General features: G+C 40.6%; 48 protein-coding genes and 1 pseudogene (2 of these 49 only partly in view). 26 read left to right on the top strand and 23 right to left on the bottom strand.

All coding sequences use genetic code 11. The features are described from left to right. On the bottom strand, positions 1 to 44 hold the 5' end (the start) of the coding sequence (ppsA, locus tag RMZ43_RS10420; RefSeq protein ID WP_322654067.1) for a phosphoenolpyruvate synthase. 2,575 nt of this gene lie to the left of the window's left edge; 44 of the gene's 2,619 nt are visible here — the first part of the coding sequence; its start codon is at positions 42 to 44; its stop codon lies beyond the left edge, outside the window. Positions 45 to 246: 202 nt separating this feature from the next. After that, positions 247 to 810, bottom strand: coding sequence for a GNAT family N-acetyltransferase (locus tag RMZ43_RS10415; protein WP_322654068.1), 564 nt, complete (start codon positions 808 to 810; stop codon positions 247 to 249). Positions 811 to 1,172: 362 nt separating this feature from the next. Between RMZ43_RS10415 and RMZ43_RS10410 the strand changes: the two genes are divergently transcribed. Both RMZ43_RS10410 and RMZ43_RS10405 read left to right on the top strand, forming a co-directional pair. Continuing rightward, complete coding sequence (locus RMZ43_RS10410; RefSeq protein WP_322654069.1) at positions 1,173 to 3,146, top strand: cytochrome-c peroxidase; 1,974 nt, start codon at positions 1,173 to 1,175, stop codon at positions 3,144 to 3,146. Between the two features lie 80 nt (positions 3,147 to 3,226). After that, the gene (locus tag RMZ43_RS10405) at positions 3,227 to 3,502 is read left to right on the top strand and encodes a helix-turn-helix domain-containing protein (protein WP_322654070.1); all 276 of its coding nucleotides are present in this window, start codon (positions 3,227 to 3,229) and stop codon (positions 3,500 to 3,502) included. Here RMZ43_RS10405 and RMZ43_RS10400 read toward each other — a convergent pair. Further along, positions 3,492 to 3,950 (bottom strand): VOC family protein, encoded by a 459-nt coding sequence (locus RMZ43_RS10400; RefSeq protein WP_322654071.1) that lies wholly within the window; start codon positions 3,948 to 3,950, stop codon positions 3,492 to 3,494. The genes RMZ43_RS10405 and RMZ43_RS10400 overlap by 11 nt on opposite strands. A gap of 39 nt (positions 3,951 to 3,989) precedes the next feature. Further along, on the bottom strand, positions 3,990 to 5,009 hold the full coding sequence (locus RMZ43_RS10395; protein ID WP_322654072.1) for a glutathione S-transferase family protein: 1,020 nt from the start codon (positions 5,007 to 5,009) through the stop codon (positions 3,990 to 3,992). Between the two features lie 717 nt (positions 5,010 to 5,726). On the opposite strand from RMZ43_RS10395, the gene RMZ43_RS10390 reads away from it, so the two are divergent. The 5 genes from RMZ43_RS10390 to RMZ43_RS10370 all read left to right on the top strand — a co-directional run bounded on the left by RMZ43_RS10390 (position 5,727) and on the right by RMZ43_RS10370 (position 10,646). Beyond that, positions 5,727 to 7,172, top strand: coding sequence for a hypothetical protein (locus RMZ43_RS10390; RefSeq protein WP_322654073.1), 1,446 nt, complete (start codon positions 5,727 to 5,729; stop codon positions 7,170 to 7,172). A gap of 428 nt (positions 7,173 to 7,600) precedes the next feature. Next, positions 7,601 to 8,374: a nucleoside phosphorylase gene (locus tag RMZ43_RS10385; RefSeq protein WP_322649645.1), complete on the top strand. Its 774-nt coding sequence runs from the start codon at positions 7,601 to 7,603 to the stop codon at positions 8,372 to 8,374. 370 nt (positions 8,375 to 8,744) lie between these two features. Continuing rightward, the gene (locus RMZ43_RS10380; protein WP_322649646.1) at positions 8,745 to 9,326 is read left to right on the top strand and encodes a retropepsin-like aspartic protease family protein; all 582 of its coding nucleotides are present in this window, start codon (positions 8,745 to 8,747) and stop codon (positions 9,324 to 9,326) included. A 72-nt stretch (positions 9,327 to 9,398) separates the two neighbouring features. Then, positions 9,399 to 9,791, top strand: a complete 393-nt coding sequence (locus RMZ43_RS10375) for a carboxymuconolactone decarboxylase family protein (protein WP_322654074.1) — start codon at positions 9,399 to 9,401, stop codon at positions 9,789 to 9,791. 42 nt (positions 9,792 to 9,833) lie between these two features. Then, positions 9,834 to 10,646 carry an alpha/beta fold hydrolase gene (locus RMZ43_RS10370; RefSeq protein ID WP_322649648.1) on the top strand — a complete coding sequence of 271 codons (813 nt, stop codon included), beginning with the start codon at positions 9,834 to 9,836 and terminating at the stop codon, positions 10,644 to 10,646. A gap of 186 nt (positions 10,647 to 10,832) precedes the next feature. Here the strand turns inward: RMZ43_RS10370 and RMZ43_RS10365 are convergent, their stop codons facing one another. After that, entirely contained in the window at positions 10,833 to 11,180 is a 348-nt protein-coding gene (locus RMZ43_RS10365; RefSeq protein ID WP_322649649.1) for a hypothetical protein, read from the bottom strand. A 62-nt stretch (positions 11,181 to 11,242) separates the two neighbouring features. Continuing rightward, a complete protein-coding gene (locus RMZ43_RS10360) occupies positions 11,243 to 12,727 on the bottom strand; it encodes a CIA30 family protein (RefSeq protein ID WP_322654075.1) in 1,485 nt (494 codons plus the stop codon). Positions 12,728 to 12,978: 251 nt separating this feature from the next. Here RMZ43_RS10360 and RMZ43_RS10355 point away from each other — a divergent pair, with 251 nt between their 5' ends. Further along, a complete protein-coding gene (locus RMZ43_RS10355; RefSeq protein WP_322654076.1) occupies positions 12,979 to 13,488 on the top strand; it encodes a HugZ family protein in 510 nt (169 codons plus the stop codon). A gap of 136 nt (positions 13,489 to 13,624) precedes the next feature. Beyond that, positions 13,625 to 14,557, top strand: coding sequence for an alpha/beta fold hydrolase (locus tag RMZ43_RS10350; protein WP_322654077.1), 933 nt, complete (start codon positions 13,625 to 13,627; stop codon positions 14,555 to 14,557). A 14-nt stretch (positions 14,558 to 14,571) separates the two neighbouring features. Here the strand turns inward: RMZ43_RS10350 and RMZ43_RS10345 are convergent, their stop codons facing one another. The 3 genes from RMZ43_RS10345 to RMZ43_RS10335 all read right to left on the bottom strand — a co-directional run bounded on the left by RMZ43_RS10345 (position 14,572) and on the right by RMZ43_RS10335 (position 18,246). Next, positions 14,572 to 17,322 (bottom strand): zinc-dependent metalloprotease, encoded by a 2,751-nt coding sequence (locus RMZ43_RS10345; RefSeq protein ID WP_322654078.1) that lies wholly within the window; start codon positions 17,320 to 17,322, stop codon positions 14,572 to 14,574. A gap of 565 nt (positions 17,323 to 17,887) precedes the next feature. Then, positions 17,888 to 18,046, bottom strand: coding sequence for a hypothetical protein (locus RMZ43_RS10340; RefSeq protein ID WP_322654079.1), 159 nt, complete (start codon positions 18,044 to 18,046; stop codon positions 17,888 to 17,890). Between the two features lie 71 nt (positions 18,047 to 18,117). Next, positions 18,118 to 18,246 carry a hypothetical protein gene (locus RMZ43_RS10335; RefSeq protein ID WP_322654080.1) on the bottom strand — a complete coding sequence of 43 codons (129 nt, stop codon included), beginning with the start codon at positions 18,244 to 18,246 and terminating at the stop codon, positions 18,118 to 18,120. Positions 18,247 to 18,380: 134 nt separating this feature from the next. On the opposite strand from RMZ43_RS10335, the gene RMZ43_RS10330 reads away from it, so the two are divergent. Continuing rightward, positions 18,381 to 18,767 carry a hypothetical protein gene (locus RMZ43_RS10330; protein WP_322649656.1) on the top strand — a complete coding sequence of 129 codons (387 nt, stop codon included), beginning with the start codon at positions 18,381 to 18,383 and terminating at the stop codon, positions 18,765 to 18,767. Positions 18,768 to 19,359: 592 nt separating this feature from the next. On the opposite strand, the gene RMZ43_RS10325 is transcribed toward RMZ43_RS10330, so the two are convergent. Further along, a complete protein-coding gene (locus tag RMZ43_RS10325) occupies positions 19,360 to 20,031 on the bottom strand; it encodes a LuxR C-terminal-related transcriptional regulator (RefSeq protein WP_322649657.1) in 672 nt (223 codons plus the stop codon). Between the two features lie 100 nt (positions 20,032 to 20,131). Between RMZ43_RS10325 and RMZ43_RS10320 the strand changes: the two genes are divergently transcribed. From RMZ43_RS10320 to RMZ43_RS10310, 3 genes are all read left to right on the top strand, one after another. Beyond that, positions 20,132 to 20,788 carry a DUF3386 domain-containing protein gene (locus RMZ43_RS10320; protein WP_109006890.1) on the top strand — a complete coding sequence of 219 codons (657 nt, stop codon included), beginning with the start codon at positions 20,132 to 20,134 and terminating at the stop codon, positions 20,786 to 20,788. Between the two features lie 123 nt (positions 20,789 to 20,911). Next, positions 20,912 to 21,073 (top strand): hypothetical protein, encoded by a 162-nt coding sequence (locus RMZ43_RS10315; RefSeq protein WP_322653158.1) that lies wholly within the window; start codon positions 20,912 to 20,914, stop codon positions 21,071 to 21,073. A 985-nt stretch (positions 21,074 to 22,058) separates the two neighbouring features. Continuing rightward, positions 22,059 to 22,715 (top strand): pentapeptide repeat-containing protein, encoded by a 657-nt coding sequence (locus RMZ43_RS10310; RefSeq protein ID WP_322653157.1) that lies wholly within the window; start codon positions 22,059 to 22,061, stop codon positions 22,713 to 22,715. 66 nt (positions 22,716 to 22,781) lie between these two features. On the opposite strand, the gene RMZ43_RS10305 is transcribed toward RMZ43_RS10310, so the two are convergent. The 3 genes from RMZ43_RS10305 to fraC are packed head-to-tail and all read right to left on the bottom strand — an operon-like array spanning position 22,782 to position 25,218. After that, a complete protein-coding gene (locus tag RMZ43_RS10305) occupies positions 22,782 to 23,561 on the bottom strand; it encodes an ABC transporter permease (RefSeq protein ID WP_322649660.1) in 780 nt (259 codons plus the stop codon). Positions 23,562 to 23,596: 35 nt separating this feature from the next. Further along, positions 23,597 to 24,622, bottom strand: coding sequence for a septal junction protein FraD (fraD, locus tag RMZ43_RS10300; protein ID WP_322653156.1), 1,026 nt, complete (start codon positions 24,620 to 24,622; stop codon positions 23,597 to 23,599). 56 nt (positions 24,623 to 24,678) lie between these two features. Further along, positions 24,679 to 25,218 carry a filament integrity protein FraC gene (fraC, locus tag RMZ43_RS10295; protein WP_322653155.1) on the bottom strand — a complete coding sequence of 180 codons (540 nt, stop codon included), beginning with the start codon at positions 25,216 to 25,218 and terminating at the stop codon, positions 24,679 to 24,681. Positions 25,219 to 25,431: 213 nt separating this feature from the next. Between fraC and RMZ43_RS10290 the strand changes: the two genes are divergently transcribed. Then, positions 25,432 to 26,568: a cob(I)yrinic acid a,c-diamide adenosyltransferase gene (locus RMZ43_RS10290; protein ID WP_322653154.1), complete on the top strand. Its 1,137-nt coding sequence runs from the start codon at positions 25,432 to 25,434 to the stop codon at positions 26,566 to 26,568. A 44-nt stretch (positions 26,569 to 26,612) separates the two neighbouring features. On the opposite strand, the gene RMZ43_RS10285 is transcribed toward RMZ43_RS10290, so the two are convergent. From RMZ43_RS10285 to RMZ43_RS10245, 9 genes are all read right to left on the bottom strand, one after another. Continuing rightward, complete coding sequence (locus RMZ43_RS10285) at positions 26,613 to 27,581, bottom strand: PleD family two-component system response regulator (protein ID WP_322649663.1); 969 nt, start codon at positions 27,579 to 27,581, stop codon at positions 26,613 to 26,615. Further along, positions 27,578 to 30,943, bottom strand: coding sequence for a PAS domain S-box protein (locus RMZ43_RS10280; RefSeq protein WP_322653153.1), 3,366 nt, complete (start codon positions 30,941 to 30,943; stop codon positions 27,578 to 27,580). Before RMZ43_RS10280 ends, RMZ43_RS10285 begins: the two co-directional genes overlap by 4 nt. A 902-nt stretch (positions 30,944 to 31,845) precedes the next feature. Next, positions 31,846 to 32,082, bottom strand: a complete 237-nt coding sequence (locus RMZ43_RS10275) for a hypothetical protein (protein WP_322653152.1) — start codon at positions 32,080 to 32,082, stop codon at positions 31,846 to 31,848. Positions 32,083 to 32,542: 460 nt separating this feature from the next. After that, positions 32,543 to 32,893 (bottom strand): hypothetical protein, encoded by a 351-nt coding sequence (locus RMZ43_RS10270; RefSeq protein WP_322653151.1) that lies wholly within the window; start codon positions 32,891 to 32,893, stop codon positions 32,543 to 32,545. A 260-nt stretch (positions 32,894 to 33,153) separates the two neighbouring features. Further along, positions 33,154 to 33,324: a hypothetical protein gene (locus tag RMZ43_RS10265; RefSeq protein ID WP_322653150.1), complete on the bottom strand. Its 171-nt coding sequence runs from the start codon at positions 33,322 to 33,324 to the stop codon at positions 33,154 to 33,156. A gap of 271 nt (positions 33,325 to 33,595) precedes the next feature. After that, positions 33,596 to 34,129: a hypothetical protein gene (locus RMZ43_RS10260; protein WP_322649667.1), complete on the bottom strand. Its 534-nt coding sequence runs from the start codon at positions 34,127 to 34,129 to the stop codon at positions 33,596 to 33,598. A 260-nt stretch (positions 34,130 to 34,389) separates the two neighbouring features. Continuing rightward, complete coding sequence (locus RMZ43_RS10255) at positions 34,390 to 34,593, bottom strand: ChaB family protein (protein ID WP_322653149.1); 204 nt, start codon at positions 34,591 to 34,593, stop codon at positions 34,390 to 34,392. A gap of 300 nt (positions 34,594 to 34,893) precedes the next feature. Then, on the bottom strand, positions 34,894 to 36,057 hold the full coding sequence (locus RMZ43_RS10250) for an aldo/keto reductase (RefSeq protein WP_322653148.1): 1,164 nt from the start codon (positions 36,055 to 36,057) through the stop codon (positions 34,894 to 34,896). Between the two features lie 68 nt (positions 36,058 to 36,125). After that, positions 36,126 to 36,587: a pyridoxamine 5'-phosphate oxidase family protein gene (locus tag RMZ43_RS10245; protein WP_322653147.1), complete on the bottom strand. Its 462-nt coding sequence runs from the start codon at positions 36,585 to 36,587 to the stop codon at positions 36,126 to 36,128. 626 nt (positions 36,588 to 37,213) lie between these two features. Between RMZ43_RS10245 and RMZ43_RS10240 the strand changes: the two genes are divergently transcribed. The 12 genes and pseudogenes from RMZ43_RS10240 (at position 37,214) to RMZ43_RS10185 (ending at position 57,292) form a co-directional block, all read left to right on the top strand. Then, on the top strand, positions 37,214 to 37,540 hold the full coding sequence (locus tag RMZ43_RS10240; protein ID WP_322653146.1) for a hypothetical protein: 327 nt from the start codon (positions 37,214 to 37,216) through the stop codon (positions 37,538 to 37,540). Between the two features lie 1,520 nt (positions 37,541 to 39,060). Next, a pseudogene (locus tag RMZ43_RS10235) lies at positions 39,061 to 39,822 on the top strand (DUF4335 domain-containing protein); the annotation flags it as partial. A 227-nt stretch (positions 39,823 to 40,049) separates the two neighbouring features. Beyond that, on the top strand, positions 40,050 to 40,241 hold the full coding sequence (locus RMZ43_RS10230; RefSeq protein WP_322649672.1) for a bromodomain-containing protein: 192 nt from the start codon (positions 40,050 to 40,052) through the stop codon (positions 40,239 to 40,241). A gap of 183 nt (positions 40,242 to 40,424) precedes the next feature. After that, a complete protein-coding gene (locus RMZ43_RS10225; RefSeq protein WP_322649673.1) occupies positions 40,425 to 40,976 on the top strand; it encodes an alpha/beta hydrolase in 552 nt (183 codons plus the stop codon). A 167-nt stretch (positions 40,977 to 41,143) separates the two neighbouring features. Continuing rightward, complete coding sequence (locus RMZ43_RS10220; protein WP_322653145.1) at positions 41,144 to 41,716, top strand: HdeD family acid-resistance protein; 573 nt, start codon at positions 41,144 to 41,146, stop codon at positions 41,714 to 41,716. A 244-nt stretch (positions 41,717 to 41,960) separates the two neighbouring features. Further along, on the top strand, positions 41,961 to 44,009 hold the full coding sequence (locus tag RMZ43_RS10215) for a glycoside hydrolase family 10 protein (protein WP_322653144.1): 2,049 nt from the start codon (positions 41,961 to 41,963) through the stop codon (positions 44,007 to 44,009). Positions 44,010 to 44,239: 230 nt separating this feature from the next. Next, on the top strand, positions 44,240 to 50,104 hold the full coding sequence (locus tag RMZ43_RS10210) for a trifunctional serine/threonine-protein kinase/ATP-binding protein/sensor histidine kinase (RefSeq protein WP_322653143.1): 5,865 nt from the start codon (positions 44,240 to 44,242) through the stop codon (positions 50,102 to 50,104). A gap of 144 nt (positions 50,105 to 50,248) precedes the next feature. Then, a complete protein-coding gene (locus tag RMZ43_RS10205) occupies positions 50,249 to 50,413 on the top strand; it encodes a hypothetical protein (RefSeq protein ID WP_322649677.1) in 165 nt (54 codons plus the stop codon). Between the two features lie 148 nt (positions 50,414 to 50,561). After that, on the top strand, positions 50,562 to 51,863 hold the full coding sequence (locus RMZ43_RS10200) for an efflux RND transporter periplasmic adaptor subunit (protein WP_322649678.1): 1,302 nt from the start codon (positions 50,562 to 50,564) through the stop codon (positions 51,861 to 51,863). Positions 51,864 to 52,306: 443 nt separating this feature from the next. Continuing rightward, positions 52,307 to 52,765, top strand: a complete 459-nt coding sequence (locus RMZ43_RS10195) for a hypothetical protein (RefSeq protein WP_322649679.1) — start codon at positions 52,307 to 52,309, stop codon at positions 52,763 to 52,765. Positions 52,766 to 53,267: 502 nt separating this feature from the next. Next, positions 53,268 to 56,441, top strand: a complete 3,174-nt coding sequence (locus tag RMZ43_RS10190; RefSeq protein ID WP_322653142.1) for an efflux RND transporter permease subunit — start codon at positions 53,268 to 53,270, stop codon at positions 56,439 to 56,441. Positions 56,442 to 56,551: 110 nt separating this feature from the next. After that, the gene (locus RMZ43_RS10185) at positions 56,552 to 57,292 is read left to right on the top strand and encodes an SDR family oxidoreductase (RefSeq protein ID WP_322653141.1); all 741 of its coding nucleotides are present in this window, start codon (positions 56,552 to 56,554) and stop codon (positions 57,290 to 57,292) included. 366 nt (positions 57,293 to 57,658) lie between these two features. On the opposite strand, the gene RMZ43_RS10180 is transcribed toward RMZ43_RS10185, so the two are convergent. Beyond that, positions 57,659 to 57,671, bottom strand: partial view of a PAS domain S-box protein gene (locus RMZ43_RS10180; RefSeq protein ID WP_322653140.1) — the final stretch only. 1,817 nt of this gene lie beyond the right edge of the window; the window shows 13 of its 1,830 coding nt (coding positions 1,818-1,830); the start codon falls outside the window, past its right edge — the gene reads right to left on this strand; it ends in the stop codon at positions 57,659 to 57,661.

Raw genomic sequence — 57,671 nt, 5'->3', positions numbered from 1 at the left:
TTTGTTTTATCAATATCTTGAAAACAAAGCACAAATGAACTCATCAGTTTCGCTCCTTTGGCAATTATACTTTGGTAATTTTGACTGCATCACAACCGCTCGACTCTCGACGGTCGGTGTGCATGGGCGTTGTTATGCAGCGTTTACGTTGGCGTAGCCTCTCGTAGAGAAGTGTACCTACCCCTGCGGGGAAGCAAGCTACGCAAAGCGTCTCCGACAGGAGAAGGTATCGCTCACTAGCTGCCGTTATGGCGATGTGATCGTGTTTTCAGGATGCCAATCTGCTCGGTTCAGGCAATAAACAAAACAGTCATCGTTGCCAAACCTTCGTGGTTCAACAAATTGAAAGCCAAGACGTTCATAGAAGCGGTGAGCGCGAGTATTGCTGGCAAGTGGATCGATGAGGACAGTCGTCACACGCGGGTCGGCAAAACATCGAGCTAGGGCAAGCTGCATCATTTTTGTGCCGTAGCCTTTGCCCAAATCTGTTTCTTCGCCAATCCAGATATCAATGGCACGAAGATCCGGTGCAACATCGCCCCAATAACGGCTTTCCTCACGCGCTGGATCGATAATTTGGACACATCCAATGGGACGACCCTTGATCTGGGCAATTAGTTGCTCTTTCCAGTCAGGATTGCGACTCAGTTCTACCTCCCAATACCAATCATCGTTGGGATCTGAGGCAATGACATGAGGTTGTTGATCCCAGTATTGCAGCAGGTTCAAGTCAGCAAGGGTGGCGGGGCGTAGATTAATCATCATTACACAAGCCTCGTCCGCTTGCGATCGCCCATAAATGGTTGCCATATTTTTTATAAACTTTTGTAAACAATTAGCTGGTTCTGCATAAAACTTGTGTGCCCAATGTAAGTTATACGGGTACTTGCTTGACGAGCATTAATTGAGATTTACTTGATCTGGCATTACGTAACCATTGTGGGATGTTTCGGTGTTATTTAATGACAAAACTCATGGGAATTATACCAATAATAAGCTTAGTAACCTTTATTACTGGCTTATCAATTTACTTCCTACTGACCTCAAGAGGTCGAATTTTGCTCAAATCTTTGATGAGAAAAATAAACTGCCAATGGTGGAGGCTTAACTTTGGCAAGCTTAACCAACTAGGAACAAGATTTTCCAAGACTATAGCAATTGCTGTAATTATTATGGTAGCAGTAATCGCTGGAAATAGTGTATCCGCGCAGGTTACGGGGTCGTCTTCAGTTTCGCTCAAGAGCGTATCGGTTCCAGAACCTGACAATCTTGGAGAATTTGTCAAAAACAAAGCAGCTGCAATCAAGTTAGGAAAGACTCTTTTTTGGGATATACAAGTTGGGAGCGATGGAGTGACCTCCTGTGCTACTTGCCACTTCCATGCTGGAGCCGACAATAGATCCATAAATCAGATTGCTCCTGGGCTTTTGCGAATTAACCCTGACCGTACAGAGAATCCAGATATAATTTTTAATATAGGCGGTGCGCCAAACTACCAGCTAAGAAAAGAAGATTTTCCCTTTCACAAGCTGTCAAATCCAAATGATTCTGCGACTGTGGTATCTGACAGTAACGATGTTAGCTCCTCTCAAGGAGTCGCAAATACAAAATTTGTTGGTGTTATACCTGGTAGCTCAAGAGACCTAGAAACAAGTGAGCCAGATCCAGTATTTAAAGTGGCAGGTATCAATGTGCGCCGCGTCCAGCCGCGTAATACGCCAACCGTAATTAATGCAGCATTCAACTTCCGCAACTTCTGGGATGGAAGGGCACAAGATATCTTTAATGGGGTGAATCCCTTCGGTTTAAGAGACCCTAACGCCTCTGTAGCGAAAGCAGAAAACCCAAATCAGCTTAAATTTGTCAAAGTCAGCCTGAATAATTCGTCTTTGGCTTCCCAGGCGGTCGGCCCGCCACTCAGTTCCTTCGAGTCGTCTGCTGATGGTCGCACTTTTCAAGAAATTGGTAATAAGTTTGGTCAAATTGACCTCAGCAAATTTATATTTGTCAACAACTCGCTAGGTTCGCTGGAAAATATTCTGTCAATCGGGGGTACAAAGCTCCCCAGAGTCTTGGGACAAAAGTTATCTGGACTGACACCACTAGGCAAACAGATTGTGCATCCACAAGACAGCGTTTTAGGTGCAGACAGTGGATATCCTCAACCCGGACTCAAGGATATAACCTACGAGAATCTGATTAAAGATGCCTTTAAGCCAGAGTGGTGGAACTCTAATCAACTCATCCAAGTTGATGCTGAAGGTAAACGGACTTTTGTCAACAAGGCTGATAACTCTTCCCAAACCAATGAGTACAGGCTGTTGGATTATAACTTCTCGCTATTCTTTGGGCTTGCAATTCAGTTGTACGAGTCTACACTCATTGCCAACGATACGCCCTACGATCGCTTCTTAGAAGGAAACACCACCGCCCTCACCGTGCAGCAGCAACGAGGCAAACAACTATTCGAGGGTAAAGCTGCCTGCATCTTCTGCCATAGTGGGTTGGAACTCACCAGCGCCTCGGTTAGCAGTGTCAAGAACCAAAGACTTAGAGCCACTACCACCACTCCCAGAACCGTTTCGGACAAAGGTTACTTCAATATTGGTGTTAGACCCACCCTAGAAGACATCAGTGCTGGTGGTCAAGATCCATTTGGTAATCCGCTTTCGGAGTCGCGGGTCGCTGCTTTGGGGAAATTCCCACTACTTCTTGGTTCAAGCCCCAATGTTACAGTTAGTTCCAATGACACAGTAGTTGCAGACGGAGAGTTTAAGGTTCCTGGACTACGCAATATAGAACTCACAGCTCCTTACTTCCACAATGGTGGCTATTTGACTTTGCCACAAGTGGTGGACTTCTATAATCGTGGTGGAGATTTCCGCCAAGACGGGGTTCTCCGCCCATTGGGATTAAGCGAAACTGAAAAAGATGACTTGGTGGCTTTCCTGAAAGGACTCACTGATGAGCGAGTTGTCTCTGAGAAAGCGCCCTTTGACCACCCGCAACTGTTCGTTCCTAATGGACATTTAGGTAACTCTATGTTTGTTGCCAATGATGGTACTGGCAAAGCTGCCGATAACCTAGTAGAAATTCCTGCGGTTGGTAAGAATGGTGGTAAAGGTACTCCAAATTTCCTAAACTAACTAGCAATTTGATTTTGTCGCTTTAGGTATCAGAGCAGGGGGAGATAAGTGAAAAAAATAACTTCCTTGTCCCCCTGATATTGACATACTTACAAACTGACGCTAATTTACTATCAGAAATTGAAGCAGCTTTAATTACTTGGTTTCGACCTCTGCTTGATAATTTAATTTCAAAACAACCTTGGATAATTGCTGAAGGTACACGAATTCAAATCAGACTGAAACAATTCAGAGAATCCAGAAGCTTGCAGCAGAATGAACTAGCAAGACGACTTGAAATATCGTTGGCTAATGTTCAAAAACTGAAATATGGCTTTGCCATTGTATTTGGTGGAGATTTTTATCCTATTGGTTGACAGTCTTTACATAATATGGTCGCGGTTGGTGAAAACCCTGAAGTGAAGCATCGACAATGAGGCAAACTTCGATATGCATACCATCAGGATCAGAAAATGACAAGTTAAGTACTGGGCCAAGGTCGGCAATCGTGCCATCACTCACACCCCGGTCTATGAGTTTGCGGCGGATAATCTGGAATGCTGATTCTGTTGAGGCATTCAAAGCTAAATGGTCGATGTGTCCTCGTCCAAACATATCCGGCAATCCAGAGCTATGGACATTATCAGGCATCTCTGCTGCGTGAAGCACGCACTGTGAGCCAGCCCGTAAAAGTGCGTGACGAAAGGCTGGGGTCGTCTCTTGAAAGATTACTGGCATCTCGAATACATCAGTATAGAAGTCGATAAAGCGGTCGATATCTGCTGTTACTACTGCAACATGCTGGATACCTGATACAAGATTCATGGCGTTACTCCAGTTAAATTGTGCAATTTGCTTTTATGGCTATGATTGTGAAGCAGCGATCGCAACGGGAGCCTTAGCGAAGCGATGTCTACGACGGGCTACGCCTACGCGATCGTGCGGTTGCTCAAAATCAATGCTCGGCCCCTTCGGCACAATTCGATTTGGATTAATATCAGTCATACTCATGTAATAGCTGCGCTTAGTATAGTCTAGGTTGCAAGTCGCTTTGAACTCAGGACACTGATATAGGTCTAATAGATAATTCCAGAGATTTGGGTAGTCGATAATTCGCCGCAGATTGCACTTAAAGTGACCGTAATATACTGAGTCGAAGCGATACAGAGTTACAAACATACAAATATCGGCTTCAGTCATTTGAACACCACATAAATAGCGTTGCTTGCTCAGAACGGTTTCCCAATGATCTAAACTTTCAAAGAGTTCAGTTACTGCATTTTCGTATGCTACTTGCTCCCTGGCAAAACCAGAGCGATATACACCAGCATTAATTGGCAGATAAATTGCATCGATTGTTTGATCAATCTGCTGTTGAAGCTCGCGTGGGTATAAGTCTATTTTCTGTGTTGCCAATTCCCCAAACTCTACGTCAAACATCCGCATGATTTCACGAGATTCGTTATTGACGATTGTTTGAGTTTGCTTATCCCACAACACCGGAACAGTGACTCTTCCTGTATATTTGGGATTGGCTTTCAGATAAATATCTTGCAAATATTGAGTGTGATTCACCCAGTCAGGAATAGCTCCCGGTGCAGAAGTAAACATCCATCCCAAGTCGCTCATAATCGGATCGACGATAGAGATTGAGATTGCATCATTCAAACCTTTGAGTTCTCGCATAATTAAGGTGCGATGCGCCCACGGACACGATAAAGAAACGTAGAGGTGATAGCGTCCTGCTTCTGCCTTAAACCCGCTAGAACCATCGGCGGTTACACGATGGCGAAACGTTGTCGGCGTCTCATTGAAATTACTGCTCTTATCTGATTTATTTTTATCGGTTATCCATTTGCCTTCGATCATCATTCCTGACGCCATAATTCTCTCCTAACACGCTTGGTGTCTGGAAACTACAAAATCTATGCTTTTGAACTTGTGAGAATTACTTCAGCATTACGTCTTTCCTTTTCTGAAGAATGTTAATTTCTTAAAAATTCTTTATAAAACCCATTTGACATCTAAGGAGGTGCAGCAAGCCTTTTAAGCATCAACCGAATAAAACAAAGATTTACCTTGGCAGTAGTTGTCTTCTAAGGTTCTCTCTTTGCACAAATAAACGTAAGGATTTAGGTAAAGACGTATTGACAAGTGTGACATCTGAGGCGGAATATCACAATTATAGAAAAAGACCTGCCTTTGAAATTAGAGCGTGAAACTCTTCTCTAGTTGGCTCTAGAACAACTTGTAGATATTATTGCCGAGCAGGCGATCGCTACAGAGAGAAACTCCAGAATTTTAAAACTAGAACAAGAACTAGAGAAACTCAAGGTCAAGTTCTGGGAATAATAGCAATGCCACTTGTGAAGCTGGTTAGACCTAGAATAACCGCAGCTATGTCTGGCGACAAACAGCTTTGCGCCTATACAAAAAGTACCCATGAGTGTACTATTCACTGCTCAATCGTATATTCCATGCTAAGAATAATGTGGCTATAAGCAGTAAGTAAGCAAAACAAAGTGATTGACTATCTTGGCCAATTCCCTCAAACCAATTCATAGATATACCGATAAACTTTAGAAAATAATTGGAGGTAAAATGGTTTCTGATAAAAATATAACTGATAATGATTGGAATTTAGATGAAAGTAGGACACTTATTCAGGCACTTATAAAGGATTTTTATAAAAACAATTTAAATAGTTTTGCAGATCCAATTAAGCAAGAAGGTTTAGTAGCAGCAGGAAAAGAAATATCTCAAATTATTATACTATTTAATAGACTTCAAAAGCTTATTAATAGAAATACACCGCAAAATATTTGGTGGGACAAAATACCGAGAATAGTTATACCTGACAATAGAGATAAAATTCAAAGGGAACTGACCGAACTCTCGAAAGCTTTAATATTTGCAATAGAAGCTCTGCGTGAATCATCATCTAATATAAATATTGCTCAGGCTATTAGATTTGATGTTGAACAAATTGTTTGCAAATATGAACATCCTTTTACAGGATTTATCATCAACCCATTTTTATCAATCCACCGTTCACCATCTACAACAACTAAAGTAATTTTTGGGCTTATAACTGCCGTTTTTATATATGGAGGAATTACTTCGTGTTCTCTTGCAGGGCTTTGGATTTTTTCAGAAGTTGTTAATTATTATAATAACAATAATTATAATACAAATAAAAAGGCATTACAAAATGAAATTAAAGAGATCCAGAGATATACAGATAACCGGGTAGAGGCAATCCAAAACAAAGCGGAACAACAAAACCAATCAGAAAATACAAATTCTACTCTTGATAATGATGTTAATAAATTGAAACAAAGTAAAGAAGAAATTAAAGAATTAACTATAATATCACAAAAAAATACTGAATTTAAAAGTTCAGAGCTAACAACACTAAATAATAATCTTGCTGAATTAAATGCACAATATAGCAAAAGGCAATCTGTAAATGAGAAATTTAACGAATTTCTTCTCCAGCTAAGTTTAGCTATCGCGGCAGGAACATTAGGTAGTATTATCAGTATTTTAATCAGAATTGAAGAATTTCAGAATAAGAAATATTCTGATCCACTAACTCCTTTCCTTGTTGGTGCTTTTAAACCAATGATTGGAGGAGCATTTTCTGTTTTGTTTTTAGCCTTGATTAACTCTGGAATAATATTAATGTTTATTAACCCAAGTATATTTAAGCTCAATCCAACTACCAATCAACAATCATCTCAAGATCAACAAAGGTCTTTGATTTTTGTAATCGCATTCGTTGTTGGCTTTAGTGAAAGGCTTGCCAAGGATTTTATCGGCAAAGCAGAAGAAATAGCAAGTGGTAATCGAGATAACCTTGAATATCAACCAGTTAATAATGAATTAGTAACCGATGTACATAGTTTAAATACGTTGCCAAATAAACTAGCTGTTAGTAGTTTAAAAAATAGTGCGATCGCTTCCAATATATCGCTAACTGAACTAGATAGTATTGATTCGATAAATGGTGGAGATGATTTAAACCCAAGCAAAGGCGATCGCTAATTTAAACTGTAGTAATCCTAAATTATTTGTGAAAAATTAGATCCCCGACAACTTTTACGAAGTCGGGGATCTGAACACCGCGAATTTTCACAAATAGACATCTCCAGAAATTAAATATGCGTTACCCAAAACCCTTGTAAAGACGTAGCAATGCTACGTCTCTATATTCTTTTTCGGAGATGTCTAATAGGTTCAGGATTGGCGATAACAGGCAAACTCCATTGAAAAAGTAACCATACCAGAAGTAAGCGATGTCTGACGACAAGCCGCTTCGCGTCTACGCAATTCTGTAGAATACCCAAACATCTTAATTGCATAGTTGCGGCTGAAAGACAACTTCAGATATTGGAAGGAGGAGATTTGCTTTAAGAAAATAAAAGTCACCCTAGCATAGTATTGTGTTAGGGCGATCGCTAATTTTTCACTCTATGCCGAATAAACGCTTCTATCACATTGGCTTTGAACTAGACGATTTAGGTTCATCGCCTCCCAGCATTGCTCTATTATCGGGCGACCCGGAGCGATCGCGTCTAATTGCCCAAACTTATTTACAAAATGTACGCGTGTTATCAGAAAATCGCGGACTCAATAGCTATGTAGGATACTTACCTAATGGTCGCCCTATCTTATCAGCTACTAGTGGTATGGGTGCGCCTTCATTAAGTATTGTGGTCAATGAGTTAATCCAAGTAGGAATCCGGCAAATTATTCGCATTGGAACTTGTGGTAGCATCCAACCTTATATAGCAGTCGGTAGCGTTGTTATTAGCAGTGCAGCATTGTGTCGCCAAGGTGCAGCAAATGATATTGCACCTGTGGAGTATCCAGCCGCAGCCGATCCTTTTCTCACAGTCGCTTTAGTTAAAGCTGCACGAGAATTAAAGGTTGAATATTACATAGGAATTACGGCATCAGTTGATACTTTTTACGAAGGACAAGAACGTACTGATTCAGCGAATCCAAATTTAATGCGATCGCTGCACGGTATTACAGAAGAATATCGGCGATTAAATATCTTAAATTATGAGATGGAATGCGGCACATTATTCAAAATGGCAGGAGTGTATAATTTTGCTGCTGCTGCTATTTGTGGTGTAGTTGCTGGGCGTACTGTTAGTGAAAATATCATCTTAGAACAAAAGGATATTGCTGTTACAAATGCGATCGCAACTGCTGTACATGCAGCAGAAACCCTTGAATAATCACAAATTTATCTTCCTAGTCTGCTAGATTTAATATGTTTTAAGTAGTTTTATCATGTCTTTACCTAATCTTTAATTTATCAATCAGTAATTATAGATATTATGTATTGAGTAAAATGCAATTTTATCTACTGGAGGCATTTAGATAAACAAAAAAAGACTGGATAACTTAAAACTATAAAAATTGTGTAATTAACATCGACAATAGTTGTAACAAAAACAACAGTATTTATTGAAAACTTCGTTGTAATCATGGAGTATCAGAATTTGCTTACTCTTAACACTATGGATTTATAGCACCAATTTTTTGTAGATATTATGATGAATTAAGCTATCAAAAGATATCAGCATAATTGGAGAAAAATATAACATGAAGAATGCTTGGAGGCGTTGGATTAAAACCGTTAACCTAACTGCGATGTCTACGACGGTCTACGCCTACGCACTAATGCCGACGCTGATATTTTTAGCATTCTCTCATCAGGCAACAGCTGACGATCCAGGAGCATGTTACATGATAACCTCTTCTGGTAAAACCGTTGAATTGGGAAGGCTTTGTGGCAATATACCCGTAGCTTCAGAGAACAGAGTTTTTCGAGTCCCAATCAAACGCCGCTTTGGTGGAACTCCTGTGATTGATGTCACCTTCAATAATAAAAAAACCTTTGAAATGATTGTAGATACAGGTTCTAGTGAAACTATTATCACTCAAGGGATGGCGAATACACTTGAACTCCAGCCTACAGGGACAATGCAAGCCCAAATTGCTGATGGTAGCCAAGTAGAATTTCTAACCAGTAAGCTAAAATCTATTGCAGTAGGTGGAGTTACAACCAATAATCTTCGGGTGGCGATCGCACCAAAAGCAAGCATTGGCTTACTAGGCCACGATTTCTTTGGCAGCTATGATATCAAGATTCTAGAAAAAGAGGTCGAATTTCATCATCGCTAATGTCCGCAGCTAAAAACGTAGTATCCTACATTTTGGTATCTATAAAAGGACGGGGAATAACCCAAATTTTCGATGACTAAGCTGATTGAATACGAAGAAGCCAGCGACGAAGTACGTGCAGTATATGACGACATCCGCACTACACGCCAGAATGACTATATCAATAACTTTTGGAAAGCTATAGCCAATCATCCCCCTACTTTGCAACGAACTTGGCAAGCGGTAAAGGAAGTTATGACTGGCCCTGGTGAGATTGATCCATTAATGCGCGAACTAATTTACATCGCCGTGAGTGCGACGAATGGCTGTGACTATTGCATCGCCTCGCACACAGCAGGGGCGCGGGCCAAGGGCATGAATGATACCATGTTCGCGGAACTAATGGCGATCGCAGCCACTGCCAACATGACCAATCGCCTCGCCAACGGCTATCAAATTCCGGTGGACGAGAGATTTAAGACGTAGGAGTGTAGGCTTGTCCATTCCTGTTTAAGAGAATTATTTACTATGCCCAAAGTTCAGATTAACGGGATTGATTTGTTCTACGACATTAAGGGAAAGGGTGAGCCTTTGCTATTAATAGCTGGCTTCCTTTGCGATCATGCCTATTGGTCTCTGATTATGCCATCGCTGGTTTCGCAGTATCAAGTCATTCGCTTAGACAACCGAGGTATGGGGCGGAGTTCTGCTCCCGAAAACCCTTATAGTCTGAAGCAGATGGCTAATGACATTGCAGCATTGCTCGATCATATTGCGATCAATAAGGTGCATGTAGCAGGTCATTCAATGGGTGGTCAGATAGCCCAAGAGTTAGTGTTAGCACATCCTGAAAAGGTAGAAAGTCTAATGCTACTTTCATCATTGGCTAAGGGTGATGGATTATTTAACAGCATCATCGAGACTTGGGGTGACCTCTGCAAAAATGTAGACTTGAAACTTTATGAAAAAGTTGTATTACCTTGGATATTTACAGATACGTTCTATTCGATTCCTGGGATGATCGAAGGTTTGATTGAATTTGCAATCAGATATCCTTTCCCACCTGCGGCTCATTCACTCTATCATCACAGCCGAGCCATGCTTGACTTTGACACAATAGATCGCCTTCAACAAATTCATTGTCCTACTCTAGTTCTAGTTGGTAAACAAGACATTCTCACCCCGCTAAAGTTTTCCCAACAACTTACTCAAGGCATTCCTAACGCTGAACTTTTAGTCCTCAACGGTGGGGGTCATGGCTTCTTAATTGAATCGCCGGATGCTGTGGTTTCAGCTATGCTTAACTTCCTGGGGAAGTTGAAACCAGCTTATACGAATTAATAAAATTGGTTCTACAGTTCCCTTTATGGCTTGTCGTTACGCACATTTTTGTAACAGTCGAAGTGTCGTGTTTACCAGATATCCTGCCTTGGAATTTATTCCGAGGTGGGAATAGTAACAAAGCTCAAGATTTAAAAATGCTGGTATTGACAAAGTATTAAAGGCAGAGTTTCATTTTTGAAATACTCAGCGACTTTCTAATTTAGAAACTCGTGTCTCTAATTTGTTAACTTGTTGCTTCAATTCAACCACCAAAGTTGCCAGCCGATCAAACATCGGATCTTGTTGTGATAAGTTCCTTCTGGAACCAGTTGACTGGCGTGGGGTAAGTGTTGTTCTTGGCGATGAAGACTGGCCACTTCGACCGAGTTGAGACTCGATCTGGTTTAATCGTGACTCGACACGATTTAAGTCTGCTTCCAGGTTGTAGATGCGAGACTCTACTTGCTGAGATGAAGCAGTGTTTCCAAATAATCCACCCCAGAGAATTGTTGCTAAAATCCCGGCAAATATTAGCACTTGGATTTTTTTCATAACAGTCTATTTAGACAGAATATATTGGAATGGCTACGAGTATAAATCTGTAGTCATTTTCCTTATTTATCCTTTACTAAATCAGAAAATAACTTCTGCCAATCGATAGAGTTAACAGTATTATCTGCCTGTTTCACTTCAAACGTGACATTAGAAGCTTTTCCTAGTTTTAAAGCTTGCACACAAAGTTCTGCCACATCCTCACGGCTGATTTTGCCCTTAATATTATCACCTTGCTCGAATATTAACTCCTTACCTCCTGCTTCTTCAGTTAAGGCACAAGGTCTAACAATCGTATAAGGAATTCCGCTTTCTCTTAAACTATCTTCTCCCTTCAACTTCCAAGTTAAAATTCCTCCTAATTGGTCATTTAATTTCACTGCTGGCGGTTCTTCATCTAAATTAATGCCAGGGCGACCGGGACGAGTCACGCCTGCTGAACTGACGAGGATAAATTGTGGTAAAGTTGCACCGCCGTAAGCTTTTATTGATTCCAACTGTAAAGCAAAACCACCAGGAGAAAATTTTGGATTCAAAGCACCATCATATTCAAATTTGCTCAACATTAGTTGGAATGAACAAACTCTATTCTGCTCAATTGGTGGCGCATCTTTGACAACTTTTGCCCGAAAGACGGGAATCAAATCTGCAAAGGGAATGTGAACATCTATCCAGGTATCAGCTACGGTATCGAAAGAATAGCTGTAGCCAATACCATCCCATTTTGTATCTGTCCGTAGGAATATTTTATAACGCTGGCCGTCACCTTTGACGCGCAATTTCACACCTTCGCAATCAGATAAATTGAAGGGTGGATCAAAATTCTTGGTTCTGATAGAAGCAAATCCGCCAGAGTTAGCGGTGGAGACATTACCAGCAAATAAAGCTGTATTTTCTAGTAATTGGATATTACTGGCACTTACGCCACCCATGACAACATCATCCAGCGCCCCCCAGTAATCTTTTAATTCTGCTGATGGCTTGGTGAAATCAAATATCGGTTTTTCGCTTGCTTGAGGTAGATATTTTGCAGCCGCTTGGACTAAGTTTTTAACACCTTGATATTCTACATTTTCTGGTGTGTCGCCAAAAATTTCTGGTTGGTAAAATTTAACACCTTGATAATATTTAGCTCTATCTGCTGTGTCTCCCTCAACTGGTTGCACGCGCACTGCTGTGCAACAAACTACAGCTTGGATATCAGCCATAACTAAAGAAGTTAAAGTTTCTGGTTGAGTAATATCCGCAACTACTAAGTCTATATCATTACCAATAATTGACCTGGCTCTGTCAATGTCTCGAACTAGGGCGCGAACTTTATAACCTTGTTGGAGCGATCGCTCTACCACTCGTTTACCTACACCGCCTGTTGCACCTGCTACTAATATTACACCCACATTTCTTCCTCCATTGGGTCTATTTTGACTATCCTTAGGACGGCCTTGAATTAACTGCTGTACCCAGTTAAGGAAAGGAATTACCTCAAAGTAAGTCAGGGTTTCAATAAACCTGCCTAAATCCCATTGAGAACGATTTTTGTCAGTCATATTTGCGTCCTCATAACTTTCTTCAGTTTAGCCCAATGTTTGTTTCTCCAAATCCTCCGGTACTCAGAGCTTGGATAATACTCAATTGCTTTAATTGGGGAAAAGGGTACAGGAGATAACTATAACCTGTAACCTATTCCCTTAAACCAAATCTTTGGCATTACATGCGACACAGAATAGCCCGTCGTAGACATCGCTCAATCACGTTAGGATACTTAATGAGGCGTTCCTAATCAAACGGTAATTTACTTATGAGCCAACTTGAAGACATTCAAGCTGAGTATGAAAAGTTTCCAGAAGAATTGGAGAGTGTAATTATTAGCACCGTGAGCGCACAGGCAATACCCAATGCTAGTTATGCTCCCTTTGTAATAGATGATTCTAAAAACATCTACATTTACGTCAGTGGTCTTTCAACTCATACCAAAAATCTCTATGAAAATCCTCATGTTAGTGTCTTGTTTATCGAGGATGAAGCCAAGAGTCATCTAATTTTTGCCCGTCGTCGTTTAAATTTTGATTGTAGGGCAAATTTGATAGAGCGTGAAACTGATAAGTGGAATCAAATTGTTGAGCAATTTCAAGCGCGGTTTGGTCAAATTATCGAGGTTTTGCGCGGCTTATCTGACTTTCGGATTTTCCAGCTAACACCAAGTGAAGGCCGTTTTGTAGTTGGTTTTGGGGCAGCCTATCACATCAGTGGTGATAATCTAAATCAACTTGTTCAGATCACAGGAGATAGTAATCAAAAGCAAGGATGAATTGTATGCGAATTAAATATGAAATAGCTTAGGAAACAAAAAGTTTACTTACTTCGATATTTATCGGTAAGCTTAACTTTATACCTCGTAATTTTTCCTTCGGGTAAAGTGCCATTAAACTATACTTTTAAATTTTATGCTTCAGTTTCAACCTCCTGGCTTTGGACATAAACTTATCCATACATCCTTGGGGGCAATGGTTTACTATACCCAAACGAATGCACCTTGGCCCTTCGCTGATACTGAAGATTTACCTCCACTACTGTTTCTCCATAACTTTGGTGGTGGAGCGTCTGCCTATGAATGGTCTAAAGTTTATCCGGCTTTTGCCTATAATTACCATATTTTAGCTCCTGATTTAATCGGCTGGGGAGAATCGGCTCATCCAGTCCGGGATTATAAAATTAGGGATTATCTCAGCACGATCGCAGAGTTTATCATTGAAACTTGTCGTCAACCAGTGACAGTAGTAGCCTCGTCTCTAACAGCCGCGTTTGCTATTCGCCTAGCTATTGTTCAACCCAATTTATTCAAAGCGCTGTTTTTGGTTTCCCCCTCTGGATTTGATGATTTTGGGCAGGGTGCTGGACGCAGACTTCCGCTTTCGGTAATCAATGCGCCTCTGTTGGACAATTTTATTTATATGCTTGGTGCTGAAAATGAAATTGCAGTCCGAAATTTTTTACAAAGTTTTCTGTTTGCCAAATCACAACGAGTATCTCAAGAAATGGTGGAGGCTTATTTAACCTCCGCACAACAGCCTAATGCCAAGTTTGCCGCTTTGTCATTTTTGCGCGGCGATCTTTACTTCGATTTGAGTTTATATATTAAACAACTGACAATTCCCACAGTCATTTTTTGGGGAGAAAAGGCACAATTTACCAGCGTCAAACTAGGACGACGCTTGGCAAATTTAAATCCAAGTGCAATTCAAGATTTTTATGCGATCGCAGATACAGGAATATTACCTCATTTAGAAACACCAGAAGTTTTCATTGGTTTATTGCAAAAGTATCTTGGGGGAGTGGGGATTAGGGGAGGCAGGGGAAGAATAACTAATGACAAATGACAAATGACAAATGACTACTTAGAAATTAACTGTGCATTTAATGCTTTAGCGATACGATCGCCAGAAGCTTCTAAGTGAGCTAGGGTGTAAATATCAAGGCTTTCACTAAGTTGTTTGAGTCTGACATTAATGGCTTTTTGCAGTTGGCGCAATTCATACCAAGCCAGTGTTCGACCATCTTCTGGTGTATCATTAGTATCCAACATCATCTCTAGTAAAATATTCAGATATTCTCGTTGCAATGAACGGCGGATGCTAGAAATTGGCTTTGGTTCTCCTGGGGTTAAAACTTCTGTCCAAATGCCTGTTTGCAAGGTGTCGAACAGTTCCGGGATGGAAAGCGCTTCTCCAGGGGGAGTTTTTAATTCTATGTCTTGTAAACGATTCAGGCGATCGCTGTCTAATAGCGATCGCAGTACCGCACTTTGGAAACCCAGAATGCGATCGTGAATTGGATAATCAAGGCGGTTGTTAGGTACAGAATTACCCCAGTGTTCCCAGCGCGATGGTGCTAGTTGATTTAACAATTGTGGTGAAAAACTAAAAGCATTCTCAGCAAACACATACTCTTGTAACTTTGTCAATGCTTGACGTTGTTTTAAAAGTGAAACTGGTACAAATGTCCAAGAAGTATCATCGCTAGCATGGAGACGCCGAAACGATTGTCCACCAATGTATTTAGAAAGTAAGGTGGCGTTGCGAAAATAATATTTAAGAACTCTATTAAATGAGACGCGCAGATTACTATAACTTTCGCCTTTCGATAGATAACCTTTGTCAAGGCGCTGCCACATAAAACGGGCATTATCCATTTGCCATTGCGAATAAAGTAGCACATTACTACTCATGTCCCAGACATTTGCCAAAGGATTAATGTCCCAGATATCTTCATCAGTTGCATAAGATAATTCTGGTTGAGGCGACACCAGTGCAATCTGCTCCAAAAAACTTTTTTCTGATTCTGGAATGATTCCTTCAAGTGTTACTGATTGGCTTCTTTTATAACCATACTCAATTGCCCATTCGTCATAGGGCCCAACAACTCCTGGGAAATAGTCGCCTTGTTGTATTCCCTGTGGTGCTATATTCACGGGTAGATAGTCCATCACCGAACCCACTAAACCTTTAGTGCGAGTGATTTCAGTATTATTTAATTCTTCAGGCGTTAACATAGTGCTGCCGTGAAAGTTGTGGCGCAAACCGAGAGTATGCCCGACTTCGTGAGCAATCAGAGAACGCAAATATTGATGCACATACTTTTTCATGTTTTCACTACTAGGTGTAGTGTTTGGCAAAATTGACAATGCCAACGCCCCCATTGCGGCTTGGTCTGAAGACTCCATGCTGTAGCAGAAGTCATTGTCTACTAAATGTTGTTCAGGAAAAGCTTTAAAACCTTTCGAGAATGTTGCAGATAAATTACCTGGACATGGGTTTTTGCGCAGTTGAGAAAAGTGTCCATCCGTAAAAGATGAATTTCCTTCCATCAGTGCGTGATATTCTTGCTGAATTGAACGCACCATATTGGCATCCACAATAATATCTGCATCCAATATTTCCCCGGTAAGTGGGTTAACGCGCACTGGGCCTTTGGCAAAACCTGCATCTAAAGAATTGAACCAGCGAATAGTGTTGTAATGTACATCTGCGGGTTGCCAATCAACATCATCTGGCATTTGCTGCACTTCAATAGCATTTTGAAATCCAGCTTTTTCAAACGCTTTGTTCCACATCAAAACACCTTCACGAATCGCATCGCGGTACTCTAGCGGCACAGCATTTTCAATCCAAAACACAATAGGCTTTTTGGGTGGAGATAAGGGGGCGTTAGGATCTGATGGCTCTAGATGCCAACGATTGATGTAACGGACAAATGATTCGTGAGCATTATTATTAGATAAATCTTGGAAAGCAGTAATAAAATATCCTACTCTGTCATCTGCAAGTCTAGGAATATAACCAGTGTTTTCTCTAAGCTGAGAAAAACTGTAGTGTACCTTCAGAGTGAGTGCCCTGCTATCGGGTACTGTGACTAAATTTGCTCCTTCTGGTGATGAAAAACCGTAAATCGAATCAATTTCTACATTTTCTGCGAAGCTATTAACATAACCCAAATAAGACTTTCTTGCATCCAAGTAATAATCAGCCTGCAAAGAGGATTTTAATAAAGTAGTTAAGCCGGGAAAATCCTGCATGAGCAGTTCATCTAGGCTGATGAGAATATTTTTACCGCCTGGTTTAATAGTGTGTATTTCGAGTGAATAAAGAACTGAGTCGCTAAATGAACGAGCAAGCGATCGCTGTTCTGGTCTAGTTTCTGCGCGGAATTTAACATTACGAACCACAAAGTGCAATCTATTCTTTACTCGTTGGAAGTAGAATAAAAAATCAGATAGAGGTAATCCACTATAAATTCCCTTTTCCCCGACGCCAGATTCCAATGTGACTATAGCTAGATAGTCTTTATTTAGCTGTTCTGGTTTAATTTCTAAGTAAATTTTGCCCGAATCGCCACTGCAATAAAGTGTGAAAAGTCCCTCTAGTTTATCTATTCTTTTGACAATCTCATTAAATTGGCAAAAATCATCTTTTTTACTCTTAGTAAGATTATTGTCAGCACTTGCTAAATTTTCAACCATCGGGAGTGCATTTAATTGTTGCACATCTATATTTGAAAGTGGGTTTGCTCCTGCATAATCACTTGATAGGAGCAAGTTATACATTAATATTATACAGATTGCGAATTTTCTAATCCAGTATTTCATCCTTTGGCTTTCCACCTGAACCAGTTTTCGTATTGAGGAAAAAATGTGGATTAATTTGCCGTCTATAAGCCCTTCAATATCTAAGGATTACGGTATAAATCCACTCATTTAGACAAAATGTCTCTAGCCTAAAAGTCGTCTTACTATTAATTGTTTTTAATAGCTATTTATTTTTATGCATCAAGTATCTGTTTCTTAAGATAGATAATTTATCTAACCAAAGATACATGTTTTATTTAACTTATATCTGTATTAAAAACCAAATGTAGCATTAAAAATGTATTTAGTGCTACATTTGCCAGCATAAGTAATCTCAAGCATCATTTATAAACAGAAAGAGAGACTCCTGAGAAAGCTGTTATTGAGCATTAAAAAGCTTTTTTCGGGTGAATTGTGGAAATCTATGCTAATCACAACCGCTTTCTCACATCCTCAATTAGTTCTTCTCAATGGTCTTCAAAGCGCTAGCCCAACAGAAAATTAGCTTTCTTACCTAGTTCTCGCCCTTTTGTCGCTATGCGTTTCCATCCAATTCTTTTTTGACTAGGCTTTATACCCTGCAACTTTAGTTTTCTGCCTCCTGCCTTTTGTCCCCTGCCTTTCTTTGTAATACATGAAAAATATCGTGGGTAACTAAATATCGCCAAGCAAATAGATTATGATCCAAGTTTTCTGAGTTTTTGTAAGTGATAATCCCTTGGAGTTGTTGTAGCTTTTTGAACATAATGATTTTCTTTAGTAGATTAAAAAATGGGAGCATCCCAATGCAAGTAAATTTACCAAAATCGTTACAATTCAATTGCGAATGAAGCGTAAAGTCAACGGCATAGCTTTGCTTAACGCGCTAGCTTTTCTAAGAGTTGTAAAATGAAGCGATCGCCAAATAGAGATGTTGCGATCGCTTTGTTTCTGACCAATTAGCATCAAACAAATTACCTCTTCCCAAAGAAAGATTTAAAATATATTTATTTTTTATAACTAAAATATGCCTTTTGCTAGAAGAATAATTACCCTTATACAATTAATCTTTATTTGTAGTCAAAAAAAAGCTAATTGGCATGATAAATTTGATTTCTAAGACGATTGCTAACATCAGTTCCTTACTTAAAGGGCTTCAGGTAAAATCTTTTTTGGCTGTTGTCGTAGTTGGTTTTCTAGTGCTGACCACGAATGTTAGTGATGGGCCAAATGACAAAGGCTTAAAGGAAAGAGTTCGCCAACAGGTAGAGCAAAATGATGCTGAAAGACCCAAAACAGTAGGGCAGTGGTTTAAGGATGCTCGTGAAACCGAAGATTCTCCTGGTGAACGACTTCAGAAGATTGGGCAACAGTCAGGAGAAGCCTTTAAAGAGTTTGGAGGCGGATACGTAAAGGGCGCTAAAGAAACTGCTAGTGATGTAGGCGACAGTGCCGCAGAGGCAGCCAAAGATGTAGTTGGACGCTAAATGCGTTAGATATTGTATTGGCAGCAAGTACTAATAACTTTTGGCCAATAAAAGAGTAATAATAGGGGCGCTGGTGTCTAATCACCGAATTTTAATACTTGGGTAACGCGCTTACCCGTGCTGATGATAGATTGTAGCGTTTCTCAATTGCATAAAATATAGTCCTTTAGTAGGGGTGTACAGCTATCTGTGCGCCCCTACTGCATGTTGCATTTAAACAATAGTAATTTTGAGAAGTGATGCAAAATAGCCCATCGTAGACATTGCCTGCACTGTACAATTCAGAATCCAACATTGGAAGAAAACAGGTTAAAGATGCAATCGTCACCGCCCGTCTTATATCCCAATACGGTTCAGTTAAGGCTAAAACTCTTTGTCAAACTCAATTTTTTTAACGTAGACGCTTCTCTACGAGACGCTACGCGAACGGCTTGCCGCAGGCTACCGCCAAGGACGCCAAGGACGCAGAGAGAAGAAAGAAATGCTTAACTGAACTATATTGTCTTATATCCCGACGCTAAACGGAGTACCGTTATCGCGCAGGAATTACGACGAAATAGTTAAACCTCTGCACCTTCAAGTCAAAGAGATGTCACGAAACTTGTATGTCTTGTAACTTTGCCACCATTTCTGCACGCGCCGAAACCTTCAACTTACGAAACATCCTCTTCAAAGCTTGTTTAACGGAATTTTGTGTAATCCAAAGTTTTTCCCCAATTTCTGCGTTCGTTAACCCCTGTGCTACTAACTCGGCAATTTCTAACTCACGCGCTGTTAAAGGATTTACTAAAAGGGAATGAGATATTTTTGGTTCTGTCCGTAGAGTTGCCATTTTTGCTGATAAATGAATGCATAAGGCACTCAAATCAGCTAAATCGTTGCCATTAAAAGCAGGATTTCCCTTGTCACGAGCTAAGTTAAGCGTTCCTACAAGACGGCCATTACAAACAATTGGCCCAGTCATTACGTGTTCGTGATCGGAACGCGAGCAAAAATGCTTCCAGTCTCCTGGCGATAATAATAATTGTTCATGGGCGGGAGCGTGACGCTCAACCACGTAGCGTCCGACTGGATTGCTTTCTAAGCATACTGCCGGAATGCCCTGAACATCGATTTGCGCCGTTGGTTGCTCATCTAGGAAATAAATGCCCCAATTTTGCACACCAAAATGCTCACCAATTTTATCCGTGAGAGCTAGCCTTAATTCTTGCTCATTTTGGACATTGGCGATCGCATCAAATACGACGTGAAGAGAATTAACCATAAGTGTACCCAGTTGGGGACTATCCAAGCCTCAACAATTACTTCTATGCTAATACCAAGGAAACTAAAACGCTAATTACAGTAGCGACTAGGAGAAGCACATGACAGTTACACAACTCTCTGCTCAGGAACTTTTCCGGGCTGCTTATGAGAACCGTTACACTTGGGACAAGAATTTCCCTGGTTATACCGCAAATATTACCTTTAAGCATGATGATAAAGTGTTTACGGGCAAAGTAATCATCAACGCCAATCTCAAAGCCGAAGTTTTGGATGTAGATGACGAGTCGGCCCAGAAAGCAATTCATGGTCAAGCATGGGAGATAGCAATTCACCGCATCCGCCGCAGCTTTGAAGACACTCACAGCGCCAATACGTTTAGCTATGGCAAAACTGACGAAACTGGTGCGGTTGAGCTTTTAATTGGTGGTAAGGCTGAGGGCGATAAATACAAAGTCCGCAATAATGAAGTATGCCATGTTCACCGTTTAATTCACGGTACTTATGTCACAATTGACACCTTCAGCAGTCACGACACTGGCGAAGGCTACCTATCCCACCGCTATGACTCTGTGTACCATGACCCCAAGACTGGGGAACAAAAGGGCGGTAGAAGCGAATTTACCGATGAATATGAAAAAGTTGGTGACTATTTTATTCTAAATCGTCGGGAGATTCGCACCGAGACAGCAGGACAAGTTTCTATTCAAGAATTTATCTTCTCTGATATTAAGTTGTTGGAACCTGTTGCTGCTTAAGATGTATTTTGTAATCTAAAAATCAGCGTAGGCACAGCCTACGCTTTTTTTTTGATTGTCAATTCCAAATTTCGCAGACAGCATACCTTGAGAGTATAGACAACGCCAAAAGAATTTTTCAAAATGATATCTGCAAAATTACGCTCTGATGCTTCTGATGTAAGCTTTACCACAGATTCAAATAGAGAACAGATTCAGAATCCTGTGACAGGCGATCGCATGAAGATTCTTCGCTCAATTCATGATACCAATGGAGAATATGTAAAATTTTGTTCAGAAAGCTAATACATTATCAAGTTTATAATCAATCTTGCTTGAAACCACAACCCAAACATCGCATACAAACAAAAAAAGCCCCTAAAACGGAGATTATCTCAAATAGTAATTGAAATGACAAAGGAGCCAGAGCAAATCCCCAAACCAGAACAATTGTCCCAACTACCATAGCCGCAATGCGATGAATTTCCTCCTTAGTCCTCAAAGCAAAGAAAAAAGTCGCTAACCCAATTAATAAGAAGACTAAGCTACTCATAAAGAAATTTATTAATTATAAGTGAAAGTGAATCATGCAAAACTACAATGCTGGCAAAGATTGCAGATGCCAATTATCTAAAATTTAGCATATAAAGATTTTACAGCCTAGCCTACGTTCAGAGATATTTATGATTAAATATCAATACGGTTCAGTTTCCAGCGATATAAAATCACTAATCTCCTAACCTTGTAAATAGTAAAAAATTCATTTTGGATGATTTAATCTGCAATTTTTATTACAACATTTGTTTGACTGGCATTAAATATTAATATTTGTTTAATTTAAGGTTAAATCAATGGTGAGTCCCGATTTACTGTTGTTTGTAGAATCTCTGGGCGTGGTTTTGGGTTCCAATATTGGTACAACTAGTAGCGATATCTACAATAGGCTATACCTACGCCGTACATTAGTAACGGCTAATTGCTAATCCCTGATGAAAAAACCAAAATCGGTAGACCTAAAAAGTGTAGGTGGGGTGCTGACAGAAGTAATGGTAATTTTGAGTTATTCTCACCGACCTAATTGATTCTACTTGACTTATCAATGTTTCCTGACCTATGTCAGCATTTTTTGTTTTAAAAACCAGTTAAAAAGCGCATTTTCAAGCTTCTAGCGATTTTTTGGGAATTTATCTCTGATTATTTACTCAACTGATCTCCATTTGCGGTGTACTCTCAATATACGGTAACTATCACACTCAACCTTTGAGATAAATTACACCCAGAGGTGAATACCATGAATAATTATGCTACTCAACAGGAATTTATATTAAGTCAAATCACAAATAAATATTTTCAGCGCCGAGATTTCAGTGGATGTGACTTGCGTGGAATCGACCTGAAAGGAATTGATTTAAGTGGTGTTAATTTCATAGGAGCGGATTTACGTGATGCAAATTTATGTGGTTGTGTTCTCACTCGTGCTAATTTAAGTGGCACAAACATGATGCAAGCTAGCCTGCGCGAAGCTAATTTATATGAAGCATCTTTGTGCGAAGCTAATTTGATTAATGCTGATTTAACACGAACAAATTTGTGCGGAACTTTCTTATGGCGAGCAAAATTCATAGGTAGTAATCTTTGGGGTGCTTCTTTATGTGATGTGGATTTGAGAGAAGCAGACTTAAGTGAAGCCAAATTAATTGAAGCATCACTGATTGAAGCTAATTTAGTTAGAGCAAATCTCACAGGAGCAAAGTTATGTGGAGCAAAATTACTAGAAGCTAATTTAACTGAGGCTAACTTAACTGGTGCAGACCTGACATGGGCAAATTTAACTAAGACAAACTTGAATAAGGCAAACCTTTGGGAGACAAATCTGATTTATGCCAAGCTTCGGGATACTATTATGCCTGATGGGACAATTGAGCAACCTCAGATATTGATTTATTAGTCATTAGTCATTGGTTATTTATCATTAGTTAGGAAAGAAGTTTTTGTTCGCCCCAATGCCCCATGACTAAAACTCACGTTGTGAGAAAATAAAAATAGCGATCGCTAACAACATAGCACTATAAAGTAAGCCATAACCAGCATTTGTAATCAATGCAGTTGTGTCAGGTAGGGCTTGCAGACCATAAACGGCATCGTTTTTTAAATTTAATCGAGATAAATCTGGTAAGATGAGAAACAAACCCTGAGTTAAACGTTCTATACCAGGGTTATGGCTCAGGCGACCAAGTTGTACTAAATCTTGAGTAATATTTCCGATTAAATATACCGCAAAGGTTAAAACAGTCGCCAGTAAAGAAGCAGTGAAAACACCAAAGGTAATAGCTACAGCCGTGATTAATGACAACTGCAATAATAAAAAAATTGCAGCGATTAGAATGCTCACGGTTGGATGAGGAATGCTACCAAATTGCAGAAATACTAGATAAATTACTGTCATTGTGGCGACAAGCACAGCTAATACTGCGGATAAACCCAAGTATTTGCCGACAATAATTTCGCTGCAACTGACAGGTTTAGCAATTAATACCAAAATAGTGCGTTTTTCAATTTCTTTATTAATCAGTCCCGTACCAATAAATATCGTCACAATTAACCCGATGGCATTCATTGCCGCCATCCCAAAGTCTAAAAAGATTTTGTCTTCAGTCGTTGCTGCAAATTCAGGAAGGACACGGAAAGCAATGGCGATTATCAGCGCATAAAAACCAATAATAAATAGGATGCGATCGCGTACCACTTCCTGAAACACATTCTTTGCCAATACAAAAATTCTGTTAATACTCATTTGTTATTAGTCATTAGTCATTGATTCTTGTTCCCCTACTCCTCCCCAGCTTGCGGAGGTGGTGATCCAGCAAAAAGTTTACTGCCGCGATCGCATTCAATTTCTGCAACTGTAATCTTATTGTCTGAATTGTTAGTTGCTGCAACTGGTTCAATGCGACAAGATTTTTTCAAGTAATAACCCCGTGGGTTAGAACTCGGGCCCATCCAAATACTTAATAAATCTAATATATATCCAGATTTAGTATTAGCTACGCGCGGTTCAACACGCCATAGTTCCTTCTCTTCATATTTACCCAAGTTCTTTTGAATTACTCCCCTACCTAAAGTTACTACCCGAGGTTCGACATCTTTTTTCGGTATCAGCCATTTCTCTACTTCTGACCAAGGTCTTTTAGCTATTTCTTCTATTACTAGTGGTTGAAGTTTTTCTAAAATTATAGCGCCGTTTCGTGGAATTTTTAGGCGTCTTTCCGTACTGACAAGAACGGTACTACCTTTAAAAGTATCTGCCTGCAAACTAGGATATTGTTGAAACCAATTATTCATCACAAAGTGAAACTGAATCCAGCAACTTAGCAGCATACTACTAGCAACTAAAATTATGATTCTTTGGCGATCTTGTGGTTTAGGAATTCTAGCTTTGGCATCGGTATCATTTCCTTCAATAAATTCTGGGATAGCTGTAATTAGTGCTGAGATTGTCGGCCAAAAAACGATTGTTCTTGGTGTAATGACATCCCGTTGATCTCCAAATGCAAAAACACTCACCAAAAATCCTGTTATCACTGCTCCGACTGGCATAAAAGTACCAGGAACCCTCAAAGGATCTTCAGTTGTATACCAAGCTGTGCCAGCAATTAAAAATAACCAACCGAAAAAGGCAATTATATCTTTTATATAACCTATAGCAAAATATGAAACTATCCAAGAAAAAATACTCAAATAAATAAATGTTTGCCAAGAATAAGCTTTCGGTGGAACTAATACCTTTCTAATTCCTGCATAAAGCCCTTCAGCAAATTTAAAAACCCCAAATACATCTTTAAGTAACGTATTCATATTCTTCCTTCCACTTGATTAATCATTAATCTCACTTTGAATAAAGTAAATTTTTGCTACTTTGAGCGAAAAAATAAAATAATTGTTATAACACTATAACTTAGAGAATTCGCAATTAATGTAGTAATCACTAAATTAGTATTTTGTAATTTAGCAGTGCTAAAAGTACGCCATCGTCGCCGTTGGTATGTTTGAGGTTCCTCTTCTTTCTTAGCAACTGGTTCACTCAATGATAGTAGTAATACCCTTAAAATGAAAAACTTCATTATAAAAGTAGCAAAGAAAATTATACAAGCAGTTAAAATTATTAAGCTTTGTGTATTTGCTGATTTAAAATTATTAAAAAACATATAGCTAATTAATTCTGATTTTAGATGTATTGGCAACATTGGTTCAGCTACAAAAAATATGACCCAACCAATTACACTAGAAAACAAATTCATAGAAATAGCATAAAAAGTGCTAGTTTTTTTGTCAAATTTTAGTCGATTATGCAAAACATAGGCTTCGATGGGGATGGCAATCAGTACAAATAAAAAGTCAAACAGAATTCCACCAATAGGAAAAATGCTGGGAAGCATCCAATTTTCAGGCATAAATGGTCAAGGGTAAGAGTTAACTGTAGAGAGTATAACTGGGATAGTGAGGGTGATGGTGGAAATTATCTGATTGTTTTTGTTTGGTGTGCCAATATGATATTGCCGATATTATTTATACATTATACGGATGCATGAGAGGAGCAGTTTCTCTACCTAAGATTACAAGACGTTAGGTAAGATTAAAGACTGCCACTTATAGCTTTTCGAGAAATGACAAGGAACGGTATTGGTATTCGCACGGCGCAAGTGCGTCAAGAACGGCTCGTCGGTCAAATTCACGTCTACGATGGCTTGGGTAAAGGTAAGTCCCAAGCAGCTTTGGGGGTAGTTTTGCGCTCTATTGGCTTGGGGATCAATACGCCTAGCAATTCTAACCGCGTTTTATTGCTGCGGTTTTTGAAAGGGCCTGAACGTGATTATGATGAAGATGGGGCGATCGCAGCTTTGCAACGTGGGTTTCCTCATTTAATTGACCAGGTTCGCACTGGGAGAGCCGAATTTTTTGGTCATGAAGAAATTACCAGTTTTGACCGAGATGAAGCGATGCGGGGTTGGGATGTAGCTAAAGGCGCGATCGCTAGTGGTTTATATTCAGTTGTTGTCTTGGATGAGATTAACCCGGTTCTGGATTTGGGTTTGCTACCAGTAGATGAAGTGGTACGGACATTAAAATCTAAACCCCAAGAGTTGGAAATCATCGCCACTGGACGCGCTGCACCACAAAAGTTGCTTGATATTGCAGATTTGCACTCAGAAATGAAACCTCACCACCACCCAACAGCTAAAGCCCTCTTTCTTGAAGGGATTGAAATTTATACTGGTGCTGGTAAAGGCAAGTCTACTAGTGCTTTGGGCAAAGCCTTACAGGCTATTGGTAGGGGAATCAATCATCCAGGGTCTACTCGTGTGCTGATTATGCAGTGGCTTAAAGGTGGTAGTGGCTACACAGAAGACGCTGCGATCGCTGCCTTACAGCAGTCATATCCAGAAGTGGTGGATCATCAGCGCTGCGGTGGAGATGCGATCGTCTGGCGAAATTCCCGGCAAGAATTAGATTATGTAGAAGCCGAAAGAGGTTGGGAAATCGCTAAAGTTGCGATCGCCTCTGGATTGTATAAAACTATTATTCTTGATGAACTCAATCCCACTGTTGATTTAGAATTACTCCCCGTTGAACCGATTGTGCAAGCTTTACTCCGCAAACCCCGCGATACCGAAATTATAATCACTGGTCGCTGCCAAAATCCACCTGCCTACTTCGACTTGGCTAGCGTCCACTCAGAGGTTTATTGCCACAAACACTATGCCAATCAAGGTGTAGAGCTTAAACGAGGGGTAGATTTTTAAATTGGGCATTGGGCATTGGGCTAATAGCTGAGTTTTGGGGCGCACTAGCAGGAATTTTTACTTTTGGGTAGTTGAATATTTTGCACAAAGCGATCGCGTCCTGCTGCCTTTGCTTGATACAATGCCCAATCTGCGGCGGAAATCATTTCTTCTATATCAGAATCTGGCTGAGGAATTTCTGTCGTAAACCCAGCACTTAGGGTAACATAAGGACTAACTTGGGAATTTTTATGAGGAATTGCTAGTGTTCGGACAGCATCACAAATGTTTTCGGCAACACGAGTTGCCCCCTCAGCGTCTGTGTTAGGTAAAATCACAGCAAATTCTTCCCCGCCATAACGGGCAACTAAATCTCCGGGACGTTTAATAATATCTTTGAGCGCTTTAGCAATTTCTTGAAGACAGTGATCGCCTACCCGATGACCATAAGTATCGTTATATAATTTGAAGAAATCAACATCGCAAAGAATCAGCGAAAGGGGGCATTTATCCCGTTTCATGCGCTGCCACTCTTGGTTAAAATACTCTTCAAACCGTCGGCGGTTAGCGACTTGAGTTAATCCATCGATAGCAGCTAATCGTTGCAATTCCATATTAACAGCTTCTAGTTTTTGCTGTAACTGAGATTGCTCAATTAAGCGTTTTACTCGTTGTCGCAAAACTGCCCAGTGGATCGGTTTAGTAACATAATCCATTGCCCCCACAGCAAATGCCCGGTCAACTGAGACTTGATCTTCAAGCCCTGTAACCATTAAAACTGGAGTGTACTTGCTATAACCAAAATTTTGTAACTGAGTGCAACACTCGAAACCATCCATATCTGGCATCATGGCATCAAGAAGTACTATATCAGGATGCAATTGCTTAAAAACTTTTATTGCCTCTATGCCATTTTGAGCTTCCGCGATTTGATAGCCTTCCCGCTCTAAGAAATGCCGCAGTATCAGGCGGATAAAAGGTTCATCATCAACAATTAGAACTAAAGATTGGCTTTCTTGAGCATCAGCTTTCATGGTACATCCTTTGCAAGTTCTTGTTCTAAGGCAGCTTTAACTTGTTCATATTCTTGATATAGTTGTGAGATTAATTCTAGGCTGTTTTCTAATTTACTGCTGTATCCCTGTGCTTCTAACACCTTGCAAAGCTGTGACAGAGCGATCGCTCCAATAGAAGCACTGCTAGATTTAAGTTGGTGGGCTGTGTTGAATAGAGTCTGGGCATCCTGAGTTGTGATAGATGTGCTGATATCTCGGACCAATCTCGGTGTCTCTGTAAGATAACACTCAATCAGTTCAACAAATGCCACACGATCTCCTCGGAGCATATTCTGCAAAGATTGGAGAATTTTGGCATCAAGTTTGGCAATTTTTGATGTTTGGTTTTGCTCTAATTGTAGGATATTTTGCGAAGGTTGTAATTCTAAGCACATCACCTTACCTTGTTTTCCTCTGGAAGTGAATTCAGACCTTCTTTGGGGTGGGCATTTGCTAAGTGCCTCAGCTAACTCTTGAAGCTGAATGGGTTTGCTAATGTAGTCATCCATACCAGCAGCAAGACAGACTTCGCGATCGCCCCGCATTGCATTGGCAGTTATCGCAATGATATGGGGACGAAAACCTACTCCCCATTCTTGACAGATTCTTCGAGTTGCTTCTAAGCCATCCATTTTGGGCATGTGGACATCCATCAACACTAGGTCATAGGGCTGTTTTTGCAAAGCCTTTAGCACTTCTAACCCATTAGTTACGACATCCGCCACATAACCAATTTTCTGGAGCATCAGTAAAGCAACTTTCTGATTGACAATCGTATCTTCTGCCAGAAGAATTCGCAATGGCAGTCGATGGGCATTTAGCCGATCAACTAAGGGAAAGTGAGAAATACTGGCTAGCTGCACTGGCGAACTGCTTAATTTAGCTTGTTCTAACACAGGAGCCACTTTCGTACTAATAGTGAAGTAGAATGTTGAACCTTGGGAAATTCCACCTTTCCATAGAGGTTTAGGATTGCCACCGACAAACCCTTGACTTTCCACCCAAAGAGTGCCGCCCATCATCTGACTGAGCCGCTTACTTATGGCCAGTCCCAATCCTGTGCCGCCATAGCGTCGAGTCATGGAGACATCAGCCTGAGTGAAGGGTTGAAATAACCGCCCTATCTTTTCTGGTGCAATACCAATACCTGTATCTTTGATAGCAAATTGAATTTCGTATAGAAGTTGCGGCTCTCCAGCAGGTATAGGGGACTGGGAAAAAGCTTCTTGATTCAAATCCCCATTACTCCTTATCCTCAATCCCCCATCCCCAGTCCCCAGATCAACAGAGAGTAGCACTTCTCCATTTTCAGTAAATTTAATGGCATTGTTAAGAAGATTCATCAAGACTTGGCGCAGACGTGTCATATCGCCAATGATCTGAGTAGGAACTTGCGGCTCGATTAGGTAAGCTAGTTCGATATCCTTTTGGGCAGCTTTATGAGCTAATAGGGAAATAGCCTGCTCTACACAAGCTCTCAAATCAAAAGGCTGTTCTTCTAATTCCAGTTTGCCCGACTCAATTTTGGAGAAATCTAGAATGTCGTTGATAATGGTGAGTAAAGCATCTCCGCTACTGTGAACTGTTTCCACCAAGTCTTGTTGTTCAGGTGTGAGATCAGTATCTAGCAATAGATCAGTCATGCCAATAACAGCATTCATTGGAGTCCGAATTTCGTGACTCATCATCGCCAAAAACTCACTTTTTGCCCGATTTGCGGCTTCTGCTTGACATTTTGCCTGCTCTAAGGCAAAGTTTTTCAAGCTAAGTTCTTCACGTTGGCGGGTTTCTTGTTCCAGTAAGTGAGCCTGTGCTAAAGCAATACCTAGTTGAGCCGCCACTGCTTCTAGTAATTCGATTTCGTCTTGTGTCCACTGGCGAAAATAGCTGTACTGATGTAAGCCGATCGCACCATTAGCTTCTCCTTGATAGGAGGTGCGAATTGACAGCATAGACTTCAGCCCAATTTGTCGGCAGATAGGTTCAATTGTCTGGAGTAAAGGATCAAGGTACACATTGGGAGAAGCGATCGCTATTTCTTGTGCCATCATCAGCTCGGCATGAGGATTATTGGTCATGGGAATTTCCAATTTCAACATGGAGCAATGGCCAGGGAGTGTACTATACTCTGCTACTAGGGGAATTTGGGGTGTGGAGTCGCTAATGAAAGAATGGATCAGACAGCGTTCAACTCCAAATGCTTTGCCAATTTGGGTAGCAGCCGTCTCGAATATTTTTCTGCTATCAAGACTTTGACGAATTTCTTGAGTAATTTGTTCAAGTAGTAAAGTTCGATGCAATTGCCGTTCCAGATTGGCTTCGGCAAGCTTGCGTAAACTAATATCTGTCTGAATTCCAATAAAGTGGCTTAACTTACCATTTTCGTCATGAATGGGAGAAATACTCAATTCATTCCAGAATAAAGTGCCATCTTTGCGATAGTTGCGGAGAACAACTTTGCAACTTGTTCCAAATTGAATAGATAAGCGCAGTTCATTGAGTGCTGGTTGCTGGTTATCTATGCGTTGCAAAAATCGGCAGTTTTGCCCAATCACATCATTAGTACTGTAGCCTGTTATTTGCTCAAAAGCTGGGTTGACGTAAATAACTGGATGATGGGCGAGTCTAGCATCGGCAATGATAATTCCATTACTGGTAGCAGCAAGTGCCCTCTCCCTTAGCCTCAAGGTTTCTTCAACCAGTTTTAAATCAGTAATGTCAAACATAAACCCCCTTAGCATAGTAGGACTTCCTGCTTCCTCAACTACGCTAACAACATCTCGCAGCCAAACAACTCGCCCATCGGCTGCTAACATCCGGTATTCCAATTCGTGATTTTTGCACCTAGCAGTTGCTTCTTGGCAAAAACGAACAGACTTTTCTAAGTCATCTGGATGTAAATGATTGAGCCAAAAATTTTCTTCGTACCACTCTGCGATCGGATAATTTAGCAAGTCTACCGCTTGCGGCCCAACGTAAATAAATCGCCAAGTTTTCAAGTCTAATTCCCAAGGGATGACTTTGACAGTTTCCAGCAACTGCCGCAAACGATTTTCGCTGGTGCGGAGGGAAATTTCTATCTGTTTATGTTCTAAAATTTTGTAAGTTAAATCCTGATTTTCTGCTTTTATCTGCTGGTTATTTGCTTGTAAAGTCAAAGCAAAATAGATTGATAATGTCAGCGCAACAATAACTAATAACCATACAATCAATAGAAAAAGCCTCTGCCAGAGTAGGACTATATAAATTGAAAATAATATTCCTAGCAACAACGCTAAAAATTTTCGTTTGCGGAAAAAGTTCACAGCTTTTAACCAGTTATATCGGTGCTGTTTGACCATTTATTAACCCTCCAGCACTTTCAGGGTTTATTGCACTAGCTTTCACTTTTAATTAATTTTAAATATCAATAGCAATGGGGCAATTACGGAACTTATTTCTAAGTTAAATGTTTATATAATATTGTCAAAAACTTTAATAATTTATGGCTATAATTATCGTTTTTTTAATAGCATCAAATTTTCTATACTAGTACAGTTCGGCAGAAATAAATCTACCCTTCAGGTGACGCTTACAGGCTCGCTCTAAGCGAAGCCATGCCGAAGGCTTTACGCTGCGCTAACGGCAGTTCTATTACAACCAGAAAGTCCAAAATTAAAGCCTTTTAAATTTTAAGAGCTAATTGCTTCTCCCACAGGGAGACGCTGTGCATAGCTTGCTTCCCCGGAGGGTTAGAAGGCTTTTAATTAGCGCAACGCACTGGCTCCTTTTCGCTTCTAGCTTGCGGTACTAGGCTTTTGTCTGAGACGCGATGGCGTACCCGCCCTTTGTGGTGGCGATCGCTAATGTGCCACTGATGCGAACAAACTTAAAATTATACCAATTCAATTAATGATTGCAACACATCCTTGGGTAAAGACGCGATTCATCGCGTCTCTACAAATGGTCTATTTGTCCCATTCTTTTTTCAAATTGGTATTACTTGCTTACTAACATTCTACGCATAAAGGCTTACTCGCTCGGAAACTTGGGTTTGAAAACGTAAAATACAAAGATTGATATGCTTGTTGACAACATCCAGAATTTTTAAGTGAAGCGTGAATTTGAATCTGGAGTTGTAAGCGATGTCTTTGATGGACTACGCCTAGACATTTTTAAGTTTTATCGAGGAAGGCAGAGGGCAGTTCTAGCTTACAGAAAACTGCCCTCTTTCAAGATAGGTTTATTGCCTATACTTAATACCTTAAATCACAGCTTCTTGGCGTTGACAATCAAAAACAACCATGTAAGAAGCATTTGATTTTTCCTGGGGGAGATGCCGCATATAGCCTTCGGCATCAGAACGGCTGCGGAAGCGAGCAACAATCTCCCGTTGCGTATTAGGAAGTAGACGAGCGATCGCCCAAGAATTGAGGCGTTCTTTATAGGCAATAGCTTGATTGTCTGATTTAGAAGCTTGGTAATCCGTATTTTCTGGCATAATTATGTTAACCGTATGAAGTTTAATGAAGGGCGTTAATTAGTTTCTAGGTAGGAATGCACTAACGCTTTTTTTTAATGCTGCTGCCACCTTGTTATTCGATTATTAAAAAATTGTCAACACTGAGCGCTATATTTTAGACTACTGAAGTTGAAATTTTCAAATAGCAATGAATCACAAAACCTTAATTTGCAATTGTTTCCAGGGTACAACAATGCTCAAGCAGAAAGTTGGATAAATATTGGATTTGTATGATTTGTATGCATACACGTAAGTAATATCTGTATCAGTGTTAAAATTAACGCAAATGTCTTAAAAAATACTATTAAAAAGTTTATATCTCAAAGTTCTCAAAGCACTTGAAAACGAAAACAACAGGAAAAAGCGTGCATTCTGATTAAAGGCGAAGCAAGAGTTACTCCACCTCTGAATTCTTTTGCAATTTTACCTATTTCTTCCTTCACCACTCCTTATCTAGTAGGGATTCAAATTCAGCTTGTAAGGCGCTCATATCCGCCAATCTTGCGACGAGTAAATTATCTTTACCTGCATCAGTTAAACGTACTTTCCAATAACGAATGCTGTCTGAGTTATTCAACCAAAACTGAATCACGGTATCTACCACTTGATCCAGATTCCAATCTCGCTTTGTTGGAACTGATTCCACTGATTCTAGAAACGTATCTAGTGTACAGGTACGCATTCCCAAGTATTCTACGCCTTGGCTAGGTGGTTTTTGTCCATTTTGCTGTTGCTGATTAAAAAACTGCAAAAGTGGAGATACTCCGACAATATCAAAAGTGTATTTCATGTTAGCACTCCCAATTTTAAATTACTTGCAGTAAAACTTTAGTTTTTTAACATAATGTCTAAGAAGTAACTAAAGCATCTAGAAAAAGTAGAGTTTATATCTACTATATTAGAAGCATTAAATCTTAGCCAGAAATTAGCACTTACAAGCCTTGAGTGCTAATTTGTTTTAATAGTTTGATTGAATATTAAAGAGGTGTATATAAGAATAGTAAATTATTTTTGAAAAAACTTAATTAGTTTTATAGTGGCGTGCCAAGTCTAAAATGTTGCAAAAAAATTGTAGGTTGGAGAGCCACTGCGTTGGGCAGCTCTGGCGGCTTGTTCGCCTTTAGCGTTCCGGCAGGGTAGCAAGTGACGTTTGAGGAACGTAGCAATACCCGTAGGTAGCCCAACATTTTCTTTCTCTTTGTTGGGTTTCGCGTTGCTCAACTCAATTTACATCTAATGCACTATTTTAGGCGTTGCTGAATTAAAGTATGAATGTGGATTTAGAGACGTAGCACTGCTACGTCTCTACAAGGATTTTGGTATTATGCAAAATCATTTTCATACATGGAATCAGCAACACCCTATTTTAAGCTTGACATGGTACTACGTGGACTTCAAAAACCAAATCGAAGTTTTATATATGTCGTTAGACATAGCTCGGCATTGAACCCGATGTAGATTAGCTTTTTTATAAAGTTGACGCTCCCACCCCTTAATTCTTCACAAGTTTGTTCTTTCGTGAATAATCTGTATAGCCTTGAATATTTTCTGGTTCAAATTGACCCAGTACACGCGTAGCTTCGCGTATTAAATCCTCATTTCCGGTAACTGCAATTAAGTATTTGCCTGCATTGAGACGGTTACGATAAGGTAAAGCATCGCCACTGCTAGCTGTTAACCCGACACTTCGACCGATTAAACCAGCGCCCAAAACACCGCCTATACCTCCTAAGATACCAGCAAGAAATTCATTGCCAAATCGAGCAAACTGGGGAAATATTTCAACTTCTGTGAAATGGTTGAAGGCATAACCTGCAACAAATCCAAAGGTTACAAGCCCCCCCAAGAGCCGATTTGATTGTTTACGGGCTTGCTTGTCGGGATCAATTAGTCCAAATTCATCAGCGCTTAAATAACCATCGCCCAAAATATTGACTTGTGAAGTTGGCAAGCCTGCTTTTTCCAGAGCAGAATATGCGGCTTCTGCTTGTATTCGATCTGGTAAAACTGCAACAAGATAATTCATAAGACCTCACTTAATAAAGTTTTTTTGTGCAGTAATAAAACTGCTCAATACAATCTGATATCAATTTGAAAATGATTTCGACAGATGAAGGTCTAAAAACAATTATCAGTAATATCATATCCCGCTAATTAGTTAAAGTTACCACATCTGTGCAAAAATAGGAAAACCCTTTTTTCCTCTTGCTCCTGCGGTGTTAATGATAAGTCTTTAAGCGGATATGATATAATTATTTGCGAATCTAAAATGCAAAATGGTATGAGCTATTCTGGCTTTTTGTGCCATTGTCCATCGTTACCTTTTTCGTAATCGCGTTTCACAGTGCTCCAAGCAACACGAAAGGCACTTTCTTCTTCACCATATTCTTCTTGAGCATTGTTAAATGCAGCTCGAAAAATTTCTTGGGCGTGCTTGGGTAAATGTTCTTTGACTGAATCAGGTAAGTCTGCAATATGTTGGTAAGGCATAAATTTCGTTTTCTTACTTGATGGAATAAATTCTATGAATTTACGAAAAAAGGTAGTGAAAGCTTTGATTTTCCGTAGGAGCAATTCCTAAAATTACCCTTACATTTCATACTTAATGCGTAAGTCTTAATTCAATCTCACTTTTTGACAAAAATTTTTAAGTTTTTGGCTTTGACTTGCCCAGACAAGCCAAAGTACTAATTAATTATCCGATATATCAGACATAATATACCTCTTAATTAAATAGGCGAAAGGGTGCAGAGCCAGAGGAATTTTCCCCCTGCTCTCTGCTGCCTCACTTCATGTCTGCACTTGACTCTGAGGTGGAAAACCATGTTGGATTCTGCCTTCATCAGCATCAAACTGTTTAGAAGTTTTGAAGAGTTCAAAACGCCCATCAGCAGCATATTGGACGCAACGATCGCGCAATGCTTGCATTTCTTTTGCGTGCATCGGTTGAAAACCACGCGCGATCGCTAAATTTTGTCGCAGTACTTCTACAGAATCAATACCACTGACAAGTGTAGCGATCGGTAAACTCATGGCGTAACGGATAGCTTCTTGGGGAGTGACTACACCTTTTTTTACTGCATCACCATTTCCACTGAGACTTTTCATGGCAATAGCGGCAATTCCCCGTTTGTTGAGTTCTGGTAACACCTGCCTCTCAAAACTGCGGAAGCTGGCATCAAAACAATTAAGCGGCATTTGCACTGTATCAAAAGGGTAGTTATAAGAGAGCATTTTTAGATGAATAGCGGGGTCTTTGTGACCCGTAAAGCCAACGAACCTAACTTTACCTTCTTTTTTCGCCTGAGCCAGAGCTTCAATTGCCCCGTTGGCACGAAAAATCATTTCTGGATCGTTGTAGTAAACAACTTCGTGGATTTGCCACAAGTCGAGGTGATCGGTTTTGAGACGACGCAGAGATTCTTCAAGTTGCTGCATTGCCACTTTGCGATCGCGTCCGTGGGTGCAAACCTTCGTCATCAAAAAAACCTTGTCTCGTCGCCCTTGCAACGCCTCTCCCATCCACTCTTCACTACGATGCTTGTTATACTCCCAAGCGTTATCTATGAAGGTGATACCATTGTCAATAGCTTCGTGAGCAATGCGAATCGCCTCTTCCTTACTCTTTGCTTGCCCTAAAGTTGCACCTCCCAAACCGATCGCCGACACTTTCACCCCTGTTTTTCCCAGTGGACGGAGAGGAATTTCACCAGTGTTTGTGCTATTCGTTGGAGTTGCAGATAACGCTGGAACCTCTGCCGCTTCTACTTCGGGATTGGCATTGAGAATGTGGTCAGCAAATATTGCCCCTGCACCTGCACCGATAAAGCCTATTCCTTTTAAAAAATGTCGCCGCTTTACCTCTAAAGGTAAATGCTTTTGGACGCCTTCATCATTATCTTCTCTTACCATTGGTTTATCGTAATTAAAAATACTTGTGTTAATTTCACCCATTACATATTTGTAAATAATTCGTAATTGAATTCTTAATTACGAATTACGAATTACGAATTACGAATTAGTTACAGGCGTGATGATATCAAAAAACTAATTGTTTGTGGTTTGAAACTCGAGGTACTATCCCAATAATTAACCTGGCTAATATTCACCTTAAGCAAAGCAATATCGGGTTCGTCCAGTCCTTTAGGAAACCAAGTTTGAAGTTCCGGCTTCCATAGCTCTCGCATCTTGTTGCGGTCTTTTACGAGTTCGGCTGAACCTGAGATAGAAACGTATCGCTGCTGTTCGGGTGACGAAAAACTAATATTTACCTGTTCATAGTGTTCAATCTCAGTCACCTTATGGGAACCAGCATAAGTAAAGAACCAGAGTGTGGGTTCAGAGTTAATCTCACCACTTTTTGACATAGGGTAACTATGCAAACTGCCATCATCATCGACTGTGGTAAACATACCATAATCAATATTTTTGATTAGTTCGTGCAGCTTTTGAATCTGTTGTTCGCGGTCTGTAGAAGTTGCCATTGTTTGTACTCTTTCCTCTATTTGCTTTTCCTTGACTGTAATTTTTGATTACAATCAGGTTTGATGCTGGTAAAGTTATTTTTTAGTATTAACCTTTTTTGTTTAAATTGCGTGAGCCTACAGATGGAATTATCCTAACATTGTGTTTTTTAGTTATATCTATAGAGATATTGGTTGATGGTGATTATTATGTACATGTACAGCTTTTGGACATAGAAATATGAATGGTGTGCTTATTTCTTTAGACATAAATTTTATTCCAACAAAGAAATTATCTAATTTTGTGGAGTGGATATCTTGTCCGCCTTTAGCTACGGGTGCTCGCGTCGCCCACCCAGGCTTTTTTATAAAGCAATTAGCGTTTTTGATAAAGTAATCAGGAAATATACGTGACGATTAAAAATCACGGTTGCATATAGCTTGTATCCCGTAGAGAAGGGTACATCGCTGCTAGCTGTGGTCAGGAATAGTATCTATTTTTACTTTGCAGTACTCTTTCTATTCATAGCCCGCTATGCACCTTGGCAAAATTTGTATTTACGACAATCTAGGCTGGAATTATTACTAGTTGGATTGTATAAGATCCTTGTAATAATTTAAGCATTAACCACAATTAAAGGTTGAGAATGGCAAATACCAGTCGTTCTAAGCGGCAAGTTGTCATTTTGGATAGTTGCTTTAGTGGTGCTTTTGCTGAGGGTTTATCAGCCAAGGACGACGGTACTATAAATATCCGTGAGCAATTAGGCGGTGAGGGACGGGCTGTTCTCACATCATCTAGTTCAACTCAATATTCCTTTGAGCAACAGGGGTCAGACCTCTCAATTTATACCCGTTATTTGATAGAGGGAATTACAACAGGCGCAGCAGACTTAGATGAAGATGGCGTTGCTCCATTGACGAGTTGCATGAGTATGCCAGCCGAAAAGTTAGAGAAATACAGCCGACGATAAGGCCTGAAATCTACACAAGTAGAGAAGGCTTTAAGATTCGACTTACAAAAGTTCCCCAAGGCGATCCTAAACAAAAGTATTGCAAAGAAGTGGCGCGATACAGTAAGCGTGGCGAAGTTACTTTTGTGGGTCGGAAGATTTTGGATGCGCTTAGAAGCCGCTTAGGACTATCCAAGGTGGAAGCAACAGCAATTGAAGATGAGATGTTAGCAGTTGTTCGTCAGGAATTTCGAGAAAAGTTACAGCAATATGAGCGGGATTTTAGTGAGGCACTCCAGCAGCAAGTAGCTCTCAGTGAAGATGATCTCAATATGCTACGACAGAATCTTCAGCAAATTTTGGGGCTGAGGAATGAGGGTACAATGCCAATAGAGGCACAAGTTAAGGCAAGAATTGAAGCATATAAGCAAAACCTGCAATACTATGAACAAGGATTAGCTGAGGCAATGCAACGAGAATATCCTCTTAGTCAAGCTGCTCGCGATCAGTTGCAGATTATGCAACGGGTATGGGAACTCAGTGATAAAGATATAGCTTCACTTGAAAGTCGCGTCACTGCTGAGATAGAAGCATATCAGCAAAAGTTGCAGCAGTATGAACAGGTATTTACTACAGCAACACAACAGCAGTATCCTGTTGGTAAAGCAAAGCGTTATGAACTGCTACAAGAACAGCAAAACTTAAATTTAAAAGATGAAGATATTGCTCCAATTGAAGCTAGAATTACGGCTGAGGTTGAAGCTTATCTCCAAAAATTACAGCAGTATGAACAAGCATTTATAAAAGCAACACAGCAGCAATATCCCTTGAGTGCAACCCAGCGTAATCAACTCAGGAATGAGCAGCAAATGTTAGGTCTCAAAAATGAAGAGACTGCTCCGATTGAAGCTCGAATTACTGTTGAAATTGAAGCATATCTACAAAAGTTACAACAGTATGAACAGGCATTTACTAGAGCTACACAGCAGCAGTATCCCTTGAGTGCAATGGAGCGTAATCAACTCAGGCATAAACAGCAAACGTTAGGTCTCAAAAATGAAGAGACTGCTCCGATTGAAGCTCGAATTACTGTTGAAATTGAAGCATATCTACAAAAGTTACAACAGTATGAACAAGCGCTAATTCAAACGATTCAGCATGAGTATCCGTTTAGTGAGGAGATTCGTGAGGAATTAAAGCGATATCAGCAGGTTTTGGAACTTGGGGATGAAGAAGTAGAACGAATTAAAGAAAAAGTTGTTAGACAAAGAGAGACAGATCAACTTCAAGCTAAACTTGAGTTATCCCATAAATTAAATCAGCAGCTAGTTCAAAAGTCAGATGCTCAGATGCTGGAACAGCAACAACCCATAGCAGTAACTTCTGTATCAGGAACTACCTACTTCAAAAATAAGTCCTTTATAGGTATTGCGGCAATTGTTTTATCTGGGTTAGTTGGATTTCCCACATTATATATTATAAATTATTTTCGCCAGGATCATTCGACAATAACCAAGCCCAATGCTCCTGTAGCAAAATCATCTATTCCCACACCTAATATATCCCCAAAATTAGCTACTCCCACACCTACTACATCCCCTGCGGTTAAAGATTTGGATGCACTTTTAAATACAGTTCCAGAAATTACTGACCCATCTCAGTTGCGTGCATTAAATCGCCAAGTTTTTAACCAAATTCATCCAGCTTGGACTAATCGCTCAGGATTGCAAGAAAATTTGATCTATCGTCTGGGTGTAGCTGCGGATGGAGCGATCGTTGGTTATAAAGCGGTCAATAAAGAGGCAAATATAGAAGTAGGTCAAACTCCTCTGCCTAGCGTACTTGTTTATAATGCAGCTACCCGCCCTTCCATTTCTAAAGAACCGATCGCCCAATTTCGAATAGTATTTAATACAAAAGGTTTGCTTGAAGTTAGCCCTTGGCGGGGATATGCTAGGACGCCAGAGGTAGTAGGTGCAAAAATTACTGACCCTAATATAGTCAAAGGTTTAAACCAAAAGCTTTATAACACAGTTCGCCAAAGCTGGAGTGGCACTCCTACCTTTACACGAGATTTGAAATATCGGGTAGCAGTCAACAAAGATGGTGTAATTGCTGACTATGAACCACTTAATCAAGTCGCCTTTGACTATTTCCGCGAAACACCTCTTCCTAAAATGTTCAACGCTGTCTACGGTTCCAATGTAGCAGCTCCCAACGATAAAAAACCTCTCGCCCACTTCCAAGTGATATTTAAGCCTAGCAGCACGCTGGAAGTTACGCCTTGGCAGGGATATCAATAAGAAGATACTTTACTCTATAATTTAATTTATTAAGCGATCGCCACTCGATTTTTCTCAGCGTGGTATCTATCAAGTCCTGCTCAATAGAGTATTCTCACTCAAAAATTCTGTTAAATTTGTACCCTCTGAATGAGTCTCTTCAACCTATAGCAGGAGTATCATGTTCGATTAAGCGCCTACTATGAACAACAAGGTAATCAAATCGCAGTATATCTGCTTTTCAAATTATGGACTTGAAGTACAAGTGGAAAAATGGCTATAAACCAAGCCGAGATGAAGCGGCAAAAGATCCTCATTTGTTAGATGAGAGTCAGTTCGAGAACGAACAAGACCGAAAGCTAGCTGAAGAATCTGCAAGGAAGCATTTAGGTATACCTGCACCAACCTTAGACGAAGATAAGTCAATACTACCTCATTAGCTTCGCTTAAGGAAAAGGCTTAATAACACCATTTCCAAAAATCTTTCCAACGAAGAAATTGCCTGTAGGGACGTATAACTGTACGTCCCTAACATCTATCTGTAGCAGGAATTTCGTGAAATAATATAACGCTTAGGCATTTTATGCCTATGTACACTTCCCACCATTATCAAGTTAGACAAAATGCAGATTTATCAACTTTTAAACCGATTAAACAGTAAAAAATTCACTAAGTTACTTACTCAAACAGTAGCTTTAGGATTAGGTGCTATTGTTCTCCTCTCAAGTGCTAATGCTAATGCTGCCGAGCAAGTTGTTTTGAAGTATGGTACTTTTCAGGGGCAAATATCTGTTCAAGAATTAACTCAGTTTACAGAAACTGGCAAGACTACCCCGACGTTAAGGGCTTATTTACAGGCGGCGCAGCAAGATCCCACAGTAGCTCGTAAAGCACTTAAAACCCCAATAAAAGCCGATACTACGTTTTTAAATAACTTACTCTCTAGCTGGGCAGGGCCAGTTTTAGTTAGCCAAATTGGTGAAGTAGTTCACCCTCCCGCAGGACAACTAAACCAGGAGGCACTGCGAAGTGCTTTAAGTACATCTATTCAACAAAATGGAGAAGTTACACTACTTGGAGCCATTCAAAATTATCCAGATACTTCTGTTGAACTTGAAGGAGATCGTCTCATCGCTGTTTATGAACGCCTAAGCAATCTTGCAGAACTTTTATGAGGGTTACATCATCAAATGATTGGCTTAGTGTCTCAATAGTCGTGAATTTTAGTAGCGATCGCAATGAAGTTAATACTGATGAGTCTATCTTAGGGTTCATACCTTGTTACCTAGAAATTCCCTAACCTAAATGTAGAGTTTAGTCTAAGAATAGGAAACAGATTTGTATGACAGCCGATGTTTCTAGAGATATTAAGAAGAATGTTAATGGGTCACTTATAAGTGGTGTTATTCTGAGTATTTTAGGGGTTATTGCGATCGCGGCGCCTAGTCTATCGACCTTATTTGCTGAGACTTGGATTGCGGTAATTTTGATTTTCGCCGGATTTACAAAATTAGTTTATGCCACTCAAACCCGCCATCAAGGAGGTTTTATTTGGAAACTTTTATTGAGCGGACTCTATATTGCAACCGGCATAATGCTGTTTGTTTATCCTTCTACAGGTATTCTCACACTAACTCTATTGCTTGGCAGCTTTTTATTGGCTGAAGGTACATTCGAGTTAATTCTGGCATTTAAGTTACGTCCCCAAGAGAACTGGACGTGGATACTAGGTGATGGGATTATTACGCTGGTCTTAGGCGCAATGATTTGGTTCCAGTGGCCATTTAATGCGCCCTGGCTTCTTGGCACATTAGTTGGTGTTAGCATTATTTTCACTGGCGTTTCTCGCGTAATGCTGTCATTGAATGCGCGTTCTACCTTGAATTCTACTAATGAAGCTGCAAATCCTACTTAGTAGATGAGGAATGGGGAATGAGGGAGCAGGAGAGCTAGCGGAGCAGAGGGGATAAGGGGACAAGGTGACAAAAGTTTAGAGCTTCCAACAAGTCTTTCCCCTTGTCCCCAATTCTCAAGAGTCCCCAAGTCCTCTTTCCCATGCCCCATGCCCAAGTTTATAAGACATTGCAGCAGCGATCGCTCTGATATTGCTAAATTAGCTAAGGAAATCAAAATCCAGGCCAGCTAGCTGCTTTTCAACAATGGTATCTATTGCTACTCCCTTCTCGGATATTCAAAACCATTGGGCACGTTTATTTATTACAGCCTTAGCCCAACGTGGTATTGTCAATGGGTTGCCTAACGGCACTTATCGCCCCGATAACTCTGTTACCCGCGCTGAATTTGCCGCTATTATCGCCAAGGCATTTGGGACAGTTTCAAAGAAACGCCAGTATGTCCCCTTTGTTGATGTACCCAGTAATTATTGGGCCACCGCCGCCATTCAAGCAGCTTACGAAAAAGCATTTCTTAGCGGGTTTCCTGATAAAACTTTCCGTTCAGCTAACCGAATTACTAGGGTAGAAGTTTTAGTTTCTTTGGTAGGAGGCTTAGAAATTGCCACCAAAGTAAAACCTGACCTCCTCTCACAACTCCCACAAATTTATCAAGATTCTGTTCAGATTCCTGAGTATGGTAGAAATCAGGTAGCTATTGCCACCAGCGCAGGATTGGTTGTTAGTTTCCCAAATATCAAATTACTCAATCCTAATCTTGCAGCCACCCGTGCAGATGTGGCAGTGATTATTTATCAAGCTTTAGTGTATTTAGGTCAGGCAGAAAAAATTGCCTCTAGTTACCTAGTGCAGCCGCCAGCGCCAACACCAATACCCACACCAATACCTACACCTACACCTATCGGTAGCGTTAGGGTAAGTCATAGCCGGGAATTTCGGGGAGCGTGGGTAGCATGTGTGTGGAATAGTAATTGGCCTTCCAAGGCAGGACTTTCTGTTGCCCAACAAAAAGCTGAACTTAGCGAGATTATTAGTAAATTACAAGCCCTAAACTTCAATGCCCTCATCTTTCAGGTGCGACCGGAGGGAGACGCTTTATATGAATCTAAATTAGAGCCTTGGAGTGCTTGGATTACAGGAACTCAGGGGAAAGCACCAGAACCATTTTATGATCCTTTAGCGTTTGCGATCGCAGAATGTCATAAGCGCAATATTGAACTCCATGCTTGGTTCAACCCCTACCGTGCCAGTACTTCCACCGACCCAGCTAAAACAGTCCGTCCCCACATAGCTGCTACCAATCCAGAAAGCGTTTATTTGTGGAAAACTCAACGTTGGATGGACCCAGGACTGAAAATAGTTCAGGATAGAGCTTATAACGTAATTCTCGATGTAGTGAAGCGCTACGATGTTGATGGCATTCACTTAGATGATTATTTTTATCCATATCCCATCGAGGGGCAACCTTTCCCCGATAATAAAACCTACGCTGCATATAAGGCAGCTGGTGGGACACTCAGCCTTGGCGACTGGCGACGAGACAATGTTAACAGAATGGTACAACGTCTCTACCAGGGAATTAAAGCAACTAAATCCGACGTTAAATTTGGTATTAGTCCTTTTGGCATTTATCGCCCCGGACAACCCACTGGTATCACTGGGTTGGATGCTTACAACGTGCTGTATGCTGACTCGAAGAAATGGTTAGCAGAAGGTTGGATTGATTATATCGCGCCTCAACTTTACTGGCGCACAGACCAACCACAACAAAGTTATTCGGCGTTGCTAAAGTGGTGGACAGAGGTAAACACAAAACAAAGACACGTTTATGCTGGTAACAATTTGACGGAACCAAGCAACAAGAGTCGGGAGAGTGATGAAATTGAAAAGCAGGTGAAAATTAGTCGTAGCCAAGCTGGAAACTTATCACTGGGGAATATCTTCTTTAATGTCGGTGTTTTGACAGAAAATAGTCAGGGCATTGCTGATAAATTCCAAAGTCTGCTTTATAACAAACCTGCGTTACCGCCTACTTTGTCTTGGCAGGATACAACACCGCCGCCTCCGCCTATTCAACTACAAGTCAATAACCGCAAACTGAGTTGGGAACCTGGAGACAATCAGCCCGTTCGTTCTTGGACACTTTATCGACAAACTGGCGATACTTGGGCAATTCAACGAATTTTGTCTGCTGGCACAACCTTCGCTACCGTCCAACTAGCGGGAACCTATGCCGTATGTGCAGTGGATAGATTGGCAAATGAGAGTGCGGGAACAGTTATTACAGTGAGTTGAACCAAACCCGGATTTCGTTGAATCTGCAATTGAAAGTGCTTCTACCTCAGCTTAGTCTTTATTGCAGAGGTAGAAATTTGCTCATGGGCGCTTTTTATACTATTGGTTAGTCCATATATTGCCGCGACTAGAACAGCCATCAATTCCTCTCGATAGGTTATCTAACATCAAGTTAATGGGAATACTAATGTCAGCAAGGAAAACCGAATTCTGTTATAAGGTGTGTATAGATGGTGACTATAAATTCTATCCCCATCATTCCGGGATATCAAATTAACTCTCAACTGTACGCTGGCTCCAGAACCAACGTATATCGAGCTATCCGTCTATCAGACCAACTTCCAGTTGTTATTAAACTTCTGACCTTAGAGTATCCCAGTTTTAACGAATTACTACAATTTCGCCATCAGTATACAATCAGTAAAAATCTCAATATTGCTGGAATTATTCATCCCTTATCGCTAGAAACCTATGGCAATGGCTATATTTTGGTAATGGCAGATACCGGAGAAATTTCTTTAAAAGAATACATTAAAAACTCGAATATATCCTTAGTAGAAGTTTTAAATATTGCTATTCACCTAGTCCACATTATCTACGATTTACACGAAAGTTGCATTATTCATAAAGATATTAAACCAGCAAATATTCTGATTAATCCTCAAACAAAAAAAATTAAAATCATTGACTTTAGTATTGCTTCATTACTACCTAAAGAAACCCAAGAAATTAAAAGTCCAAATGTTTTAGAAGGAACTCTCGCCTATATTTCCCCAGAACAAACAGGCAGAATGAACCGTGGTATCGACTACCGCAGCGATTATTATTCTCTGGGTGTAACATTCTATGAAATATTAACTGGAAAGTTACCATTTAATTGTGATGACCCGATGGAATTGGTGCATTGTCATCTGGCGAGAATGCCATCGCAGCTAGAAGTCAGAAGCAAAGAAATACCAAAAGTCTTATGGGATATTGTCATGAAGTTAATGGCGAAAAACGCCGAAGATAGATATCAAAGTGCCTTGGGATTAAAGCATGATTTAGAACTTTGTTTAGCCCAACTCCAAGATACAGGAAAAATTAGAGATTTTGAAATCGGTCAGTGGGATGTCTGCGATCGCTTCCTGATCCCGGAAAAATTATATGGCAGAGAAACAGAAGTAGCTAGCTTATTACAAGCATTTGAGCGTGTGACTCACGGCACATCAGAAATCATGCTAGTAGCCGGATTTTCCGGGATTGGGAAAACTGCTGTAGTGAATGAAGTCCATAAACCAATTACCCGTCAGCAGGGTTATTTTATCAAAGGTAAGTTTGACCAATTCAATCGTAATGTTCCCTTATCCGCCTTTGTGCAAGCTTTCCGTGACTTAATAGCGCAATTGTTGTCAGAATCAGACGCACAATTGATACAGTGGCGCAATCAAATTCTTCAAGTTGTTGGAGACAATGGGCAAGTTTTGATTGAATTAATTCCAGAATTAGAACAGGTAATTGGTAAACAACCGCCTGCACCAGAACTAGCGGGAACAGCGGTACAAAATCGGTTTAATTTACTCTTTCAAAAGTTTATTGCTATCTTCACAACAAGGGAACATCCACTGGTAATGTTTCTAGACGATTTACAGTGGGCAGATTTGGCTTCGCTACAGTTAATTAAACTGCTGACGGAAAATCAAAAACATCTGCTTTTGTTAGGTGCTTATCGAGATAATGAGGTGTCAGCTACACATCCATTTATGTTGAAGGTGAAGGAACTCAAGAAAGCTGGTAAGATTGTTAATACTATTACTCTTGCCCCCCTTGACTTGAGTGATACCAATCAGTTAGTGGCTAATACTTTACATTGTACGACACAGATATCGCTGCCTCTAACAGAATTAATCAATCGCAAAACTAAAGGCAATCCCTTTTTTATCACGCAGTTTCTCAAGGCTTTATACGAAGATAAACAAATTAAATTTAATCACCAACAAGGTTATTGGGAATGCGATTTTGCTCAGGTCAATGCGCTATCTGTGACTGATGATGTGGTAGAATTTATGGCTACTCAGTTACAAAAATTACCCCAGCAAACGCAAAATGTCCTGAAGTTAGCTGCTTGTATTGGTAACTCTTTTGATTTAACGACTTTGGGAATTGTTTCACAACAGTCGCTACAGCAGGTGGCAGATACTTTGTGGAAGGCTTTACAGGAAGGATTGATTTTACCGCAAAGTCAAGTTTATAAGTTTTATCTCAGCCATGAGCAAGAAGTTAATACTAACAATATCAAAAATGTTGCTTATCGCTTTCTGCACGATCGCGTCCAACAAGCTGCTTATTGTTTAATTCCCGAAGACCAAAAACAAGCTACTCATTTGGCGATCGGTCAATTATTGCACGCTAACACGCCTGCAACTCAACTAGATACATATATCTTTGAAATTGTCAATCACTTCAATATAGGCATTGATTTGATAACTGAGCCTGATAAAAAATTGGAGTTAGCACAACTGAATTTGCTGGCGGGGCGCAAAGCCAAAGCAGCGATCGCCTATAATCTTGCTGTCAAATATTGCACCCAAGGTATTGACTTACTGCCCTTCGATGCCTGGATGGAACATTACAAATTAACCCTGAATCTGCATAATGAACGTTTAGAAGCTGCCTGCCTAAATACAGACTTTGACAAGCTGGCAGGATGGGGTAACGTTGTGTTACAATCTGCCACTTCTTTGCTTGATACTATCAAAGTCTATGAAACCCGAATGACGGCATTCCGGTCTCAAGGTCAATTTGCTAAAGTAGTTGAGACTGGGTTGCAAGTGTTGAAGTTACTCGATGTAGAATTTCCCGAACAGCCAACTATGGCTGATATTAGCGCAGCAACTCAACAGACAAGGCAACTATGGATGGGGCGCGCACCCCTAAGTTTGTTGGATTTGCCTGCAATGAGCGATCCGCATCAACTGGCAGCCATGCAAATAATGACTACACTAGTGTCCTCTGCGTACATCGGTAAACCCACACTGTTACCATTACTCACATCTAAGCAAGTGGAGATGGCTATCCAGTTTGGCAATTCATCTATTGCTATTTTTTCTTATGCAGACTACGGAGTGACTCTTTGTGGTTTGATTGGAGATATTGATGCTGGGTATGAGTTTGGACAGCTTTCATTAAAGTTACTAGAACAACACCAGATTAACGCTTTTAAAAGTAGAGCTTACTTTATTGTCAACAGCTTTATTCGACATTGGAAAGAACCATTAAATCACAGTATCCCATCTTTGTTAGACGCTTATCAGAGTGGCTTAGAAACCGGAGATTCGGTATGCATGGCGTTGAACTTAGTGTCATATAGTCAGTGTAGCTATTGGAGTGGTCGAGAATTAAATGATTTGGCTGAAGAAATGGAGACTTATCGGCAAGTCATCAGCCAAGGCAAACAAGAAGCAACGTTAAAATATCAAGAGTGTTACCAGCAAGCGATTCTCAATTTATTAGGACAAGCGGAAATTCCCTATTGTTTAGAGGGCAAAGTCTTCAGTGCCGCCCAAATCTTGCCCAGCTTACAAGCTGCTAGCAATCGCACGGGGTTATTTTATCTTCATCTCAATCAAGCTGTTCTGTGTTATTTGTTCGGAGAATACCAAGCAGCCTCACAACAAGCAGCCTTAGCAGAACAGTATAGTAATGCTGTAACTGGCTACTTCGTCGTAGCTGTCAGAGTTTTTTATGATGCTTTAATTCATCTAGCACGCTACACCGATGTTAATGCCCAAGAACAATCAGCCATTTTAGAGCGAATCAATGCCCATCAAAAAAAACTACAAACTTGGGCTACTTATGCTCCATTCAATCATCAACATCGTTGGCAACTTGTAGCAGCAGAACGCTATCGAGTGCTTGATCAATTTACTGAAGCGATGGAACATTACGATTTAGCTATTGCCCAAGCCAAAACACATGGTTATCTGCAAGATGAAGCACTCAGCAATGAACTGGCCGCTAAATTTTATCTAAGTTGGGGCAAACAGAAAGTAGCGGCAGGTTATATGCAAGAGGCATACTACTGTTACGCTCGTTGGGGCGCAAAAGCCAAAACCGAGGATTTGGAAAACCGCTATCCCGATTTACTGCGCGTTATTCTCCAGCAGAGAGTACAATCACTGCATATGCTGGAAACAATATCGAGCAGCGTTAGTCGTCAGATTTCGGTTCATAATTCCACTAATTTGGGTCGTTCTTCTAGCACCGACATCAGTACTTTTGATTTTGCTGCTATCCTCAAAGCCTCCCAAGCTATTTCCGGCACGATTCAATTGGATGAACTACTGCACAAATTAACACAGATTATTCTGCAACATTCTGGGGGCGATCGCTGTGCCTTAATCCTACCTAATACTCAAGGAAAATGGTTGGTAAGAGCCATTGCTACACCCGAAACTACAGAACTTTGTGCCGAACCTTTAGAGGGCAACCCCGACTTACCAATTAAGTTGATACAGTACGTCAAAAACACCGAAGAAATTGTGGTGATTAACGAACTCAAAACTAATTTACCTGTAATTGATGAGTATTTAAGTCAACGACAACCAAAAAGTTTGTTGTGCTTGCCAATTCTTAATCAAGGACACTTAATTGGGATTTTGTATTTAAAGAATCGCTCCACTAGTAGTGTGTTTACAAGCGATCGCATCCTCATTCTCAACTTTCTTTGTACCCAAGCGGCCATTTCTCTAGAAAATGCACGTCTTTATCAATATTCACAAATTTATGCTCAACAGTTAGAACAATCTTTAGAAAAATTACGGCTTAGTGAAGCCCGCTTTCAGAAACTAGCAGATAATATTCCTGGAATGATTTATCAGATCCGAATTAAAGCCGATGGTTCAGCTTCAGTACCCTACGTCAGTTCTGGATGTCAAACTCTTTACGAAGTCCCAGCAGAAGATTTCCTGTCAGGGAAATGTAGCCTGCGTGATTTTGAACATCCCGACGATGGAGCAGAGGCCTTTCGCGCAGTTGTTGAGTCAGCACAAAATCTTACCCCATTTCAGCATGAGTGGCGCATTGTTACACCCAATGGAAATATCAAGTGGGTAAAAGCTGCTTCTCAGCCAGAACGCGGCGAGGATGGTGAAATGGTATGGGATGGAATTCTAATTGATATTAGCGAACAGCAAGCTGCACTTCGTGAACGCAAACTTGCTGAAGCTGCCATTGAGCAAAAATCTCAAGAACTAGAAAATGCTCTTCAAGAACTACAACAAGCTCAACTACAAATGATACAACAGGAAAAAATGTCTGCACTAGGTAACTTAGTTGCTGGGGTAGCTCATGAAATGAACAATCCCCTCGGCTTTATTTCGGCTAGCCTTATACAAGCTAAACCTACCTTTACTGATATCACTGAACACCTAAAACTATATCAAAAAGCTCTACCAAATCCTGAAGAAGAAATTCTCAATCATGCTGAAGAAATTGACTTAGACTATAGCTTAGAAGACCTACCAAAAATTATCGACGCAATGGTCATAGCTTCTGATCGATTAAAAAATATTAGCACCAGTTTAAGAACTTTCTCCCGTGCCGATAAAGATTATAAAGTGTCATTTAACATCAATGAAGGCATTGATAGTACAATTTTAATTCTCAAACATCGCCTTAAAGCGAGTGAGCAACGTCCAGAAATTACAGTTGTAACCGAGTATGATAATTTGCAGCCAGTTAAGTGCTTTCCTGGGCAGTTAAATCAGGTATTTATGAATATTCTAGCTAATGCAATTGATGCTTTAAATGAGTCAAGTATAGGCAGAAGTTTTGAGTATCTAAAACTAAATCCTCACAAAATTATAGTAAGAACTGTCATTGAAAATCATCATTTAAAAATATCAATTGCTGATAATGGTACAGGAATAAGTGAAGATGTCAAAGCACGCATATTTGACCATTTATTTACTACAAAAGGAGTAGGTAAAGGCACAGGATTAGGACTAGCGATCGCGCGGCAAATTGTGGAAGAAGTACATTTGGGCAAAATTGAAGTTAATTCTGTTTTAGGAGAAGGGACAGAATTTGTAATTTATATTCCCATTACTGAGTAGATATAACACAATTAACACAATTAATTAATAGGATTTTGGCAAATATCTGTGACTGTATTTTATTATTAAAGTATGTTTTAAAAGGCGAAACCAGTCAAAAATTATGCCAATCGTCTGACCATAATACGAATCATGGCGATATAGATGAATGTCTCTGAAGTTTCAGGAAGGTGGACATTTCATTTAAAACCACCTACCTCGCCACTACCCTACCACTGTTGTAGCGATCGCTGTGGGATGGGTATGCCATCATCACCAAACCCTGCTCATGATAACTGGATAGAAAATGAGGGATTCACCTTTGGGTAGATTTAGAGGGAATGATTAAAACTGTATATTTGGATGGGGTAACACATAATTTGCCACAACACCTCATGCCAAATCAGTAATTTCTATATCAACAGATGAAATATTGATTGAATTCTAGTTAAATTGTTCCTTAAGTTCCTCATAAGCCATGACATCCCCTGAGCCTCAAACTGATTTTGGAGAAAAAGCTCCACAAACCTCATTTGAGCCACCTTCTGGAAAACGGCGGTGGCTTTGGGTTTTAGCTGCATTACTATTGTTAGGGGGCGGAGCAGCTCTAGTTTGGCGTCCGCAAAATTCAGCACCTTCAACTACTAATGCTCAACCTCAAGGGGTAAGAGTCAAAATATCGACAGTACAAAGTGGCATTATTGAGGAAAGCTCAGATTTTATTGCTAGCTTAAAATCCCAGCGCTCAGTCATACTCCAGCCAAAGATTCAGGGTCAAGTTACTCAGATATTTGTCAAATCGGGAGATCCAGTCGCCCAAGGAGCGACAATTCTGCAAGTAGATTCTACATCACAAGCAGGTGTAAGTGGAAGCAATGCTGTGGCTCAAGGATTTTTAGTGCAACTGGAGAATGCCCGCGCTACACTCAAATCTCTGGAAGCACAACGACCATCCTACGTTGCAAATGTGCAATTTTACCAGCAAAATTACGAAAAGTTTGTCGCCCTAGCCCAGGAAGGAGCCGTGTCTCGACAAACTCGCAATCAGTTTGCCGATCGCCTCGCCAATGCTAAAACTAATCTTGATGCAATTGATTCTAGAATTCAAGCACAACGAGCCAACATATTACAGGCTGAAAGAACTTTGCAGCAAGCTAATGTAAATATTCCACAACAAGGGAACATCCAATCCGATAAAATTACCGCCCCCTTTAGTGGCACAGTTGGCAAAATCGCTGTGAAAGTAGGTGATTTAGTTAATACTTCTACACAATTAGTTAATATAGCGCAAAATCGACCTTTAGAAGTCAACATCTCTGTGCCATTACAGCAAGGGCCTCAATTGCGTAAGGGAATGCCAGTAGAGGTTATGAATACACAAGGTCAAAAACTTGGTAGAAGTAGGGTATTTTTCATTGCACCTACTGCTAGCAATGAAACCCAAGGAATACTGATAAAAGCCCTTTTTGATAACCCTAATGGTCAGTTACATGCAGATCAATTGGTAAGGGCTAGAGTGTTTTGGAATCAGCGCCCCGGAATTTTAATCCCCACAACAGCAATGACTCGTGTAGGTGGAGACACTTTTGTTTATGTAGTTGAAACAGAAACATCCCCCCAAGGTGTATCTCAACAAGTAGCTCGGCAAAGGCGAGTGAAGCTAGGCGAAATCAAAGATAATAATTACCAAGTTATTGAAGGTTTACAGCCAGAAGATAAAGTTATTATTTCAGGTTTGCTCAATCTCAGGGATGGTGTTGCGATCGTTCCAGAAACTTAATTAAGGGGAGTGGGGGAGAAGTCCTCAATCTTGTCTTTTACCAATCCCCACCCAAGAGCGTTAACTATAGCGATCGCTCTTACCCTGTGGGTACTCCGTTAGAGAACTTGTAGAGTAGCCCCTATAGGTCTATGAAAGTTTAAGATATAACTCGTTTTGTCAATAGTAATTACGCTGTAAATTATCCATGCTATTGAGTATTTAATTAAGCTTTATACTAAATTTTAAGGCAAGGATGAACGATGCTTTTAAATATGCGTAGGCGTAGCCAGACTTGTCTATGAGACGCTATGGAAACGGCATCACAGGCTGAAAATTTGCGTTTCTGACCTCGGAATGAATGTTAAGCACCATTACTTATTGACAAATGGTTAATTACCTTAACCTGTCAGCAATGAGTGAAAGTAAGCAATTACTTGATTGCATAACGGAGGTAAACAATTATGTTAGTGAAAATCATCCAATCTAATTGGGGTTTAGTTTTAACTTGTTTACTCGGACAAATAATGTTGTTTGCTGCGCCAGTACAAGCTGGAGTAGAGGGCAAAAGCTACGATGTGAATGTTCAGTCGAGTCTAGGAGATAATTTTACTACTTGTTTTGAATTTAACGCCAATGGTAGCAGCCTACGCTTTAGTGGACTAGATGCTACTTATAGTCGTACAAATCTAGGTCAGGATCGGAGAAATTGGCAAGCAGTCACAAATCCACCTTCAGACCAAAATATCGCACTTAACGGTGAAGTAACAGGAGATTTTGTTTCAGATCGGAGGATAAGTGGTAATGCTATCAATTCCAACGGCACTACTTTTACATTTAATGGAACACGCTTATCTGGGACAACATGTCCGCAGTTTAGTACGATTCAAGGGGAAGGTGTAGAAAATCCCTTCTTCAGATAATTTTAATCTAGGCAGATTTAATAAACCAGATGAGCTTTTGGTTAACGAAGACAAATAATTTATCAAAGATGTTTGTAGCCTATGGTCAAGACAATACCTGCGTCATTAGCACTTAAATTCTGTCAAGTTCGGTAGGGCGTAGTTTACCGCCATAAGTATCGCGTTTACATCAAAGAACACTCAGGCATTCAACAATATTCGCCAAGCCGCATCAAACCTTAATCTGCCGCCAAGAAGGGACGTATCTTTACCTCTTGTAAAGTATTTTCATTTCTCCCGCCTGACGTTTACTTGAAGTCGCTGGCGGGATTTTGCCTTGAATGAAGTTGGCATTTTACAATGCGATCGCTAAATTTAACCTTCTGCCTCCTGCCTTCGTTAATATTTCAGGGTTGCTCAATCTCAGGGATGGTGTTGCCATCGCTCCAGAATATTAAAGATGGATGCTAAATTGTAGTATGTTACTGCCAAGCATACTACCAAATACCTACCACCAATCCCCATGTTTGTTGATTTCTTTATTAAGAGACCTGTATTTGCAAGTGTTTGCTCCATTATCATTTTGTTGGTAGGAGCCATTAGTATCCCGACACTACCGACAGATCAATATCCAGAGATCAGCCCAACTCAAATTAATGTTACAGCTAACTATGTTGGTGCTAATGCTGAAATCGTAGAAAATACCGTCACGACTATCTTAGAGCGGCAAATTAATGGCGTTGAAGGCATGAAGTACATGACTTCAAACAGCAGTAATAATGGCAATAGTACGATTACAGTTACATTTGATGCATCGCGCAATAAAGATATTGCAGCAGTTGATGTGCAAAATCGGGTGTCGATCGCTCAACCGCTCTTACCAGAAGCTGTACAGCAAACTGGAGTCACTGTCACTAAGCAGTCTAACAACATTCTCTTAGCGATCGGGCTGTACTCAGATAATAAAGAATACGACAACGTTTTTTTAAGTAACTATGCCGACCTCTACATAGTAGATGCCCTCAAAAGAATCAAAGGTGTAGGTGAGGTGCAGATTTTTGGTGAACGCCGCTATGCGATGCGCTTGTGGCTCAACCCCAGTAGCCTTGCTAGTCGTAACCTCACCCCCCAAGATGTGATCGATGCACTCAATGAGCAAAATTTACAGGTGGGGGCTGGGCAAATTGGGCAGCAGCCAACATTACCAGATCAGATGTATCAAATAGATTTGCAAGCTATTGGCAGACTAAGTGGGGCAACAGAATTTGCCGACATGGTGCTCAAGACATCTGAGGATGGCACGCTGGTAAAGTTGAGAGATGTGGGTCGGGCGGAATTGGGAGCAGAAAATTACAGTACTTTTCTGCGATTTAGAGGCAACGAGGGTGTGGGACTAGGGATATTTCCCAGCCCTGGAAGTAACGCTTTAGACGTTGCTAAGGCAGTAAAAACCGAAATGCTGCGGCTAGAGCAAAGTTTTCCCCCAGGACTGAAATATCAGGTGGCGTTTGATACAACACTTTTTGTGGAAGCGTCGCTAGCAGAAGTAGTTAAGACTTTGATAGAAGCGATCGCTCTTGTAGTTTTAGTAATTTATATCTTTTTACAGGATTGGCGGACTACGCTGATTCCGGTGATTGTCATTCCCTTAACCTTGATTGGTACTTTTGCCTTTATCAAGGTTTTTGGATTTTCGATCAACACCCTGACCATGTTTGGTTTAACTTTGGCAACGGGATTGGTGGTTGATGACGCAATTATCGTCGTCGAGAATATCTCTCGGTTAATTGAGAATGAGCAGATGTCGCCCCGCCAAGCTGCCTCTGAGTCAATGCGAGAGCTGTTTGGAGCAGTGATTGCCACATCTCTAGTGTTAATGGCTGTATTTGTACCCGTGGCATTCTTCCCAGGAGCTACGGGACAGATATATAAGCAATTTGCGCTGACCATTGCTTTTTCAATGGCGATTTCTACCTTTCTGGCCATTACCTTAACTCCTTCCCTCTCAGCCTTGCTGCTGCGCCAGGGACAAAGACCAGGCGGTTGGTTAGGCTGGATTTTTGAGCGGGTTAACAGGTTTATTGATTGGACACGCAGGAAGTATGAACGCATACTCAATGGTTTGACACGGATAAAAGCGATCGTAGTGGGGATATTTATATTGTCCTTGGGGGTAACGGGCTGGCTTTACATCAACGTACCTACAGCGTTTATCCCTGATGACGACCAAGGTTATTTCATCACCATTATCCAAGGGCCAGAGGGAGTTTCACTCAACTACACTAGCGAAGTCATGGCTAAGGTAGAAAAAGAAATCCTCAAATTGCCAGAAGTCACAGGTACTTTTGCGATCGGTGGCTTTGGTTTTAGCGGTAACTCTGCCAATAGTGGTGCGATCTTTTCCACTCTCCAGCCTTGGGACAAGCGTCACGAACCGGGACAGTCAGCACAGGCAATCATTGGTAAGTTGAGTGGAGTGTTTGGGGGAATTTCTGAAGCGAGAATTTTCGCGGTGAATCCACCATCTATTCAGGGTTTAGGCAGTTTCGGCGGTTTCCAATTTGAGCTACAAGACAGAACGGGGAACAGTGGTTTAAATAACTTAGTGCAAGTTATGGGTCAGTTACTCCAACGCGGTAATCAGACGCCAGGATTGCAAGCTGTGTTTAGCACTTTTAGCGCAAATACACCGCAGATGTTAATTGAAGTAGACCGTAACAAAGCTAAATCCCTGCAAGTTGGAGTAAACGATATCTTTAATACCCTACAGTCTTACTTGGGTTCGCGGTATGTCAACGACTTTAATTTGCTGCAACGAACTTATCGGGTGTATGTTCAAGCAGACGCTCAGTTTCGCTCTAATCCTGCGGATATCGGTAAATTATACGTGCGTTCTGCTAATAATCAGATGGTTCCCCTGAGCAATCTTGTGAAAATTACTTCTGCCACTGGGGCGCAAACGATTAATCACTACAACTTGTTCCGCTCCATTGAAATTAACGGTTCCGCCGCTCCTGGTTATAGTTCTGGTGAAGCAACAGTAGCAATGGAGAAATTAGCAAAGCAGGTTTTGCCAGCAAGTATGGGCTATGAATGGTCAGGGATAGTTGCCGAAGAAAAACAGTCTGGCGGTCTAGCGCCCGTAATTTTTGGATTGGGACTTGTCTTTGTCTTTTTGGTGCTGGCTGCTCAGTATGAGAACTATGTTGACCCACTAATTATTATGCTGTCAGTTCCCCTAGCTATTTTGGGTGCGTTGTCGGCGCAGATGTCGCGGGGTTTAGCTAACGATGTATTTTGCCAGGTTGGTTTAGTAATGCTGATTGGTCTGGCAAGTAAAAACGCCATTCTGATTGTGGAATTTGCCAATCAACTGCAAGAACGGGGTCTTTCAATTACTAAAGCAGCAGTGCAAGCATCACAAGAACGTTTGCGACCGATTCTGATGACTTCCTTCGCCTTTATCTTGGGTATTTGGCCATTGGTAAATCCCGAAGGAGCAGGAGCAGCTAGCAGAAAATCTCTTGGTACTGCGATCGCTGGTGGTACAATTGTCTCTACTTTCTTGACTCTGTTTTTTGTACCAATTTTATATATCGTAATTGGCAAAATTCGCGATCGCTTGAGTCCACGTCGTCAGTCTCATGAGCTAGATGTTAGTCAAGATAGCAAGGTTCCTTCTACCAGCCATCGGTAAGCAGTTAGGGCAGGGCGCAAGGAGGAGAAACTAGTCGTGTTGAGTCCAGAAATTGAGATAATTTATTTTTTGGAGTTCCCTTAATAACTGAAACAACAATAGGTGAATCTATGGCATCTCTAGCCGGTAAAGTTGCAATTATCACTGGGGCATCGCGGGGAATTGGACGAGCGATCGCACTCAAGTTAGCTGGTAACGGCGCATCTATTGTCGTTAACTATGCAGGTAATGCAGGCAAAGCACAAGAAGTTGTTGCAGAAATTGAAAAATTGGGAGTAGAGGCAGTTGCAATACAAGCTGATGTTAGCAAAGTACCTGACATCCAACGGTTATTTGAGCAAACACTTGAGCGCTTTGGTAAGGTAGATATTTTGGTTAACAACGCTGGAATCGCCTTCTATAAACCAATTACTCAGGTGAGTGAAGAAGATTTTGACGCGATTTTTGCTATTAACGTCAAAGGCACTTATTTTACTTGTCAACAAGCCGCGCAACACATGGCAGAAGGAGGACGGATTATCAACTTTTCTTCATCAACTACGGCGATGATGTTACCAACTTATAGTGCCTATGTCGGAACCAAGGGTGCTGTTGAACAAATCACGCGGGTACTAGCTAAAGAATTAGGTGCAAAAGCGATCGCAGTTAATGTTATTTCTCCTGGCCCCACCGATACAGAATTGTTTCGAGAAGGCAAAACACAAGAACAGATAGACCGTTTAGCCCAAATGGCTGCGTTTGGCAAATTGGGAGATGTGCAAGAAATCGCCGACGTAGTAGCATTTCTGGCTAGCGACGAAGCTAGGTGGATCACTGGGCAAAATATTCGTGTAAACGGTGGAATCGCATGAGATAATCAAAGCTCTCCTCATGAACGCCATATTCTCCGTTTCAAAACCTCAGCCAATAACTTGAGCCTTGCTAGAGAGACAGTCCAGTAGAGTTTATTGACAAATAAACATAATTATGTATTATATCATGTCCGCCTAATTAGTTATAATTCCCGCATCTATGCAAAAACTAGGAAAACTTCTTTCCCCCTGCTCCCTGCTCCCTGCCCCCTGCTCCCCTGCGGTCTTAATGATAAGTCTTTCACCGAACACGATATTACCCGTAGATTGGATTCGGAAGTTGCATTTGAGCCAAAACATGGAGATTGTGTACAGCAGCCATATCTGCTTGTTAACTACTTTTCCTGAACTGCCTCTATAGCACGGCTAACTCCAAAAT

This window comes from Nostoc sp. CmiVER01 (assembly GCF_034531135.2).
GTDB lineage: Bacteria > Cyanobacteriota > Cyanobacteriia > Cyanobacteriales > Nostocaceae > Nostoc.
The sequence above is the reverse complement of the archived record's forward strand: the minus strand, read 5'-3'. Positions and strand labels throughout refer to the sequence as shown.

Excerpts from the sequence above, each read along its gene's own strand:
- RMZ43_RS10380 (WP_322649646.1), top strand. The coding sequence starts at position 8,745 with ATGAAGAATGCTTGGAGGCGTTGGATTAAAACCGTTAACCTAACTGCG.
- RMZ43_RS10185 (WP_322653141.1), top strand. The coding sequence starts at position 56,552 with ATGGCATCTCTAGCCGGTAAAGTTGCAATTATCACTGGGGCATCGCGG.
- RMZ43_RS10315 (WP_322653158.1), top strand. The coding sequence starts at position 20,912 with ATGATATCTGCAAAATTACGCTCTGATGCTTCTGATGTAAGCTTTACC.
- RMZ43_RS10310 (WP_322653157.1), top strand. The coding sequence starts at position 22,059 with ATGAATAATTATGCTACTCAACAGGAATTTATATTAAGTCAAATCACA.
- RMZ43_RS10250 (WP_322653148.1), bottom strand. The coding sequence starts at position 36,057 with ATGGGTGAAATTAACACAAGTATTTTTAATTACGATAAACCAATGGTA.
- fraC (WP_322653155.1), bottom strand. The coding sequence starts at position 25,218 with ATGCCTGAAAATTGGATGCTTCCCAGCATTTTTCCTATTGGTGGAATT.
- RMZ43_RS10275 (WP_322653152.1), bottom strand. The coding sequence starts at position 32,082 with ATGCCAGAAAATACGGATTACCAAGCTTCTAAATCAGACAATCAAGCT.
- RMZ43_RS10335 (WP_322654080.1), bottom strand. The coding sequence starts at position 18,246 with ATGCTAATTGGTCAGAAACAAAGCGATCGCAACATCTCTATTTGGCGA.
- RMZ43_RS10400 (WP_322654071.1), bottom strand. The coding sequence starts at position 3,950 with ATGAATCTTGTATCAGGTATCCAGCATGTTGCAGTAGTAACAGCAGAT.
- RMZ43_RS10345 (WP_322654078.1), bottom strand. The coding sequence starts at position 17,322 with ATGAAATACTGGATTAGAAAATTCGCAATCTGTATAATATTAATGTAT.
- RMZ43_RS10195 (WP_322649679.1), top strand. The coding sequence starts at position 52,307 with ATGTTAGTGAAAATCATCCAATCTAATTGGGGTTTAGTTTTAACTTGT.
- RMZ43_RS10190 (WP_322653142.1), top strand. The coding sequence starts at position 53,268 with ATGTTTGTTGATTTCTTTATTAAGAGACCTGTATTTGCAAGTGTTTGC.
- RMZ43_RS10360 (WP_322654075.1), bottom strand. The coding sequence starts at position 12,727 with ATGACTGACAAAAATCGTTCTCAATGGGATTTAGGCAGGTTTATTGAA.
- RMZ43_RS10285 (WP_322649663.1), bottom strand. The coding sequence starts at position 27,581 with ATGAAAGCTGATGCTCAAGAAAGCCAATCTTTAGTTCTAATTGTTGAT.
- RMZ43_RS10270 (WP_322653151.1), bottom strand. The coding sequence starts at position 32,893 with ATGAAATACACTTTTGATATTGTCGGAGTATCTCCACTTTTGCAGTTT.
- RMZ43_RS10280 (WP_322653153.1), bottom strand. The coding sequence starts at position 30,943 with ATGGTCAAACAGCACCGATATAACTGGTTAAAAGCTGTGAACTTTTTC.
- RMZ43_RS10320 (WP_109006890.1), top strand. The coding sequence starts at position 20,132 with ATGACAGTTACACAACTCTCTGCTCAGGAACTTTTCCGGGCTGCTTAT.
- RMZ43_RS10410 (WP_322654069.1), top strand. The coding sequence starts at position 1,173 with ATGGTAGCAGTAATCGCTGGAAATAGTGTATCCGCGCAGGTTACGGGG.
- RMZ43_RS10355 (WP_322654076.1), top strand. The coding sequence starts at position 12,979 with ATGAGCCAACTTGAAGACATTCAAGCTGAGTATGAAAAGTTTCCAGAA.
- RMZ43_RS10205 (WP_322649677.1), top strand. The coding sequence starts at position 50,249 with ATGAATGTCTCTGAAGTTTCAGGAAGGTGGACATTTCATTTAAAACCA.
- RMZ43_RS10230 (WP_322649672.1), top strand. The coding sequence starts at position 40,050 with ATGGACTTGAAGTACAAGTGGAAAAATGGCTATAAACCAAGCCGAGAT.
- RMZ43_RS10350 (WP_322654077.1), top strand. The coding sequence starts at position 13,625 with ATGCTTCAGTTTCAACCTCCTGGCTTTGGACATAAACTTATCCATACA.
- RMZ43_RS10375 (WP_322654074.1), top strand. The coding sequence starts at position 9,399 with ATGACTAAGCTGATTGAATACGAAGAAGCCAGCGACGAAGTACGTGCA.
- RMZ43_RS10260 (WP_322649667.1), bottom strand. The coding sequence starts at position 34,129 with ATGAATTATCTTGTTGCAGTTTTACCAGATCGAATACAAGCAGAAGCC.
- RMZ43_RS10245 (WP_322653147.1), bottom strand. The coding sequence starts at position 36,587 with ATGGCAACTTCTACAGACCGCGAACAACAGATTCAAAAGCTGCACGAA.
- RMZ43_RS10385 (WP_322649645.1), top strand. The coding sequence starts at position 7,601 with ATGCCGAATAAACGCTTCTATCACATTGGCTTTGAACTAGACGATTTA.
- RMZ43_RS10325 (WP_322649657.1), bottom strand. The coding sequence starts at position 20,031 with ATGGTTAATTCTCTTCACGTCGTATTTGATGCGATCGCCAATGTCCAA.
- RMZ43_RS10200 (WP_322649678.1), top strand. The coding sequence starts at position 50,562 with ATGACATCCCCTGAGCCTCAAACTGATTTTGGAGAAAAAGCTCCACAA.
- RMZ43_RS10225 (WP_322649673.1), top strand. The coding sequence starts at position 40,425 with ATGCAGATTTATCAACTTTTAAACCGATTAAACAGTAAAAAATTCACT.
- RMZ43_RS10390 (WP_322654073.1), top strand. The coding sequence starts at position 5,727 with ATGGTTTCTGATAAAAATATAACTGATAATGATTGGAATTTAGATGAA.
- RMZ43_RS10365 (WP_322649649.1), bottom strand. The coding sequence starts at position 11,180 with ATGAAAAAAATCCAAGTGCTAATATTTGCCGGGATTTTAGCAACAATT.
- RMZ43_RS10290 (WP_322653154.1), top strand. The coding sequence starts at position 25,432 with ATGACAAGGAACGGTATTGGTATTCGCACGGCGCAAGTGCGTCAAGAA.
- RMZ43_RS10240 (WP_322653146.1), top strand. The coding sequence starts at position 37,214 with ATGGCAAATACCAGTCGTTCTAAGCGGCAAGTTGTCATTTTGGATAGT.
- RMZ43_RS10370 (WP_322649648.1), top strand. The coding sequence starts at position 9,834 with ATGCCCAAAGTTCAGATTAACGGGATTGATTTGTTCTACGACATTAAG.
- RMZ43_RS10305 (WP_322649660.1), bottom strand. The coding sequence starts at position 23,561 with ATGAGTATTAACAGAATTTTTGTATTGGCAAAGAATGTGTTTCAGGAA.
- RMZ43_RS10210 (WP_322653143.1), top strand. The coding sequence starts at position 44,240 with ATGGTGACTATAAATTCTATCCCCATCATTCCGGGATATCAAATTAAC.
- RMZ43_RS10220 (WP_322653145.1), top strand. The coding sequence starts at position 41,144 with ATGACAGCCGATGTTTCTAGAGATATTAAGAAGAATGTTAATGGGTCA.
- RMZ43_RS10330 (WP_322649656.1), top strand. The coding sequence starts at position 18,381 with ATGATAAATTTGATTTCTAAGACGATTGCTAACATCAGTTCCTTACTT.
- RMZ43_RS10215 (WP_322653144.1), top strand. The coding sequence starts at position 41,961 with ATGGTATCTATTGCTACTCCCTTCTCGGATATTCAAAACCATTGGGCA.
- RMZ43_RS10415 (WP_322654068.1), bottom strand. The coding sequence starts at position 810 with ATGGCAACCATTTATGGGCGATCGCAAGCGGACGAGGCTTGTGTAATG.
- RMZ43_RS10340 (WP_322654079.1), bottom strand. The coding sequence starts at position 18,046 with ATGTTCAAAAAGCTACAACAACTCCAAGGGATTATCACTTACAAAAAC.
- RMZ43_RS10255 (WP_322653149.1), bottom strand. The coding sequence starts at position 34,593 with ATGCCTTACCAACATATTGCAGACTTACCTGATTCAGTCAAAGAACAT.
- fraD (WP_322653156.1), bottom strand. The coding sequence starts at position 24,622 with ATGAATACGTTACTTAAAGATGTATTTGGGGTTTTTAAATTTGCTGAA.
- RMZ43_RS10395 (WP_322654072.1), bottom strand. The coding sequence starts at position 5,009 with ATGGCGTCAGGAATGATGATCGAAGGCAAATGGATAACCGATAAAAAT.